General features: G+C 68.6%; 53 protein-coding genes and 2 pseudogenes (2 of these 55 cut by a window edge). 18 read left to right on the forward strand and 37 right to left on the reverse strand.

The genetic code is table 11. The features are described 5' to 3' along the window. From ACQPYS_RS21710 to ACQPYS_RS21720, 3 genes are all read left to right on the forward strand, one after another. A protein-coding gene (locus ACQPYS_RS21710; protein ID WP_433490632.1) for an alpha/beta-hydrolase family protein crosses the window boundary here: on the forward strand, positions 1-346 show its end. The gene continues 947 nt to the left of window position 1, outside the view; 346 of the gene's 1,293 nt are visible here — the last part of the coding sequence; the start codon falls outside the window, past its left edge; the stop codon is at positions 344-346. Between the two features lie 129 nt (positions 347-475). Further along, complete coding sequence (locus ACQPYS_RS21715) at positions 476-1,405, forward strand: hypothetical protein (protein WP_433490633.1); 930 nt, start codon at positions 476-478, stop codon at positions 1,403-1,405. Positions 1,406-1,446: 41 nt separating this feature from the next. After that, entirely contained in the window at positions 1,447-1,890 is a 444-nt protein-coding gene (locus ACQPYS_RS21720; RefSeq protein ID WP_433490634.1) for an SRPBCC family protein, read from the forward strand. A 98-nt stretch (positions 1,891-1,988) separates the two neighbouring features. Here the strand turns inward: ACQPYS_RS21720 and gatA are convergent, their stop codons facing one another. Both gatA and gatC read right to left on the reverse strand, forming a co-directional pair. Further along, entirely contained in the window at positions 1,989-3,467 is a 1,479-nt protein-coding gene (gene gatA / locus ACQPYS_RS21725) for an Asp-tRNA(Asn)/Glu-tRNA(Gln) amidotransferase subunit GatA (RefSeq protein WP_433490635.1), read from the reverse strand. Further along, entirely contained in the window at positions 3,464-3,763 is a 300-nt protein-coding gene (gene gatC / locus ACQPYS_RS21730) for an Asp-tRNA(Asn)/Glu-tRNA(Gln) amidotransferase subunit GatC (RefSeq protein WP_063041474.1), read from the reverse strand. The genes gatA and gatC overlap by 4 nt, the downstream gene beginning before the upstream one ends. 301 nt (positions 3,764-4,064) lie before the next feature. Between gatC and ACQPYS_RS21735 the strand changes: the two genes are divergently transcribed. After that, entirely contained in the window at positions 4,065-4,715 is a 651-nt protein-coding gene (locus ACQPYS_RS21735; RefSeq protein ID WP_039825984.1) for an amino acid-binding protein, read from the forward strand. Between the two features lie 16 nt (positions 4,716-4,731). On the opposite strand, the gene ACQPYS_RS21740 is transcribed toward ACQPYS_RS21735, so the two are convergent. Beyond that, positions 4,732-5,067, reverse strand: coding sequence for a hypothetical protein (locus ACQPYS_RS21740; protein ID WP_373861466.1), 336 nt, complete (start codon positions 5,065-5,067; stop codon positions 4,732-4,734). A 408-nt stretch (positions 5,068-5,475) separates the two neighbouring features. On the opposite strand from ACQPYS_RS21740, the gene ACQPYS_RS21745 reads away from it, so the two are divergent. Beyond that, complete coding sequence (locus tag ACQPYS_RS21745; protein WP_063041476.1) at positions 5,476-5,679, forward strand: hypothetical protein; 204 nt, start codon at positions 5,476-5,478, stop codon at positions 5,677-5,679. Between the two features lie 37 nt (positions 5,680-5,716). Here ACQPYS_RS21745 and ACQPYS_RS21750 read toward each other — a convergent pair whose 3' ends face one another. The 6 genes from ACQPYS_RS21750 to mdlC form a co-directional block, all read right to left on the reverse strand. After that, on the reverse strand, positions 5,717-6,964 hold the full coding sequence (locus ACQPYS_RS21750; protein WP_433490636.1) for an AAA family ATPase: 1,248 nt from the start codon (positions 6,962-6,964) through the stop codon (positions 5,717-5,719). Between the two features lie 73 nt (positions 6,965-7,037). After that, the gene (ligA, locus tag ACQPYS_RS21755; RefSeq protein ID WP_433493100.1) at positions 7,038-9,161 is read right to left on the reverse strand and encodes an NAD-dependent DNA ligase LigA; all 2,124 of its coding nucleotides are present in this window, start codon (positions 9,159-9,161) and stop codon (positions 7,038-7,040) included. A 310-nt stretch (positions 9,162-9,471) separates the two neighbouring features. After that, positions 9,472-10,506: a methionine synthase gene (locus ACQPYS_RS21760; protein ID WP_433490637.1), complete on the reverse strand. Its 1,035-nt coding sequence runs from the start codon at positions 10,504-10,506 to the stop codon at positions 9,472-9,474. Beyond that, positions 10,503-11,603, reverse strand: a complete 1,101-nt coding sequence (mnmA, locus tag ACQPYS_RS21765; protein WP_063041484.1) for a tRNA 2-thiouridine(34) synthase MnmA — start codon at positions 11,601-11,603, stop codon at positions 10,503-10,505. The genes ACQPYS_RS21760 and mnmA overlap by 4 nt, the downstream gene beginning before the upstream one ends. Before the next feature lie 3 nt (positions 11,604-11,606). Next, positions 11,607-12,833 carry a cysteine desulfurase family protein gene (locus ACQPYS_RS21770; protein ID WP_433490638.1) on the reverse strand — a complete coding sequence of 409 codons (1,227 nt, stop codon included), beginning with the start codon at positions 12,831-12,833 and terminating at the stop codon, positions 11,607-11,609. Between the two features lie 861 nt (positions 12,834-13,694). After that, positions 13,695-14,927, reverse strand: a complete 1,233-nt coding sequence (mdlC, locus tag ACQPYS_RS21775) for a benzoylformate decarboxylase (protein ID WP_433490639.1) — start codon at positions 14,925-14,927, stop codon at positions 13,695-13,697. Between mdlC and ACQPYS_RS21780 the strand changes: the two genes are divergently transcribed. Continuing rightward, on the forward strand, positions 14,922-15,197 hold the full coding sequence (locus ACQPYS_RS21780; protein ID WP_433490640.1) for a hypothetical protein: 276 nt from the start codon (positions 14,922-14,924) through the stop codon (positions 15,195-15,197). The genes mdlC and ACQPYS_RS21780 overlap by 6 nt on opposite strands. Positions 15,198-15,262: 65 nt before the next feature. Here the strand turns inward: ACQPYS_RS21780 and ACQPYS_RS21785 are convergent, their stop codons facing one another. The 6 genes from ACQPYS_RS21785 to ACQPYS_RS21810 form a co-directional block, all read right to left on the reverse strand. Then, on the reverse strand, positions 15,263-17,884 hold the full coding sequence (locus ACQPYS_RS21785; protein ID WP_433490641.1) for an aconitate hydratase: 2,622 nt from the start codon (positions 17,882-17,884) through the stop codon (positions 15,263-15,265). Continuing rightward, positions 17,881-19,125, reverse strand: a complete 1,245-nt coding sequence (locus ACQPYS_RS21790; protein ID WP_433490642.1) for a CaiB/BaiF CoA transferase family protein — start codon at positions 19,123-19,125, stop codon at positions 17,881-17,883. Before ACQPYS_RS21790 ends, ACQPYS_RS21785 begins: the two co-directional genes overlap by 4 nt. Further along, entirely contained in the window at positions 19,122-19,898 is a 777-nt protein-coding gene (locus tag ACQPYS_RS21795; RefSeq protein WP_433490643.1) for an IclR family transcriptional regulator, read from the reverse strand. Before ACQPYS_RS21795 ends, ACQPYS_RS21790 begins: the two co-directional genes overlap by 4 nt. Before the next feature lie 452 nt (positions 19,899-20,350). Further along, positions 20,351-20,569: an AMP-binding enzyme gene (locus tag ACQPYS_RS21800; protein ID WP_433490644.1), complete on the reverse strand. Its 219-nt coding sequence runs from the start codon at positions 20,567-20,569 to the stop codon at positions 20,351-20,353. After that, positions 20,488-21,096, reverse strand: coding sequence for an AMP-binding protein (locus ACQPYS_RS21805; protein WP_433490645.1), 609 nt, complete (start codon positions 21,094-21,096; stop codon positions 20,488-20,490). The genes ACQPYS_RS21800 and ACQPYS_RS21805 overlap by 82 nt, the downstream gene beginning before the upstream one ends. 49 nt (positions 21,097-21,145) lie before the next feature. Beyond that, positions 21,146-21,997, reverse strand: coding sequence for an SDR family NAD(P)-dependent oxidoreductase (locus tag ACQPYS_RS21810; RefSeq protein ID WP_433490646.1), 852 nt, complete (start codon positions 21,995-21,997; stop codon positions 21,146-21,148). Positions 21,998-22,111: 114 nt separating this feature from the next. Here ACQPYS_RS21810 and ACQPYS_RS21815 point away from each other — a divergent pair, with 114 nt between their 5' ends. Together ACQPYS_RS21815 and ACQPYS_RS21820 are read left to right on the forward strand one after the other, a co-directional pair. Beyond that, a complete protein-coding gene (locus tag ACQPYS_RS21815) occupies positions 22,112-23,122 on the forward strand; it encodes an AraC family transcriptional regulator (protein ID WP_433490647.1) in 1,011 nt (336 codons plus the stop codon). 134 nt (positions 23,123-23,256) lie between these two features. Further along, positions 23,257-23,446: pseudogene (locus ACQPYS_RS21820) on the forward strand (acyl-CoA dehydrogenase family protein); the annotation flags it as partial. Here the strand turns inward: ACQPYS_RS21820 and ACQPYS_RS21825 are convergent. Next, the gene (locus ACQPYS_RS21825; RefSeq protein ID WP_433490648.1) at positions 23,398-24,261 is read right to left on the reverse strand and encodes a phosphatidylinositol mannoside acyltransferase; all 864 of its coding nucleotides are present in this window, start codon (positions 24,259-24,261) and stop codon (positions 23,398-23,400) included. The pseudogene ACQPYS_RS21820 and the gene ACQPYS_RS21825 sit on opposite strands and share 49 nt — an antisense overlap. Positions 24,262-24,265: 4 nt before the next feature. Beyond that, entirely contained in the window at positions 24,266-24,457 is a 192-nt protein-coding gene (locus ACQPYS_RS21830) for a hypothetical protein (RefSeq protein ID WP_433490649.1), read from the reverse strand. A gap of 445 nt (positions 24,458-24,902) precedes the next feature. Here ACQPYS_RS21830 and ACQPYS_RS21835 point away from each other — a divergent pair, with 445 nt between their 5' ends. Further along, a complete protein-coding gene (locus ACQPYS_RS21835; RefSeq protein ID WP_433490650.1) occupies positions 24,903-25,469 on the forward strand; it encodes a hypothetical protein in 567 nt (188 codons plus the stop codon). A 103-nt stretch (positions 25,470-25,572) separates the two neighbouring features. Here ACQPYS_RS21835 and ACQPYS_RS21840 read toward each other — a convergent pair whose 3' ends face one another. The 3 genes from ACQPYS_RS21840 to ACQPYS_RS21850 form a co-directional block, all read right to left on the reverse strand. Then, positions 25,573-26,502: a lysophospholipid acyltransferase family protein gene (locus tag ACQPYS_RS21840; protein ID WP_433490651.1), complete on the reverse strand. Its 930-nt coding sequence runs from the start codon at positions 26,500-26,502 to the stop codon at positions 25,573-25,575. Between the two features lie 4 nt (positions 26,503-26,506). After that, a complete protein-coding gene (locus ACQPYS_RS21845; protein ID WP_433490652.1) occupies positions 26,507-27,334 on the reverse strand; it encodes a GNAT family N-acetyltransferase in 828 nt (275 codons plus the stop codon). A gap of 224 nt (positions 27,335-27,558) precedes the next feature. After that, positions 27,559-28,863, reverse strand: a complete 1,305-nt coding sequence (locus ACQPYS_RS21850; RefSeq protein ID WP_431940499.1) for an NAD(P)/FAD-dependent oxidoreductase — start codon at positions 28,861-28,863, stop codon at positions 27,559-27,561. Between the two features lie 111 nt (positions 28,864-28,974). Here ACQPYS_RS21850 and ACQPYS_RS21855 point away from each other — a divergent pair, with 111 nt between their 5' ends. Beyond that, positions 28,975-29,832 (forward strand): LysR family transcriptional regulator, encoded by an 858-nt coding sequence (locus ACQPYS_RS21855; RefSeq protein ID WP_063039940.1) that lies wholly within the window; start codon positions 28,975-28,977, stop codon positions 29,830-29,832. Between the two features lie 46 nt (positions 29,833-29,878). Here the strand turns inward: ACQPYS_RS21855 and ACQPYS_RS21860 are convergent, their stop codons facing one another. Beyond that, positions 29,879-31,384 carry an alpha/beta hydrolase gene (locus tag ACQPYS_RS21860; protein WP_433490653.1) on the reverse strand — a complete coding sequence of 502 codons (1,506 nt, stop codon included), beginning with the start codon at positions 31,382-31,384 and terminating at the stop codon, positions 29,879-29,881. Positions 31,385-31,611: 227 nt separating this feature from the next. Between ACQPYS_RS21860 and ACQPYS_RS21865 the strand changes: the two genes are divergently transcribed. Then, positions 31,612-32,796: a sensor histidine kinase gene (locus ACQPYS_RS21865; RefSeq protein WP_063039938.1), complete on the forward strand. Its 1,185-nt coding sequence runs from the start codon at positions 31,612-31,614 to the stop codon at positions 32,794-32,796. Beyond that, the gene (locus ACQPYS_RS21870) at positions 32,797-33,474 is read left to right on the forward strand and encodes a response regulator transcription factor (protein ID WP_433490654.1); all 678 of its coding nucleotides are present in this window, start codon (positions 32,797-32,799) and stop codon (positions 33,472-33,474) included. It begins immediately after the preceding gene. 63 nt (positions 33,475-33,537) lie between these two features. Here the strand turns inward: ACQPYS_RS21870 and ACQPYS_RS21875 are convergent, their stop codons facing one another. From ACQPYS_RS21875 to ACQPYS_RS21900, 6 genes and pseudogenes are all read right to left on the reverse strand, one after another. After that, the gene (locus ACQPYS_RS21875) at positions 33,538-34,383 is read right to left on the reverse strand and encodes an SDR family oxidoreductase (RefSeq protein WP_433490655.1); all 846 of its coding nucleotides are present in this window, start codon (positions 34,381-34,383) and stop codon (positions 33,538-33,540) included. A 250-nt stretch (positions 34,384-34,633) separates the two neighbouring features. Beyond that, on the reverse strand, positions 34,634-35,143 hold the full coding sequence (locus tag ACQPYS_RS21880) for a hypothetical protein (RefSeq protein ID WP_433490656.1): 510 nt from the start codon (positions 35,141-35,143) through the stop codon (positions 34,634-34,636). A gap of 319 nt (positions 35,144-35,462) precedes the next feature. After that, positions 35,463-35,720 (reverse strand): annotated as a pseudogene (locus tag ACQPYS_RS21885) (helix-turn-helix domain-containing protein); the annotation flags it as partial. A 306-nt stretch (positions 35,721-36,026) separates the two neighbouring features. Further along, positions 36,027-37,376: an NADP-specific glutamate dehydrogenase gene (gene gdhA / locus ACQPYS_RS21890; protein WP_063039857.1), complete on the reverse strand. Its 1,350-nt coding sequence runs from the start codon at positions 37,374-37,376 to the stop codon at positions 36,027-36,029. Between the two features lie 263 nt (positions 37,377-37,639). Further along, positions 37,640-38,596: an electron transfer flavoprotein subunit alpha/FixB family protein gene (locus ACQPYS_RS21895; protein ID WP_431941966.1), complete on the reverse strand. Its 957-nt coding sequence runs from the start codon at positions 38,594-38,596 to the stop codon at positions 37,640-37,642. A gap of 37 nt (positions 38,597-38,633) precedes the next feature. After that, positions 38,634-39,419, reverse strand: a complete 786-nt coding sequence (locus ACQPYS_RS21900) for an electron transfer flavoprotein subunit beta/FixA family protein (RefSeq protein WP_063039853.1) — start codon at positions 39,417-39,419, stop codon at positions 38,634-38,636. 195 nt (positions 39,420-39,614) lie between these two features. Between ACQPYS_RS21900 and ACQPYS_RS21905 the strand changes: the two genes are divergently transcribed. The 3 genes from ACQPYS_RS21905 to ACQPYS_RS21915 are packed head-to-tail and all read left to right on the forward strand — an operon-like array spanning position 39,615 to position 43,185. Further along, on the forward strand, positions 39,615-40,400 hold the full coding sequence (locus ACQPYS_RS21905; RefSeq protein WP_433490657.1) for a methyltransferase domain-containing protein: 786 nt from the start codon (positions 39,615-39,617) through the stop codon (positions 40,398-40,400). Beyond that, on the forward strand, positions 40,397-41,935 hold the full coding sequence (locus ACQPYS_RS21910) for a 1,4-alpha-glucan branching protein domain-containing protein (protein WP_433490658.1): 1,539 nt from the start codon (positions 40,397-40,399) through the stop codon (positions 41,933-41,935). The genes ACQPYS_RS21905 and ACQPYS_RS21910 overlap by 4 nt, the downstream gene beginning before the upstream one ends. Continuing rightward, positions 41,932-43,185, forward strand: coding sequence for a glycosyltransferase family 4 protein (locus tag ACQPYS_RS21915; protein WP_433490659.1), 1,254 nt, complete (start codon positions 41,932-41,934; stop codon positions 43,183-43,185). Before ACQPYS_RS21910 ends, ACQPYS_RS21915 begins: the two co-directional genes overlap by 4 nt. A 23-nt stretch (positions 43,186-43,208) precedes the next feature. On the opposite strand, the gene ACQPYS_RS21920 is transcribed toward ACQPYS_RS21915, so the two are convergent. After that, a complete protein-coding gene (locus ACQPYS_RS21920; RefSeq protein WP_433490660.1) occupies positions 43,209-44,519 on the reverse strand; it encodes a PQQ-binding-like beta-propeller repeat protein in 1,311 nt (436 codons plus the stop codon). Positions 44,520-44,659: 140 nt separating this feature from the next. On the opposite strand from ACQPYS_RS21920, the gene ACQPYS_RS21925 reads away from it, so the two are divergent. Further along, positions 44,660-45,409 carry an acyltransferase gene (locus ACQPYS_RS21925; protein ID WP_063039845.1) on the forward strand — a complete coding sequence of 250 codons (750 nt, stop codon included), beginning with the start codon at positions 44,660-44,662 and terminating at the stop codon, positions 45,407-45,409. Positions 45,410-45,413: 4 nt separating this feature from the next. On the opposite strand, the gene ACQPYS_RS21930 is transcribed toward ACQPYS_RS21925, so the two are convergent. Next, on the reverse strand, positions 45,414-45,962 hold the full coding sequence (locus tag ACQPYS_RS21930) for a DUF1697 domain-containing protein (RefSeq protein WP_433490661.1): 549 nt from the start codon (positions 45,960-45,962) through the stop codon (positions 45,414-45,416). 347 nt (positions 45,963-46,309) lie between these two features. Between ACQPYS_RS21930 and ACQPYS_RS21935 the strand changes: the two genes are divergently transcribed. Together ACQPYS_RS21935 and ACQPYS_RS21940 are read left to right on the forward strand one after the other, a co-directional pair. Beyond that, the gene (locus tag ACQPYS_RS21935; protein ID WP_433490662.1) at positions 46,310-47,374 is read left to right on the forward strand and encodes a hypothetical protein; all 1,065 of its coding nucleotides are present in this window, start codon (positions 46,310-46,312) and stop codon (positions 47,372-47,374) included. Next, positions 47,350-47,961: a hypothetical protein gene (locus ACQPYS_RS21940; RefSeq protein ID WP_433490663.1), complete on the forward strand. Its 612-nt coding sequence runs from the start codon at positions 47,350-47,352 to the stop codon at positions 47,959-47,961. Before ACQPYS_RS21935 ends, ACQPYS_RS21940 begins: the two co-directional genes overlap by 25 nt. Positions 47,962-47,988: 27 nt before the next feature. On the opposite strand, the gene ACQPYS_RS21945 is transcribed toward ACQPYS_RS21940, so the two are convergent. From ACQPYS_RS21945 to ctaD, 8 genes are all read right to left on the reverse strand, one after another. After that, the gene (locus ACQPYS_RS21945; protein WP_433490664.1) at positions 47,989-49,335 is read right to left on the reverse strand and encodes a THUMP-like domain-containing protein; all 1,347 of its coding nucleotides are present in this window, start codon (positions 49,333-49,335) and stop codon (positions 47,989-47,991) included. Beyond that, the gene (locus tag ACQPYS_RS21950; protein WP_431941957.1) at positions 49,335-50,315 is read right to left on the reverse strand and encodes a class I SAM-dependent methyltransferase; all 981 of its coding nucleotides are present in this window, start codon (positions 50,313-50,315) and stop codon (positions 49,335-49,337) included. Before ACQPYS_RS21950 ends, ACQPYS_RS21945 begins: the two co-directional genes overlap by 1 nt. Before the next feature lie 72 nt (positions 50,316-50,387). After that, on the reverse strand, positions 50,388-51,170 hold the full coding sequence (locus ACQPYS_RS21955; protein WP_063039833.1) for an enoyl-CoA hydratase-related protein: 783 nt from the start codon (positions 51,168-51,170) through the stop codon (positions 50,388-50,390). Positions 51,171-51,181: 11 nt separating this feature from the next. Next, positions 51,182-52,090 (reverse strand): NUDIX hydrolase, encoded by a 909-nt coding sequence (locus tag ACQPYS_RS21960; RefSeq protein ID WP_431941956.1) that lies wholly within the window; start codon positions 52,088-52,090, stop codon positions 51,182-51,184. A 528-nt stretch (positions 52,091-52,618) separates the two neighbouring features. Next, entirely contained in the window at positions 52,619-53,452 is an 834-nt protein-coding gene (locus ACQPYS_RS21965; protein WP_063039932.1) for an ABC transporter ATP-binding protein, read from the reverse strand. A gap of 264 nt (positions 53,453-53,716) precedes the next feature. After that, positions 53,717-54,508, reverse strand: coding sequence for an aminoacyl-tRNA hydrolase (locus tag ACQPYS_RS21970; RefSeq protein ID WP_063039930.1), 792 nt, complete (start codon positions 54,506-54,508; stop codon positions 53,717-53,719). Positions 54,509-54,662: 154 nt separating this feature from the next. Next, positions 54,663-55,880, reverse strand: coding sequence for a phosphoserine phosphatase SerB (gene serB, locus ACQPYS_RS21975; RefSeq protein ID WP_433490665.1), 1,218 nt, complete (start codon positions 55,878-55,880; stop codon positions 54,663-54,665). A 605-nt stretch (positions 55,881-56,485) separates the two neighbouring features. After that, positions 56,486-57,671 carry the 3' portion of an aa3-type cytochrome oxidase subunit I gene (gene ctaD, locus ACQPYS_RS21980; protein ID WP_063039829.1) on the reverse strand. Its footprint extends 554 nt past the window's final position, so only the last 1,186 of its 1,740 coding nucleotides appear in the window; the start codon falls outside the window, past its right edge; its stop codon occupies positions 56,486-56,488.

Here is a 57,671-nt window from a genome sequence, read left to right on the forward strand (position 1 = left end):
ATTCGGCGGTAGCGCGGTGTTCGCGGGAGCCGCCGAGCAGAACCGCCGGGTGTGTTCGGCGCTGTGGGCCGGGATGCCCGGTGGGGGTGGACCCGCGCCGGGTGCCCGTACCGCGGTACTGGCCAATACCTCCGATCCGGTCGTGCACTGGTCACTCGACCTGCTGTGGCGGCCGCCGGACCTCACCGCCGCCCGCCGCGACGCGCCCACCCCGCCGTGGCTGCCCGTGGTCGGTTTCCTGCAGACCACCGCGGACCTGCCGGCCGCCCTAGACGCGCCACCGGGGCACGGCCACCGGTACGACACCGACCAAGGGACGGCACTGCCCGGCTGCGGCCCGGAGTGAAGCGCTCCGCCGCCCACGCGGCGCCGGGTTTGCCGGTCGGATGCGGGCTTTCTCGACGGCGGTCACGGCTACCGGGAGCGGGACCTGCCGTGCGGGCCCACCGTTCCATAACGCTTAAGGTGTCCCACCATGGCTTCACCCCGTAACGATCACCCGCGCCGGCCCCGGCGCCGGTTCCGGCGGATCTCGCTGCCGGCATTCACCGGTGCCGCGCTGTTCGGCCTGGTGATCACCGCCGTGCCGGCGCCGACCTCCGAGGCCGTCGGTATCGACGCTTCGGTCACGGCACCGGCCGGGCCGGCGGTGGTGGGTCTGACCTCGGGTGATACGGCGGTGGACGCCGTGGCGGCCATACCGCGGGATTTCGCGGACTACCTCGGCTACCGGCCGGTCGTCCGGCAGGGCGTGCTCGTGGCTCCGGACGGCAGTTGTTCCTCGCCGGTCGAGCTGCCACCGGAATTCGATACCGCCTGTATGGCCCACGACCTCGGATACGACCTGCTGCGGTACGCCGACCGCACCGGCGCACCGCTGGGGCCGTGGGCCCGGCAGGCCCTGGACCGGACGCTGCGCCTGCGGCTGCACCAGGCCTGCGAAACGCATACCGAACCGGTGGTGCGTACCCGCTGCGAGACCCTCGCCGAGATCGCGGCCACCGCGGTGGACCTGAATTCGCGGCGACAGCACTACGGGGTCCCGGTGGTGGAGACATTGAGCCAGGTGGCCGCCCAGGCCGCCACCGGCCATCCGACCCGGCCCTGGTTGCTGCGCGCGGTCGCGCTCGGTCTGGCGACGGTGGCCGCCCTGGTCTTCGGAATCCGCCGCCTGCACCGGCGGATCAGGCGCACGACGGCACCCCGTTTCCGCATTCCGGTCGGGTCTGTACGGACCGGCCGCGCGACGGGTCTGCCGCGGCCCGCGTTCACCCGTCTCCTGCCGCGTACCCGATGGTTGCCGGGATGCGCGCAGCCGCCCGCGGCCGCCCCACCCGACCCCGCACTTCCGGCCGGCGTGCACCTGTTGCCGGTCACCACGCCGCCGGCCGCCCGGACCGGCTGACCACGGTTGACCCGACTTGAAACGCGTTCTAATTTGGGAACGTGCTTGTTGTGGACGACGTGGTCGAGGTGGATGCCCCCGTCGAGGTGGTGTGGTCGGTGCTCACCGATTTCGACCGGTACGGCGACTGGAATCCGTTCATCAGCCGCTGCCGGGCGGAGCTGTCGGTGGGTGCGCCGATCGATATGCGGGTCGAGCAGCTCGCGCCCCGGCCGATCCGGATGCGCGAATGGATTCGCAGCGTCACCGCGGGCCGGGAATTCAGTTACTCCATGAAACCGATCCCGCTCGGCGCACTGCGCAGCAAACGCTCGCATACGCTGACCCCGCTGACCGGCGACCGCACCCGCTACGAATCCCATTTCGAGCTCGACGGCTGGCTCGCCCCGGTGGTCGGCCTGCTGTTCGGGCGCGGCTTCAAGAAGGGGTTCCCCGGGATGACCACCGCGGTCGAACGGGAAGCCGAGCGGCTGCACGCCCACTGACACGCGGTATCATCCGCCCGGCCCCCGGGAACGCCGAGGGCGGTGGCCCGTTAGGACCACCGCCCTCGGTGAACTCTCGCCGCTCCCGGCGATCCGCGTCAGGCGATATCGCCGCGGGCCGCCTCGTAGGCCGCGCCCACCCGGTACAACCGGTCGTCGGCCAATGCCGGCGCCATGATCTGCAGACCCACCGGCATCCCGTCGTCGCGGCTCAGCCCGGACGGGACCGACATGGCCGGATGCCCGGCCAGGTTGGTGGGCAGGGTGCACAGATCGGACAGGTACATCGCCAGCGGATCGTCTACCTTCTCGCCCAGCTTCCACGGCGTGAACGGACTGGTCGGGGACACCAGCACGTCGACCTGCTCGTAGGCCTTGTCGAAATCACGCGCGATCAGCGTGCGGACCTTGAGCGCCTGACCGTAGTAGGCGTCGTAGTAGCCCGCCGAGAGGGCGTAGGTGCCGATCATGATCCGGCGCTTGACCTCCGGACCGAATCCGGCGGCGCGGGTCGCGGCCATGACCTGCTCGGCGCTGTGGTGGCCGTCGTCGGACACTCGCAGGCCGTAGCGCATGGCATCGAAACGGGCCAGGTTGGAGGAGACCTCGCTGGGCATGACCAGGTAGTAGGACGCCAGGGCGTATTCGAAATGCGGGCAGGACACCTCGACCACTTCGGCGCCCAGATCCTTCAGCACGCCGACCGCGGCGTCGAAGGAGGTGAGCACGCCGTGCTGGTAGCTGTCGGAGTGCAGTTCCTTGACCACGCCGATCTTCACCCCGCGCAGATCACCCGACGCGCCCTGCCGGGCGGCGTCGACCACGGCCGGGACCGCGACGTCACGGGAGGTGGAATCGCGCGGATCGTGTCCGGCGATCACCTCGTGCAGCAGGGCGGTGTCCAGCACCGTCCGGCCGCACGGACCACCCTGGTCGAGCGAGGACGCGCAGGCGACGAGCCCGTACCGGGACACGGTGCCGTAGGTGGGCTTGGTGCCGACGGTCGCGGTGACCGCCGCCGGCTGCCGGATCGAGCCGCCGGTATCGGTGCCGATGGCCAACGGCGCCTGGTAGGAGGCCAACGCCGCCGCCGAACCGCCGCCGGAGCCGCCGGGGATGCGGGTGGTGTCCCACGGGTTGCGGGTCGGTCCGTAGGCGGAGTTCTCGGTGGAGGAGCCCATCGCGAACTCGTCCATATTGGTCTTGCCCAGAATCGGGATCCCGGCGGCACGCAGCCGGGTGGTCAGCGTGGCGTCGTAGGGGGCGACCCAGTTCTCGAGGATCTTCGACGCGCAGGTGGTGGGCATATCGGTCGTGGTGAACACGTCCTTGAGCGCCAGCGGCACCCCGGCCAGCGACGAGGCCGGCACCGCACCGGCGGCCAGGGCGGCATCCACCTCGGCAGCGGCGGCGAGCGCCTGCTCTCCCGCGACGTGCAGGAAGGCGTGGTACTCCCCGTCGACCTCGGCGATCCGGTCCAGGTGCGCCCGGGTCACCTCCACCGAGGAGACCTCGCCGCCGTGGATACGGCTCGCGAGGTCGGCCGCGCCGAGCCGGGTCAGTTCACTCGCGCTCATTCGCCCTCCCCCAGGATTTGCGGAACCAGGAACCGCTGTTCTTCGGCGGCGGGTGCGCCGGACAGCGCCTGCTCCGGGGTGAGACCGGGACGGACCTCATCGGGACGGGTCACATTCGTCACCGGATCCGGTGACGCGGTGGCCGGGACATCGGCGGCGGCGACCTCGGAGATGGTCCGCACATGGCTGAGGATCGAATCCAGCTGCCCGGCGAACTGGTCGAGTTCGTCCTCGGACAGGGCGAGCCTGGACAGCCGGGCGAGGTGTGCGACCTCGTCGCGGGAGATGGCGGTCACCGCGAACCCCTTTCGGCAATAGTTTGGACTGCGGATCACAAGCATCGAACAGCCTAATGGTGCGGCCGGACCGGGTTGCCCGGCAGGCCGCGCGGCCGCACCCACCGGGCCGCGCGCGGGTCGGCCGGAGCCGGCCGTGGACCACGCGGCAATGCGAGGTTTGCCCTTTTCACACCATTCGTCACCTGTGACCCCGTTCGAGGCGCACAATTCGACTCGATAACCCTCGGTAATGGGTGTAAGGATGGGCAGACCGGGTATTCGTTGTAAGCCTCGGCCGCAGAAGGAAAGGGAAACGCACGTGTCTTATCTGCTCCGCGTGCAACTTCCGGATCGTCCGGGAAGCCTCGGGTCGCTAGCCGTAGCACTGGGAACGGTCGGCGCCGATATCCTTTCCCTGGATGTGGTGGAGCGTGGTGCCGGCTACGCGGTCGACGATCTCGTCGTCGAGATCGCCCCCAACGCCCTGCCCGACACACTCATCACCGCCGCGGAATCGCTCGGCGATGTGCGCGTCGATTCCATCCGCCCCTACTCCGGTGTGCTCGACACCCACCGTGAGCTCGAATTGATCGACAATGTGGCCAACGCCCGCGACGATCGGCTCCAGGTGCTGGTCGACGGGGTTCCGCGGGTGCTGCGGGTCGGCTGGAGCACCGTCCTGGATATGGGGACGCACGGCGCCTACCGCGTGGTGGGCAGTCAGAGCGCGCCGCAGACCCAGGCTGCCTCGGTGCCGTGGATGCCGCTGCAGAAACCCACCGCGCTCGACGGCAACGCCGACTGGGTCCCCGAGATCTGGCGCGATATGGACACCAAACTGGCCGCCGCGCCGCTCGGCCCCTCCAGCAAGGCGCTCCTCCTCGGCCGTCCCGGCGGCCCGGATTTCCGCCCCTCGGAGATCGCGCGGCTCGGCTACCTCGCCGGAATCGTCGCCACCGTCCTGGGCTGAGTCCCGCGGCGGAGAGCTACCCGCCGGTGCCCGGCTCGACGATGCGCCACCGATCCGGCCTACCCGGCGGATAGGCGACGGTGAGCGTGTCCCCGACCGACGGCCAATAGGCGGCGTCCCACACCATGCGCCCGTAGACCACCTTTCCCGGCTCGGACGGTCCGGACAGGTTCCCGGTGACGGTGACGAACTGCTCACCCATCGCCTCGGGGCGCGGACTCACCCCCGTCAGATACAACGAACCGATCTCCGCGTCCGCGGGCATACGCCCGCCCCGCCGCCCGCGGAACACCAGCACGAGCATTCCCACCAGTGCGGCCACCATGATCGCCAGCATCGCCAGTTCGAACACCCCACCATGCTAGGCCCCGGGGCGTCGTGGCGGCCGGCGACGCCCGAGGCGACGCGATTCGGTGGCGTACGCCACTCCCAGGGGGAGGTCGCCGCGCCGGCGCCCGGGCATGCGGGCCCGAATACCTTCCCACCCAGACGGAACGACCTGGACCCGGGATGGAATCCGGTCGGCCGGCCGCGCACCCGGACAGGCCGCACCGCGGCCGGGCCCCTACCTCCCGCACCGGTGAACTTGTGCATGGGAATACCGCTGCGGCGGCGAAAATCCGGCCGCCCGGCCCGCCGGCCATCACTTCTGCGAGACGGACGGCACCGCGCATGAGTTGTGCGGTACGGGGTATCTCAGATCCACCGGACATGAAAGGAAGCGATCGTCATGCCGGAATCAACGATTCGAGCAGGTGCAATGGGTAGCCGAGTAGCAAGCCTCGTAGTACTGGTCTGGTTCGTGGCGGGGATCGTCGCCGCGTGGCAACGGGGCTATTTCAATGATCCACCGGAGCAGTGCTCCCACTTCGCGACGCTGGCGGTGACCGTGGTGGCCGGTCCACTCAATTACGTCGGCCTCAACCCGAAGATGGGCTGCAACCTGCCGGAACCCAGCCAGTAGAACCGGATCCCGGTCGTCGCCCAGCGGCGACCGGGTTTCAGGACACCGCGAGAGTACTGGCACCGCCCGCGGAACGCCGGACGGACCAGACACTGGTGCGGGTACGCGCGGAACGGCCGTTGCCCCGGTCCACCAGTGCCCGATCGCCGGTGGTGTACACCAGTTGCGCACCGCGCGTATTGGTTTCCGGGCTGTGGAACAGCTGCACGAGCCGGTCGGTCTCCTCCACCGTCAGCCGCGCGCCGATATCGTCGACCACGAGCACTTTCCCCGCGTCGAGAGAGTCGAGCAGTATCGGTAGCAGCCGCAGCAGTGCCCGGGTCGCCGAGGATTCCTCGGCCAGCGTGAAAACCGGCTCCACATCGGTGTGGACGAGCCGCAGTCCGACACCGTGCCGTCCGACCATCCGGGTGTAGAGCGCATCGCGCGCATTACGCATATTGGTGAGTTCACGGGCCAGCCGAGTGGCGTTCAGACCGCTGTCCTGTTCCAGTTGCGCGGCATACGCCGCCGAACCTGCCGCACGATCGGTCTGTTCTCCGAGGACGGCGATATCGGCATCGAGGTCGCGCAGGTAGTCGGCGTAGCCGGGATCGTTCTGGGCGATCAGCAGATCGGTGATGCCGAGGTCCGCGGATTGCAGCAGGGTCAGCAGCCGGGCGGCGTGCTCGGTGGATCGCGACAGATGCGAACCCAGGCGCAGTTCGATCGAGTCGATATCCGCGGCACCGGCCACCACCTCGAGCATGGTCTCGAACCACCGGTAGGCCGGGACCAGCGCCTCGGCGTACATCTGCCCCGCCAGGCTCAACAGCAGGGCGTTCGGGCGTACCAGCGGCACCAGCGCGGTGATCCCGAATCGCGCCGGCTCGAACATCGGCCCGACCCGGATCGCCTCACCCTCGCGCTCGAAGACGATCCGTTTGCGGGACCGCGGATGACTGTAGAGCCATTCGGCGGCGACCTCGGCGGCATCCAACCGGAAACCGTAGGTGTAGGGCACGCCCTCGGCCACGAAAACGGCCTCGAAGTCGCTCGGCTGCCCGGGCAGCGCGAGATGCGGCGCCCGGACCGGGCCCGCGTAGGGATCCCAGCCGCTCACCGAGTGCAGCACCGCGTCACGCATATGCCCCAGGGCGTCGACCAGATTGGATTTACCGGCGGCCGGGCCCCCGTGCACCGCGGTCACCGGCACCGCGACCGGCGCGGTCGCGCCGCGGGTCAACCGCAATTCCTGTAGATCGGCCAGCGATTTGTGGTTGGACACCCGAAAACTGCGCAACATCCCGCCATCCTGCCGTGTCCGGACCCGGTCCCGCAGGATCGGTACCCGGTCGTGTCCTCCGACCGCGCCGCCGCTACTCCGCCGATTCGGCCTCCGCCACCGGTCCGGCCGCGACCGCGTCCGGACCGGATTCGAGCAGGAGGCGGAACCCGTCCTCGTCCAGGATCGGCACCCCGAGTTCCTCGGCCTTGGCAGCCTTGGACCCGGGCGATTCCCCGACGACGACGAAGGCCGTCTTCTTCGATACCGACCCCGCGGCCTTACCCCCGCGCAACAGGATCGCCTCCTTGGCGCCGTCGCGGGAGAAGCCCTCCAGCGAACCGGTCACCACAATGGACAGGCCATCGAGGGTGCGCGGAATGGATTCGTCGCGTTCGTCCTCCATCCGCACCCCGGCGGCCCGCCATTTCTCCACGATGGCGCGATGCCAGTCGACCGCGAACCATTCCGCGACGGCGGTCGCGATGGTCGGCCCGACGCCCTCGGCAGCCGCCAGCTGCTCCAGCGACGCCTGCTCGATCCGTTCCAGACTGCCGAATTCGGCCGCGAGCGCCCGCGCGGCGGTCGGCCCGACATGCCGGATGGACAGCGCGACCAGGACCCGCCACAGCGGGCGGTCCTTGGCCGCGGCCAGATTGCTCAGCAACCGGTTGCCGTTCGCCGAGAGGCTGCCGTCCTTGTTGACGAACAGCGCGACATTTCGCAGCCGGTCGGCGTCGAGATCGAACAGATCGCCCTCGTCGGTGATCGCGCCGGATTTCAGCAGCGCGATCGCCGCCTCGTAACCCAGTGCCTCGATATCGAAGGCGCCGCGACCGGCCATATGGAACACCCGCTCCCGCAGCTGGGCGGGACAGCTCCGCTGGTTGGGGCAGCGGATATCGGCGTCGCCCTCTTTCTCGTAGGCGAGTTCGGTCCCGCATTCGGGGCAGTGGGTGGGCATCACGAAGGCCCGCTCGTCGCCGGTGCGGGCGTCGACCACCGGACCCAGCACCTCCGGGATGACGTCCCCGGCCTTCCGGATGGTCACCGTATCCCCGATCAGCACCCCCTTACGCACGACCTCGGCCGCATTGTGCAGGGTCGCCATGGAGACGGTGGAGCCGGCGATCACCACGGGTTCCATCATCGCGAACGGGGTGACCCGGCCGGTCCGGCCGACGTTCACCGCGATATTGCGCAGGGTGGTGGTGGCCTCCTCGGGCGGGTACTTGTAGGCGATCGCCCAGCGCGGAGCCCGCGAGGTGGAACCCAGTCGCCGCTGCAAGGACCGTTCGTCGACCTTCACCACCACGCCGTCGATCTCGTGCTCGATATCGTGGCGGTGCTCGGCCCAGTAGGAGATCCGTTCGAGAACGGCGTCCACACCGTGCACCAGCGTGGTGTGCGCGGAGACCGGCAGACCCCAGGCCGCCAGCGCACGGTAGGCCTCGTGCAGCGACCGCGGCGTGAACCCTTCGGTGCGCCCGAGACCGTGACAGATCATCCGCAGTCGCCGCCGCGCGGTGACCGAGGGGTCCTTCTGCCGCAGCGAACCGGCCGCGGTGTTGCGGGGGTTGGCGTACGGTGGTTTACCCTCGGCCACGATCGCCGCATTGAGCGTTTCGAAATCCTCCAGCCGGAAGTACACCTCACCGCGCACTTCCAGCAGGTCCGGAATCGGAAACTCGGTATCGGCGTTCAGTTCGCGGGGGATGTCCTCGATGGTGCGGGCATTGAGGGTGACGTCCTCGCCCGTACGCCCGTCGCCCCGGGTGGCACCGCGCTCCAGTTTCCCGTTGCGGTACACCAGGTTCAACGCCACCCCGTCGATCTTGACCTCACACAAATAGTGCAGGTCCGGGCCGGTCTCCTCCTCGACTCGGGCCGCCCAGGCCCGCATATCCGCCGCGGAGAACACATTGTCCAGCGACAGCATCCGCTCGAGATGGTCCACCGGGGTGAAATCGGTGGCGAAACCACCGCCCACCAGCTGCGTCGGCGAATCGGGTGTGCGCAGGTCGGGATGGCGTTCCTCCAGCGCCAGCAGCTGCTGGAACAGCTTGTCGAATTCGCCGTCGGAGATGATCGGCGCGTCCCGCACGTAGTAGCGGAACTGATGCTCACGCACCGTATCGGCGAGCTCCTGCCAGCGCACTCGCGCTTCGCCGGCGGCCGGGGCGGGAGCGGCTGCTCCGCGGACATCGTCCTGTTCGATGGGTCCAACGGTGTCACTCACATCTCGCAGGGTAGTCCGGCCCGCCGACACTGCCGAGCACTGTTACCGCACGTCGGCCGGTATTCCCGGCACACCGAGGCCCCTACGACCGGCACGCCTGTGACAGCGGATAGCGGCCGCCGGGCAGTGCCGCGCTTCGCGACCCCCCGCCCCGGTTTCCCGGCGCGGTGTCCTCGCTCGATTCACCCCGGCCCAGCCGGTCCGGGTGACGAGATACCTGCTACCGGGGTCGGCAGCGGCCGCGAACAGGGCCGTCGGAACCACTCGAGTGCCTCGAGCCCCACCGGCGTCACCCGGCGACGAGGGACTCCGGGTCCTGCGCAAAGGCCTTCGCGGTATCGACCGCCAGGCGCAGCGCGTCCCGGGCCCAGCTCAGCGGCGCCGCCGCCAGACCGCAGGCCGGACTCACCGTCACCCGACGAGCCAGATCGGCGCGCGGGAAACCGAGCCGATCGACCAGCCGGGCGCCCGGTTCGGCGATCTCACGCCAGGCCGGCGTGGTCGCGGGGCGTGAGGTGGGCACGAGCCCGAGAACCAGCTGTTTGCCCCCGTCCAGCGCCTCACCCAGCGCGTCCAGACCGGCGGTGCCCGATACCACGGCCAGATCGAACCCCAGCGCGGCCGCGGAGGTCTGCCGCAGGAAGGCCAGGGGCGGCGGAGTCGCGCAACTGTGCACCATCGTGGGCACCCCCTGGGACGCCAGCACTGTTTCCAGGATCGCCAGCGCTTCCGGTTCCGGTACGGCCGCGACCGTGTTCAGCACACTCGCCCCGCGCAGCGAACCGGCCAGCACGGCGCCCAGCGACGGTTCGTCCACTTGCAGCACCACCTCGGCCTCGAGCCGCGACCCGACCTCGGCGATATGCGCGGCCAGACCCTCGGCCAGCGATTCGGCCAGATCCCGTACCGCGCCCCGGTCGGTCAGCACCCGGTGTCCACCGGCCAGCTCCACCTCCGCGGCGAGCGTCAGCGGCCCGGCGGCCTGTACCTTCACCGGGCGGCCGGAACCGCGCAGCCCGGCGTTCTCCCATGCCTCCTGCAGTGCGTCCAGATCGGTACGCAGCAGATCGCTCGCCCGCCGGGATACCGAACCCGGCCGGGCGGCCAGGCGATAGCCGCGCGGAGTGGTGTCGAACCGCATATCCACGAGCAGCGCCGAAACCCGCCCGACCATATCGGCGCCCACGCCGCGGGCCGGTAGTTCCACCAGATGCGGCAGGCCGGTCAGCTCACCGACGATCACCGTCGCGGCTTCCCGGGGATCGGTGCCCGGCCACGAGCCCACTCCCGTCGCGATCCCGGCCGGGAGACCGGACAGGTTCATCGTGGTGCGCCCGCCGGCGCGGTACGCGCGGTCGCGCTGATGGTGCCGCTGCCGAGCACCGCGTCGCCCGCACTGTCGGGCCGGTACAGCACCACGGCCTGGCCCCGCGCGACCCCGCCGAGCGGTTCGTGCAGACGCACCGCGAGACCGTCGCCGACCGCCTCGGCCGTCGCGGGCGCGGTACCCCCGTGGGCGCGGACCTGCACCACGCAGTCGAGCGGTTCGGTGGGCGCCGCGCCACCGGTCCAGACGGCCCGGTCGGCCTCGATGGACCACACCAGCAGATCGTCGGCCGAGCCGACGCGCACGGTGCCCGACTCGGGGTCGATATCGGTGACGTAGCGCGGTTTGCCGTCCGGCCCCGGTCCGGGCAGGCCCAGCCCCTTGCGCTGGCCGATGGTGAATCCGTGCACGCCCTCGTGCCGGCCCAGTTCCGCACCCCCCGAGTCCACGATGGCGCCGGGGCGGATCCCGATCTTCGCGCCCAGGAACGCCCGGGTGTCCCCGGACGGGATGAAGCAGATGTCGTGGCTGTCCGGTTTGTCGGCGACCGCCAGACCTCGTTCGGCCGCCTCGGCCCGGATCTGCGGCTTGGGTGTATCACCCACCGGGAACATGGCCCGTGACAGCTGCTCGGCGGTCAATACCGCGAGAACATAGGACTGGTCCTTGTCCGCGTCCACGGCCCGGCGCAGCACACCGTCGGCGAGCCGGGCGTAATGGCCGGTGGCCACCGCGTCGAAGCCGAGCGCCGCGGCCCGATCGGCCAGCGCCGAGAACTTGATCTTCTCGTTGCAGCGCAGGCAGGGGTTGGGGGTCTCCCCCGCCGCGTAGGACTCGACGAAATCGTCGATCACGTCTTCTTTGAAACGGTCCGCGAAATCCCAGACGTAGAAGGGGATGCCGAGCACATCGGCGGCCCGGCGGGCGTCGCCCGCGTCCTCTTTCGAACAGCAGCCGCGGGATCCGGTGCGCAGCGTGCCGGGCGCGCTCGACAGCGCCAGATGCACTCCGACCACCTCGTGCCCGGCGTCGACGGCCCGTGCCGCCGCTACCGCGGAATCGACTCCACCACTCATCGCGGCGAGCACTCGCATACGCTACGCACCTCCTCTCGCACCGGCCAGGCCCGCGGCCCTGGCTCGTTCCACCACCTGCGGCAGTACTTTCAGTACTGCCTCTATATCGGACCGCTGCGAGGTGTGTCCAAGGGAAAACCGCAGCGACCCCCGCGCTTCGCGCGCCCCGACACCCATCGCGACCAGGACATGGCTGGGCGAGGCCACCCCGGCCGTGCACGCCGAACCGGTCGAACATTCGATCCCCGCCGCGTCCAGCAGCATCAGCAGCGAATCACCTTCGCAACCGGGGAAGGTGAAATGCGCGTTACCGGGCAGCCGCCGGTCGTCGTGGGGTCCGTTGAGTATCGCGTCCGGGACGGCCTGCCGCACGCCGGCGATCAGGTCGTCGCGCAGACCGGACAGTTCCACGGACCGGGCCGGCAGCTCGGCCACGGTCTGCCGCAGGGCCGCGGCCAGCCCGGCCACCGCCGCGACATCCGAGGTCCCCGAGCGCAGGTCCCGTTCGTGGCCGCCGCCGTGTAGCAGCGGCGCACAACCCACCTGGCGGCCGAGCAGCAGTACGCCGACCCCGTGCGGCCCACCCAGTTTGTGCCCGGCGAAACTCGCGGCGGCGAGTCCGGCGGCGCCGAAATCGATGGGCAGTTGCGCCGCGGCCTGGACCGCGTCACTGTGCATCGGCACTCCGGCGTCCCGCGCGATCTCGGCCAGCTCCCGGATCGGCTGGATCGCCCCGACCTCGTTGTTGGCCCACATCACGGTGACCAGCGCGACCTCGCCGGGATGCGCGGCCAGTTCGGCGCGCAGCGTCTCCGGGGACACGATTCCCTCGGCGTCCACCGGCAGCCAGGTGACCCGGGCGCCCTCGTGCTTTTCCAGCCATTCCACGGCGTCGAGCACCGCGTGGTGCTCGACGGCGGCGGCCAGGATCCGGTTACATCGCGGGTCGGCGTCCCGCCGGGCCCAGTAGATCCCCTTGACCGCGAGGTTGTCGCTCTCGGTGCCGCCGGAACAGAGGATGACCTCGGAGGGCCGGGCGCCGAGATCCGCGGCGATCGATTCGCGCGATTCCTCCAGCCGACGGCGGGCCGACCGGCCCGAGCCGTGCAGCGAGGACGCATTTCCGACCTGCGCGAAGGCAGCGGACATCGCCTCGATCGCGGCGGGCAGCATCGGTGTGGTCGCCGCATGATCGAGGTAGACCGTCGTGGGCACACCGCTGACAGCACCCGGGAAAGCCGACTTCATGACCGACAAAGCCTATCCCACCGTTGACCTGCACATCCGTGGGGTCCACCCCCGCTTTCTACGATTTCTCCCCGATTCACAACCGTGCAGGCACCACCGACATTCCCGGGAGCCATGCGTCCGGTAGGGAACCCGAGGAACGTCTGCTCGAAACGGTCCGGTAGGGCCCATTTGGCCTTCCGAAGCCGAGCGCCGCCCCCGAACCGGGGCGCTACCGCGCACAGTTTCGTGAGTCGACCGTGACACCGGGGCAGTTCCGCCAGATCAGAGGTCGAGTTGCCGCACATGGACATGGTCGGCCGGCCAACGCTACGACGGATCTGCCTTCGAAAGCGCGACGTTCCACGGCAGGGCTGATCAGAGCTGAACCGGACATCCCGCCGCCGATCGCGGGGCACCGCTGGTCCGCGACCCGGCCGCCCCGGTGGCAGCAATCCGGATCGCGAGTCCCACCGGTGAGTGGGGTGAACACGACGAGCCCCCGCCGTGTCATGGTGACCGGTGTGGGCGGGCAGCCAGGGTTCGACCTCGCCCGCCGACCAACCGGTCTCGGGTGCGAGGTCATCGGCGCCGACGCCGATCCGTGGGCCGTACCGGACGTCGCTACGGGATATGTAGCACGACACACGAAAGCGGTCCTCCCTCGAAGCCGATGAGCCCTCATTACGCATCGGTTATCGAAGGAGAACCGCTCCCGGACCGAGCGGGAGGGACGACCGGATACCCGGGCAGGGCGACCGCCTCTCCGTCACCGAGGGTGAGGTTCAGATTCTCGGGGTGAACCTCCCGCACCGCAATTGCAGGTTCTCGATGGTGATCTTCATGGAATTCCCTACGACTTATGGGGGTATGGATACGTTGCTAGGCGAAGTACGTGGCTGCCTCGATGAGCATCGGGACATCGGCATCGAATGCCGCGCAGAGTGCGGATTTCAACTGCGCCGCGGTGGTGACCTTTTCCGCCGCGACGCCGTATCCTTCGGCGATCTTGACGAAGTCGATGCCCGGGACGTCGAGACCCGGGGTTTCACCGCTGTCGAGGATCCGCCCGAAACGACGTAGTGCGCCGTAGGTTCCGTTGTTCAGGATCACGAACACCACCGGGATGCGGTACCGGGCCGCGGTCCACAACGCCGTGATTCCGAAGTTGGCGGAGCCGTCACCGATCGTCGCGACCACGCGGCGGCCGGGCTCGGCCAGCTGTATGCCGACTGCGGCGGGGAGCCCGAACCCCAGCCCGCCCGAGGCGGGCGAGTAGAACGACCCGGGGGCCGTCATCTCCGCGACGTACCAGAACGAGTCGGCCGTGGAGGTCGATTCGTTGACGTAGATCGACCGTGGTGGGGCGACCTCCGAGAGGGTGCCGAATACGGTGTCGGGATGCATCGCGTCGTCGCGGTCGACACCACGCTGCCGGACCACCGCGGTCGCGGTGGTTCCGCGGTCCCGCGGCTCGACCCGGGCCGCCAGCACATCGAGAGTCTGCGCGATCGGGGCGAGGTACGCGTCGCCGAAGGGAGCACGGGCTACCTCGGACACATCGTTCGATACGTGGATCATCTGGGTACCTTCGGCGAGGAAGGGGCCCGGACGGTAATGGTGATACCGGAAGACCGGCGCCCCGATCACAACGACGAGATCGTGGCCGGCGAGGGCCGCGTGGATCGACATGACATTGGCCGGCAACACTCCGCGGGACAACGGATGGACGGTCGGGAACGGGCAGCGCGCCGGCGACGGTGCGATCCACACGGGTGCACCGAGCGCGTCGGCGAGCCGCACGGCGGAATCGTTGCCCCGTTCGGCGTCCACATCGGGTCCCAGGACGAGCGCCGGGTTCACCGCACCGTCCAGCCGTCCGGCGATCTCGGCGACCGCCGTCTCCGAGAGCTGCGCCGCGGCCGAGACGTTGCGCTGCGGGAGGTACTGCGTGTTCGGCGGCGCCTCCTGCTCCCAGTCGTCGTAGGGCACGGAGACATAGACGGGCCCCGGCGTGGGCAGGGCCGCCATATGGATCGCCTGACTGATGGTGCGCGGTACATCCGCAGCGCACAGCGGCTCGGCGCTCCATTTGGTGCTCAGGGCGCGGTGCATTCGATCGAGGACGGGCTTGTCCTGGCCCGCGCGCTGGACACCTACGGCGCGGATCCGGCGGAGGCATTGGTGAAGTACGAGCAGGCCCGGATCGAACGCACCAGTGCCATGGTGCGCGGGGCCACGGCGAATACCGGCCGGTTCCACTCCCCCGAGCTGGCGACCGAGGACACCGCGCGCGCCTACCTCGAGCGCGAGTGGAGCAACACGCCCATCGCGGATCGCTACGACTGGCTGTATTCGTACGACGCGGCTGCCGTGCCCGTCTGACCGGCGATATCGAGACGAGGGGCCGTCCGGAATTCATCCGGACGGCCCCTCCCGTATATTCACTGCTACGCGAGCATCTGGCGCCCGGCCACGTCCAGGAGATGCGGAATGACGCCCCCGCGTTCGATCCAGCCGACCTCGATGGCGGTATCGACCCGGATCCGGCCGCAGTGGCTTCGTACCGCACCGGCGCGCCGCACGACGACGGATACTTCGCCGCCGAGGTCGATTCCCCTGGTGAGTCCGACGATATCGATCTCGTCGCGGAGTTCGATATCGGCGGGATCGAGGTCGGCACATTCGATCGGAAGTACACCCACCGCGACAAGGTTGGTCCGGTGAATCCGTTCGAAGCTCCGGGCGATCACCGCGCGGATACCGAGCATCCGGGTGACCTTGGCCGCCCAGTCACGCGCGGAACCGGCACCGTAGGAATGCCCCGCCACCACGACGGCCGGGACTCCCCGGTCGCGGTACTCGGCTGCGGCGATATGCACCCGGACCGGATCCGGCGAGACGATGTCATCCGCCGCTACCCGCGTCCACCCGCCGGTCAGCTCGGGCACCAACCAGTTTTCCAGCCGAGGATTGGCGAACCCGCCGCGCAACATCACTTCGTGATTCAGTCGCCGCGAACTGTAGCTCCCGAAATCCGCGGGCCGCACCCCCCGTTCGGCGAGCCATCGGCCGGATGCCGAATCGGCCGTGATCCGGGCGACCGGTGAGATGTGATCGGTGGTGACACCGTCGCCGAGAACCAGCAACGGTCGCGCGGCACGGATATCGCCGGTCACCATCGGCACGGTGATCTCGGGTTCGGTGAAGGGCGGGCGGCGGATCGATCCGGTCTCGCCGTCCCACGGATACTGCTCGCCGACGGGGTACTCCATTCCGAGCCACCGGTCGGTGGCCATCGAGGTGACCGACGCCCGTCGGAGCGCTTGCCGACCGAACCGGGCCACCACCGAATCGATCTCGTCGTCCGACGGCCACAGATCCGCCAGGGTGACCGGATCACCGGCGGCGTCGGTGCACAGTGCACCGGATCCTAGTTCGATACCGAGCCGACCGGCGAGCGCCGCGGCCACCACCATCGGCGGCGAGGCCAGATACGTCTGGGTGACATCCGGATGGATACGGCCCGGGAAGTTCCGGTTACCGGACAGGACGGCCACCGCCTGTGTCCCGTTCGTCCGGAGATGATCCGACACCGCGTCCGGCAGCGGGCCGGAATTGCCCATACAGGTGCCGCACCCGAAACCGGCCACCTGGAATCCGAGCTCGTCGAGCGGGGCCTGCAGACCGCTGTCGGCGAGCAGGTCCGCGGCCGACCGCGATCCCGGGGTGAGCGATGTCTTCACCCACCACGGGGTGCGGATACCACGTCGGACCGCGTTGCGCGCGAGCAGACCCGCGGCGACCATCGCCCGTGGGTTCGACGTATTGGTGCAGCTCGTGATGGACGCGATGACGATGGCGCCGTCGTCGAGTTCGGTGTGACCGGCCGGGTCCGGTGGTAGATCGCCGGGAGCGACGGCTTGATGCGGCCGCGCGGGTCCGGCCATCGTGCGCCCGACGCGGGACAGATCGAATTCGATGATCTCGGCGTACTCGGGGTCACCGGCCCGATCGGAGTAGAGCATGCCCTGCGCCACCAGATAGGACCGGACGAGGTCGCTCGGACGCCCGGACTCGTCGAGATAGGAGAGAGTGCGGTGGTCGGCGGGAAAGTAGGCCATCGTCGCGCCGTACTCGGGCGCCATATTGGCGACGGTCGCGCGGTCGGGAACCGATAGCGTCGCCAGCCCGGGACCGTGGAATTCGACGATCTTCTGCACCACACCGTGCGAACGCAACAACGCGGCGAGGCGCAACGCGATATCGGTGGCCAGAACCCCCGGCCCGGTGCGTCCGGACAAGCGGATCCCGACCACTTCGGGAACCGGCAGCAGGATCGGCTGGCCGAGGGCGGCAGCGGTCGCTTCGATACCACCCACTCCCCATCCGAGTACCGAGAGCGCGTTGATCATCGTGGTGTGACTGTCGGTGCCGACGAGAGTGTCGAAGCCGGCCACCCGGCGATCACCGTCCGTGCGCGCGGCCACCACCTCGGCCAGCACTTCGAGGTTCAACTGGTGACAGATCCCGACGCCCGGGGGGATCACGCGCAGCTCGGGGATGCGGTTCTGCGCCCACCGCAGGAAGCGATAGCGGTCGGTGTGGCGTGTGTACTCGAGGTCGAGATTGGCGGCGAGTGCTGTCGCGGTTCCGGATTCGTCGAGCTCCACGGCATGGTCCACGACGAGATCCATCGGTAGCCGCGGCGAGACGGAGGCGGGGTCGAGCCCCAGCGCGAGTGCACGCTCCCGCAGGGTGACGAGGTCGGCGATCACGGGAATCCCGGACGCGTCCTGGAGCAGAATCCGTCCGGGCGTGAACGGAATCGACGCGTCGTGCCTGCCCTCGGTCAGCGCGCGGATATGGCCGGCGGTCACCATTCTGCCGTCTTCGTGGCGCAGCAGGTTCTCGGCGAGGACCCGCAGCGAGTACGGCAGCGCATCGAGAGTTCCCGCACCACCGCGCTGCGCGGCGTCCAAACTCACGAAGTAGGTGCCCGGGTGTCCGGAAAGTTCGCGGATCGCGTCGAAGGAATCGAGCTGCGCGGGCCGGCCGGCCGGGCCGGTCATATCGCCCGGCCCGCGCGGAGTCGCGCTATATCGGCATCGCTGAATCCGGTTTCGGCGAGTACTTCGTCGGTGTGCTGCCCGAGCGTCGGCGGCGGCGATACGGGAGATACGGCGTGGCCGTCGATATGTGTCGGAAGCCCGAGAACCTGCACGGTACCGCCGGCCGCCGACGGCGACTCCACGGTGCTGACCAGGCCGCGATAGGCGATCTGCGCCGAACGTAGCGCGGTGGGCACCGACACCACCGGCGCGGCGGGAACACCGGTATCGAGCAGAATCTCGTCCCACTCCGCAGCCGACTTGGTCTTCAGCGCAACCTCGAGTTCGGCGCGCAGCACATCCCGATTCCGTTTGCGGTCCTCGCGCGTGACGAACCGCGGGTCGGTCACGAGCTCCGGCCGATCGAGGACATCGCACAGGACCTCGAACTGCTCCTGTTTGTTCGCGGCGATATTGAGCGCACCGTCGGCGGTGCGGAAGGTTCCCGACGGCGCCGACGTGACATTCTCGTTGCCCATCGCCGTGGGGTTGCGCCCGGCGATGAGATGGTCGGACACCGCCCAGCCCATCGAGGTGAGTGCCGCGTCGAGCATCGAGGTGTCGAGGTAGGCCCCCTGCCCGGTGCGCTGCTGACGCAGCAGAGCCGACGACACCGCGAAGGCCGCGGCCAGACCACCGAAGCTGTCGCACACCGGGTAACCCACACGCAGCGGCGCGGTATCGGGGGTTCCGGTGACCGACATGATTCCGGACAGCCCCTGGATCACCTGGTCGTAGGCCGGGCGGGTCTGCATCGGTCCGGAGGCACCGAACCCGGATACCGCGCAGTACACGAGGCGCGGATTGACGGCTCGCAGCCGATCCCAGCCGAAACCGGGGCGTTCGAGGACGCCGGGACGGAAGTTCTCCAGCAGGACATCGGCAGAGGCAACCAGCCTCTCGACTACTTCCTTACCACCGCTTGTCTTGAGATTGACTGTGACAGAGCGCTTTCCGGAGTTCTGCGCCAGGAACGACACGCCCAGGTTCTCACCACTGAGCTCGGCGTCGGCCCCGAGTTGACGCGCGAGGTCCCCGGCGCCGGGAGTCTCGATCTTGATAACGTCGGCTCCCATGAGTGCGAGCTGATACCCGGCGAACGGCCCCGCGAGGACATTCGTCATATCCAGAACACGGACCCCTTCGAGCAGTCCGCCCGTCGTATTCGAATCGCCCTTCACCACATTGTTCTCCTTGTTCACAGGAACGCCTCCACGCTTCCCAGACCGACACGGTTGATCTCTGCCGCCGCCGCGGTCACCGCGTCGACATATCGCCGCACACGATCGGGGGTGAAGCGCGAGGTGGGACCCCCCATGGACAACGCCGCAATCACCCGTCCGCCAGTCGATACGACGGGCGCCGCAACTGCCGACGCGCCGAGTTCACGCTCTCCGTGGGTGACGGCATATCCCGCGTCGGCGGCGGCGGCCACCTCGTTCGCGAGTTCGGTGCGCTCACCGCCCGCGCGCCCTTCGAACAGTTGCCGAAGTACCGATTCGGGCGCATCGATAAGCAAGATCTTCGCCGAGGCCCCCGTGTCCAGGGAATACGGGACACCGGTCGTCACGACGCTACGCACCGTGGCAGTGCCTTCGACCTGAGCGATGGATACCCGACTGCAGTCCTGCCGGATGTAGATGTTGACGGTTTCTCCGCACTCGTCGACCAGGCGCGCCATGATGCGGCGCGCATCCGCGCCCACCGTCCACAACGACTGCGCCAGATCGACCCACCGAAGGAACCCCGCACCCAAGCTGTAGGTCGAATCCCGTTGATCGACGAGAAGCCCGAGAGATTCCAGCGTGGCGATCATCCGCACCACTGTGGTCTTCGGCAGCGCCGTCGACGCCACGATCTCGCGCAGCGTACGCGTCGGATGCTCGACGTCGAACAACTGTAGGACCTCGACGGACCTCGCGATGCTACGCACCCCGCCATCCGTTTTGCTCGTCACCACTTCTACCTCGGCCACGAACTCACCATAAACCACTGTGCGGTTCATTCAAACCGAAGAGTGGATTACTGAACGAACGCCCTCGACCTCACGCCGGGCCTGGACACGCGTGATGAACGAGTGCCCTGGCGCGTACCCCTCGGCGAGCACGCCGGGGGGGAGGCCAGCACCTACAGCACCTTCGCGCCCCCGCTACCGGCCACCGATCTGTCCCACTTGCCCCGATCCGCAGTGTCTCGACTCCATGAAACCGGGGAACATCACCAACTCCGGAAACCCCGGGGAACATCAGACGGTCTCGCTACGGGCGCGGACCCGGGGGCGCTGGGCCGCGGCGATGTCGTGGGTCGGCAGGTCATCGTGTTCGAGTGCAATTTTGCCCTCGTGCCGGGCACCGGCATCAGCGCAGTGTGCAGTTGACGAAACCGATACCCGCCACCGCGGTGACATGGCGCGGGTGGCACCCGCGGTCAGTCCATTTCCTGGAGGACCCGGCGCAGGACCTTGCCGGTGGCATTGCGCGGCAGTTCGTCCATGATGATCACATCGCGGGGAACCTTGTAGCGGGCCAGGTTCTCCTTCACATATGCCTTGATCTCCGGGACGCTCACCACAGTGCCCGGTGCCGGAACGATATGGGCGCGCAAGCGTTTGCCGAACTCCTCGTCGGGCACACCGACAACCGCCACATCGTCGACGTGAGGATGCGCGGCAACGCCGGCGGCAGCGCGTCGAGCAGGTCGGCGAATTCACTGTCGTGCAACATGGCTCGCACATTCTCCCGGGCGGCCACCTCGGCGAACTGTGGTTTGGCGAACCCGGTGTTCATCATGGCCAGGCGCAGACCGGCGCGACCGGCCGCGCTGATCGCGAGGACCAGGCCACGATGGTCACGCGCCAGCACCCCGACCACCGACCCGGCCGTCAGCGCCCGCGCCCGCAGCGCATCGGCGAGGGCATTGGACTGTGCGTCGAGTTCGCCGTAGGTCAGTACCCCACGCTCATCGGCGAGGGCCGCCCGGTGTGGATAGTGGCGCGCCCCCGCCATGATCAACGCCGCCGGTGGGCCGTAGATCCGGTTCTCACGCGCCATCCGCGCCACCCGATCGGGGCGCGTCAGATCGATCACGCCGCACTGGTGCAACCGACCGACGGCCCGCAGCGCCTCGGCCACGTCACCGAGCCCGGTGACCAGACGCGCGAAGTTCGGTGCCATGAATTGAATACTCCTTGCCACACACTTTTCAGCGGATACGACCGTTCCCTCAGTTTCGGTCGGCGCGTTCGAGGTACAGGGCTCGCTGCGTCATATCGGCCTTGGATACGGTGTCGTGACTGCCCAGCGACCGGCCGACCCGGATGCGCAGCGCTTCCGGCATCGAGGTGAGCAGCGCAATCGCGAAACCGCCGATACGCGGGACGACTCGCAATCCGCCCCGTCGGCGAACCAGGGCAGTGACCACCGCGCGGGCGACGTCCTCGGGCTCGACGAAGCCGATCAACCGGGTGATCCGGTTCGGCGAGAGCCCGGCGATCAGCTGTGTATTGACGAATGCCGGACATATGGTGCTGACCCGCACGTCGAATTGCGCCAACTCCTGATGCAACGCCGAACTGAGACCGACGACGCCGAATTTTGTTGCCGCGTAGGTGGCGATATCGGGCGTAGCGACCAGGCCCAGAATGGAGGCAACGTTCACGATATGGCCGCTCCGCCGAGCGGCGAAGCGCCGGGCAGCGAACTTCGATCCGATGATCACCCCGCGCAGATTGATATCCACCTGCCGGTCCGCTGTATCCATCGACTCCTCGAGGAACGATCCGGTCGGCATGATGCCCGCGTTGTTGACCAGTACGTCCAGGCCTCCGAGCCCCGCTTCGGCCAGGTCCAGGAATTTCTCGAACGACTCGGGATCACGCACGTCGAGCCGGAACCCGATCACCTCGGCGCCTGTAGTGTCGGTGAGCTGCGCGGCCGTCACCGCGACCGCCTCGTCATCGATATCACCGATCACCACCCGCGCTCCCGACGCAGCCAGAGCCGCCGCGGTGGCTCGTCCGATGCCCCGCGCACCGCCGGTAACCGCTACCCGCAGGCCCTGGAGACGCATACCCATATCCCACTCCTCATTCGTGTCGCGTATCACGAGGCTAGGAACCAAGCGCCCACCAATCCATGACATTAAAGGCCAAAAAATGTACTTTCCGGCCATCCAGCCCACGATAGGTCCATGACGGTCCCCATGAATATGCCGCGGTCCAGCACCAGCGCCGCGATCCTGGTGCAGATCGGTCTCACCCACGGCCTCACGCTCGCGCAATGCCTCGACGGCTCCGGTATCACGCTGTCGGTCCTGGACGACACGAACGGTGAGATCCGGGCGGCACAGGAGTTACGGGTGGTCCAGAACCTCGTCACGCATCTAGGGCATATCCCCGGCCTCGGCCTGTCGACGGGCCGCCGATACCACCTGGCCACGCACGGTATCTGGGCGTTCGCGGTGATGACGAGCCGCACCGTAGGCGAGGCGTTGCGTATCGGCATCGAACATATGGACATCGCGTACTCTTTCGCCCGCTGGCGCGTCCAGGAAACCGCCACCGGCGCCACGGTCACGCTGGACTACTCGGCGGCGCCGCCCGAGCTGCGGCAATTCCTGCTCGAACGCGATCTGGCCGAACTCATCACGCTGGATCGCGAACTACTCGGTGCGGCGGTACCACCGACCACCGTCGAACTCGCCTGCCCCGTACCGGCCTACGCCGCGCAATTCACCGAACTGCTCGGCGTCTGCCCGACCTTCGACGCACCGGTCACCCGGCTCACTGTTACGCGGGAGATCCTGGAACTCCCCATGCCCCAAGCGAACCCACACGTCGCCGCGCATGCCCAGCAGCAGGCCGCCGATATCATGCAACGCCGGCGCCGGCGCGACGGCACCGCGGCCCGCGTCCGCGCGGGCCTGCTCACCCGCGGCGTCACCGCCGCACAGGAAGATATTGCCGCCGACCTCCGAATGAGTGTGCGCACGCTACGCCGGCGTCTCGAGGCCGAAGGCACCTCCTACCGTGGCCTGGTGGCCGAAACTCGTCACCTTCTCGCCGAGGAACTGCTCGCTCTCGGCACCACGGTCGACGAGGTCGCGCGCCGTCTCGGCTACGCCGACGCGTCCGCATTCACCCACGCCTTCACCCGCTGGACCGGCACCACACCGGGCCGCTTCGCCCGCTCCCTCCGGTGAAGCCGGGCCGATTGTCCGGCCCTACGGTTGACGCCGCCGCGCGACCCGGCCGCGCGGTCGCGGTGGGGCACCTTGCGAAGTGCTGCGACGGAGGGTGACGCGATAGGTGTAGCGCTCCGGCAGGAACCGGCTGCTCGCAGGAAACCGTCCGCCTCTGCGACGGTTTCGGCTACGCCGAGGACGCCGAGCGAACGCCTCATGCGCGAAGCGCCGTTCTTCCCGATCGGAGAAGGCACCGGCGAGATCCAGGAGACGATCATCAGCACACCACTCCGTCATCCGTCCGTCCAGACCCGCTGCAACATGTGCCAGTCCGCGGGATGAGCGGCGATACCGGCGGCGAACCGGTCGGCCAGCTCCTGGGTGGCCTCCTGGACACCGCGGGAGGTATCGATCGGGTCACCGACCGAGAATCCCCATCCGGTCGCCGTGAACCAGCAGTGCACGGGCAGCAGTGGGGCGCCGGTGTCGATGGCGAGCCGCGCCGGACCGGCGAGTAGCCGTGCCGGTGCACCGAAGAAGGTCACCGGCACACCCCGGCCCGACAGGTCACGCTCACCGAGCAGGCACACCACACCGCCTGCGCGCAGCCGGTCGCTCAGCAGCCGGAACGGGGGTGTGTCGCCACCGGTGAGCGGGATGATCTCGAAGCCCAGCCCCTCTCGGAAGCGGACGAATCGCTGGAACAGCGACTCCGGCCGCAGGCGCTCGGCGACCACGGTCGGCGTGCCGATCCGCTGGACGAGCCAGACACCGGCGAGATCCCAGTTCCCGCTGTGCGGCAGGGCGATCACTACACCGTGACCGGCGGCGTACGCCTCCCGGACCCGGTGGAGTCCGGTGGCCGAGGACTCGATGGTGTCCGCCAGTGCATACGGATCCATCGCCGGCAATCGGAAGGCCTCCCGCCAATACCTGGCGTAGGAACGGAGATTCGCCCGGACCAGCTCCGGCGGAACCTGCGCGGGGTCGACGCCGAGGACCCGGGCGAGGTTGCGCCGCAATCGGACCGGACCGCCGTCGCGGCGCGCGATCCGGTCGGCGGCCGCGTCGAACAGGCGTACCGCCCAGCGCTGCGGCAGGGCTCGCACCAGGCGCCAGCCCGCCGCGTAGGCGAGGTCCTGCGCCCGGCCGGGCATGTCTCTACCTGCCACCGGCGTCCGGCGCGGCGGGGCCGTCGGCCTCTCGGGCCGCGGTGAGGAAAACCGGCCGGTTGTCGTCGGCCGGTAACGCATACGGCTCGGGTTCGGTGGGGACGTGACTGAACAGTCCGGGATGGTCGTCGTACATGGTCGTGCTCCGATCTTCGGTGTGCGCTGCCGACGCGAGTTCCATACGGCAGAGGTCGAGAGGGTGGGTCTTGCACCGGCGGTCCGAGTCGGATCGGGGCCGGGACCTTTCGGGGATACCCATCCGAAACCCATGGCACTCGGCGCCGGTGCGGCCGAGCGGAGCTACCCGGGGGGCCGGGGTCAATCGCGGCCGGTCCCTCGGAGTTCGGCAGCCGACGCGGCTGCTCGACGGTGTTCCTCGTTCCTCACCACCCTAGCCGCATCCGCCCACATTGTGTCCCGCACGCCGGAAACCCCGTGTGGCGGCGCGCCCCGCGGCGGGCGAGCGGTATCACCCCGCCCCGGTTGGGCCGATCACCCCGCTTGACACTCACCTGTTGAACGTGCCGTTATTCATCGGTACGGTAATCGGTGTATCAATAGGCACTCGCGGAGTGCGATCCGCCCCGGGCGACGAAGCGGGGCGTGACCGAGTGAGGACCCCACCGATGAACCGAAACCACGACCAGCGCGCCCGCCGTTTCGCGGCGCGGATCGCCGCGCTCGCCGTCATCACCCTCGGGCCGCTGGCAGCCACCGCCGGCCCCGCCCTCGCCGATCAGATCGGCGCGACGCACGTCGGCAGCGATTCCAGCGACAGCTTCGGCGATAGCTCCGGCTGGGACAGCAACGGCTGGGGTGACAACGATCATCAGGCCTGGGACGGCGGCGACAAGTTCGGCTGGGACGACAACGGCCACTACGGCTACAAGGACCACCACCGGCAGGATTACGACAGGTGGGATGACCACCTCAACAGCGGCGACAACCAGTACCCCGACCGCGATTCACACAACGACCGCGGCCGCGACTACGACCGGCCCGCTGACTGGGACCACGAGAATCCGAATCCCCGCGGCGGCGGCGGTGCACCGCCGAACTGGAATATGCCCAACCCCTATATCCCACCGCCACCACCGAGCCTGCTGCCGCAGGTCCAGCTGCCGGCGCTTCCGCCCCTACCCTTCGCGTTGCCCGTCCTGCCCGGGCTGCCGGGCACGGGCAGCGCGAGATGACATCTACAAGTGACCGTTGAATAGCGGTACGTGAATGGACGAGTCGATAAAAAAAGGTGGAGAGGCTGCTTCCACTCCGTGGACCCGACCGGCACCGCTCAAATCAGACAGTGGTGACCGCCGCTTTCGTCAGCTGCCGGCCGGCGGCCACCAGCACCGCGTGCGCGGCGTCGGAAAGCTCTTCCGCGCGCACCGCGCGCTCACACCGCCGGGCCAGCTCCTTGCGGTCGGTGCCCGCCGGTTCCACCGGCGTCAGTACCACTTCGGCGGTCAGGTTCCGGGCCCGCAGCACCCGCACGATCGAATCGACCAGGGTGTCGTCCCCGACGAAACCGGGAACGGTGGACCTGTGGCCGTGCGCATCCAGGTACCGCAGCCGGACCGGCTGCACGGGGGTCGCGGTATCGACCGCGGCCTGGAACAGCGCCGGTCGCAGCGACCCGTAGGCCCGGCCACACCAGGTGGTGCCCTCCGGGAAGAATCCGATCCGCTCACCCGCGGCGAGCCGGTGCCCGACCCGCTCGACCACATCCGGCAGGCGGCGCAGGCGCTCCCGCTCGATCGGGACGACCCGCATCACCCGGGCGAGCGCGCCGAGCACCGGCCAATCGATCAGATCGGCCCGCGCCACGAAGGCGAGCGGCTGCACTGAGGCGAGCACGACGATATCCGCCCAGCCGATATGCCCGCAGGCAACGAGCACTCCGGCGCCCGGCCGGGCGTAGCGCGCCCCGATCGCCGCCGCTCCGGTGCGCCGGTCCACCACCCGCAGCCGGATACCGCACGCACGCAGGAGGGTCCGGGCGAATCGCCGCTGCACCCCCGACCGCCGGGACGCCGGTGTGACGATGTGCACGAACGGGTAGGCGAGCAGCACCGATACGGCTCCGACCGCCCGGAGACCGGCCCGCGCGATACCGATCTCGGGGCGCTGCTGCACACAACCGACTCCGCACGGGCTCACCGGCATCCAGGCGTGTGGGCCGGCAGACGCCACCGGCGCCTGGCCCACCTGCTGCGCGACGGTCTCCATCGCGTCACCGCCCGCCGTCGAAATTCGCGGCCGCACCGCGTAACCGCTCCAGATACCGGGTGTTGATGGTGTCGAGCCCCAGCAACACCACGAAATCCGCCACGGCGAAATCCGGATCGTGCGCGGGCTCCCCGCAGATCTCGGCACCGAGCCGCAGGTAGCCCCCCAGCAGCGGCGGCAGTTTGGGGCGGGCGGGGGCGGGCAGATCGTCCAGCGCCACTCCGTCGACCACCACGGGACGATAGGGGCGGACGCGCTTCTCGGGCGCGCAGGCGTGTTTACCGAGCAGGAGATCGCGGACGCCGCGCACATTGACCCCGGCCGGGTCACCGGGGCTGTGCCGCATCGGGACCGAGGCGCATCCCATCACCCGGTCATAGCCGGTGAGCTGGATGTAGTGGAGGATTCCGGCCCACATGAGGGTGAGCACCGAACCGTTGCGATGGTCGGGGACTACACAGGCCCGGCCCATCTCCACGATCCGCATCCCCACCGGGTCGAGATTCGTGAGATCGAATTCGGTGGCGGTGTAGTATCCGCCGGCGGCGGCGACGTTGTCCGGCGGCAACATCCGGTAGCAGCCGACGAATTCGCCGGTGGCCTCGTCGCGGACCAGCATATGGTCGCAGTGTTCGTCGAACCGGTCGGCATCCAGCCCCGTACCGTTGTCGGGGATCCGGAAACCCGGTTCATCGGCGAATACGTTGTACCGCAACCGCTGTGCCGCGAGGCGATGGTCGGTATCGGAGGAGACGATCAGTGCGTATCGGGACCGGTGATCCTCGCCGGCGGCCGGTCGAGCCGGAGCCGTCGGCACGGACGTAATAGCCATGATGCCAAGGAGGCCAGTCCGACACGGCGTCCGGGCGTCCGTGGCATGTCGCGCACATGCCGGTTCGGTTAACGAGACGCAGGTCACACCAGATGTTTACCGAGCGGTACCCACATGTTCGCGTGAACAGCGAAAACAGCTCTCCTGTTGGATTGGTCGCCACCCGGAGTTCGCCGCTCGGACGCGCGTGGCGGGTCCGTCCGACGGGCCCGCCACGCGCGGTGCTACGCGACGAAACGTTCGGGTTCGCGCACCCGTTCCAGATGCTGCCGGTCCACTTCCTGGAATCCCGGCCGGCCGGTACCGATGAACGCCACCAGCCACGACAGGACCGCGGCGAACCGGTTCCGGAATCCGACCAGATAGAACAGGTGCACGGCCAGCCAGATGAACCACGCGAACACACCACGAAAGGTGATCTTCTCGTTCAGTTTGGTGACGGCGCTGAACCGGCTGATCACCGCCATGCTGCCCTTGTCCCAGTACACGAACGGGGTGCCCGGGTGCTTGTCACGACTGATGATGTCGGCCGCGTGCCGGCCCTCCTGCATGGCCACCGGCGACTGCCCCGGGTAACCGTTGAGCGAGGTCATATCGCCGATGGCGTAGATATCGGCGTAGCCGCCCACGGTGAGGTCGGGGTTGATCAGCAGTCGCCCGGCGCGGTCGGTCTCGCAGCCGGTGACCTCGGCCAGCAGCTTCGCGAACCCGCCCGCCTGCACGCCCGCCGACCAGACGATGGTCTCGGCGTCGATCTGCCGCTCGGTGCCCGCTTTGTCCTTGACCGTGACGTGCCCGTCCTCGATATCGGTGACGAAGGTGCCCAGCAGCACTTCCACCCCACTGCGGGTCAATGATTTCTTCGCGTACTCCGACAGCCCGCCGCCGAACGGCGGTAGGACCGCACCGGCACCCTCGACCAGGGTCACCGAGACTTCCTCATGGTAGTAGCGCTTGGCCAGCTCCTTCAGCTGTCCCGCGACCTCCACACCGGTGGCCCCGGCACCGACCACGACGAACGACAGCAGCTGCCGCCGGGTCTCCTCGTCGGCCTGGGCCGCCTCCCGGAACACCCGTGCGATCTGGGCCCGGAGCAGCTTGGCGTCGTCGATGGTCTTGAGTGAGTAGGTCTTGTCGGCGAAGTCGTCGCGACCGAAGTACGACTGGCTCGCCCCGGTGGCCGCGATCAGCGATCCGTAGCGGATCCGGCGCACCTCGTCGCCGTTGCGGTAGGTCAGGATGGCGGCGTCGGGCTCGATGGCGGTGACCTCGCCCAGCCGGACGTCGGCCTCCTTGTGCCGGCGCAGGATGTTCGCGATCGGGGGTGCGATCTCCGCGGACGCCAACACCCCGGTGGCGACCTGATAGAGCAGCGGCTGGAACAGGTGTTCCGGCGTGCTCGAGATCAGGACATAATTCACTCCCGCCTTGGCCAGTTGTTTGGCCGCGGCGAGTCCGCCGAACCCTGAACCGATGATCACGACGTCCGCGTACTCGATGCCGGCGCCGATCCCAGTGACCTTGTGCATGACAGCCTCCTTCACTCATTAGGAACCGTCATCCAGAAGGCAGATATTTCAGGGTTCAGGGCGCATAATTGAGATGACTCTTATCTGTTCTGGTCATGAATGGAGATCGAGGTGGAACTTCGCCAGCTCACGTACTACGTCGCGGTGTGCGAGGAGCTCAGTTTCAGCCGGGCGGCGGCCCGGTGCTTCATCTCGCAATCGGCGATCAGCCACCAGATCGCCCGGCTCGAACACGACCTGGGCGTGCAGCTCTTCGAGCGCTCGACCCGTTCGGTCGTCCCCACCGACGCGAGCACCAGATTACTACCGCTCGCCAAGCAGATGCTAGGTCTGGAATCGGCCATCCGCGCCTCCATTCGGACCACCGGTCCCCGTATCCGGCTCGCGGCGAATATGTCGTTCGCCACTCGATCGCTGTCGGCCATCGCCGGCACCCGCGAGGCGCATCCCGGCGCGGAGATCGAATTCGTCATCAAACCGTTCCGGCAGCGGGTCGCGGCCGTCGCGGACGGCGACTGCGATCTGGCGCTGATCCGCGGCAGTGTGCAGCAGGCCGGGCTCGTCGTCGAACAACTCTGGGTGGAAGACCTCACACTGGCCACCGCGCCCGCGCATCCGCTGGCCGGCCGCACCGATGTCACCCTCGCCGAACTCAGCGCCTATCCACTGCTCCTCCCGCCGGAATCCGAGCAGTTCCTGCTGCACAATGTCATCCGGACCGCCTTCGCCGACCTGCCCACCGGCCCGACCTTCGGCCCGCCCATCCCACCGGACCACACCGCGACGATGGAGCTCATCAACCATCCCGACGCCTGGACGGTTCTCTACGCCAACAGCTCCACCGAGGGCATCGCCGCGCTTCCGCTGGCCGACCACCGCCTCCGCATTCCCGTCTCCGCTGTCCTGCGCGCCGATACCCGGCGCACGCCCATCCTCGATTCCCTGCTCGACGGGTTGCACTGCGCCTAGCCAGTGTTCCGCGCCTGAAATCCGGTGGATGTGTCGGGGCGGAACACTAGCCCGCCCGGCAGGTCATGTCGTGTTCGGGTATGTCGCCGTTCACCAGGTAGCTGGTGACGACGTCGGACGCGCAGGGGTTGGCGCCGAGAACATAGGCCCCGTGCCCACTCCCGTCGACAGTGACCAACCGGGAACGCTGACCGAACTTCTCGTCGAGCAGCTCGCCGCCGCGTAGCGGGGTGACCGGGTCGCGCTGGTTCTGCACAATCAGCACATCAGCCGGGCCGGAGTTGTCGATCCGCACCGGCGGCTCGGACGGCCCGAGCTTCCAGTAGGCGCAGGGCATGACGTTCGCGGCAGCCGCGCCGTAGAGCGGGTACCGTTCCCGGTCCTCGGCGACGGCACGGTGGTAGGTCCGGATATCCGCCGGCCATTCGACATCGTTGCAGGTCACCGCCAGAAAGACCGACCAGGCGTTATCGTTCGGCGAAGGTGCGCCGGTGCCCGGCGGGCGGCCGCCCGCGGTTCCGGGACGCCCGGTTTCGAGCAGCGATTTCCAGCTCTCGGCCGCCGGCGCGTACAGCGCCGGGCGATAGAGCGTGAAGAAGGTGCCGAACCGGAAGAGACTGCCGTCCATCCCGTCCACCGGGTTCGCGTCCAGTCGCTCGGCGAGGGCGAAGTACGTCCGCCGCACCTCTTCCGGTGTGCGGCCGAGACCGTAGGTGTCGTGGCGGGCGGCGGCCCATGCAGCGAAGTCGGGGAACGTCTCTTCCATTCCGAGGCCGTACAGGCGCATCCCCTCGTGGTCGAGGTAGGTGTCGCCGATATTGCTGTCGAGCACGATGCGGTCGGCCTGCTTCGGGAACATCGAGGCATAGGCGGCACCGAGCGCAGTACCGTAGGAGTAACCGAGGAAGCTGGCCTTGTCCTCCCCCAGCGCCGACCGGATCCGGTCCAGGTCACGGGCCATATTCGCGGTCGACACATACCGCAACCGGCCCTCGTGGTCGTTCGCCGCGCACTGCTCGGCGACTCCCTGGGCGACCGTGGCCCGTTCGGTGACCGCAGCATCGTTTTCCGCATACGGCGCGATATTGCCGAAGTACGCCTGATCATCGGTGAAACCGCAGCTCACCGGTGCCGAATGCCCTACGCCGCGGGTATCCATACCGATCACGTCATAGCTGTCCAGCACATCGGCGGGCAGCCCCTGGGCAGCCAGGAACTTCGGCTGGTCCAAGCCTGAACCACCCGGACCACCCGGGTTGAGCAATAAGACCCCGCGACGCTTGTCCGGGTTTCTACTCGCCAGCCGGGAGATCATGATCTCGATCTGCGCACCCTCGGGCTCGTTGTAGTTCAAGGGCACCGGCACGGTGGCGCAGTGCAACTGGGCCGGCCCGGCCGCGGGATCTTCGACTCCCTCCGGACATGCGCCCCACTGCACCGGTACTGCGGGGCCTTCGGCCGGGTCCGCGGCCACGATGGGCGCCCCGACCAGCGCCCCGGTGAGACCGAGCACGGCCAGCAGGCTCAGGCTCCGGGTCCGTTGTCGATTCATACGCTGCTACTCCCCGACGAATTGGCGCCTACCACGAGCAAACGGTCCGCTGGGGCTCGTGTCCGGCTGGTACATCACCGAGTCTGCCGAGCCCGCCCCGCCGGCACATCGCTCCGGCGGCGGCAATCGTGTTCGACGAAAGTCGAGGCGACGATTCGACCCGGGTCGAGCACACCTCGGCCGCTGGGCTGCTGCTTCCGGCCGGTCGGTGCCGCGATAATGGCCTGGTGGACACCGACGGCGCCGCCCGGCTCGGGGCGTGGCAGCAGACCTGGCGGCTGACGGCGGCCGCGGTACTCGGCCTCCCCTTCTGGTTCTCCGTCGCCGCAGCGCTGCCGGCGGGCTGCGTGGCCGATACGTGTTCCTGGTTCGTCACCGGTGATCCACTGATCGCACTCGGCTGCCTGACGATGCTGCTGTGGCGGCGGCGGTTCCCGTTCACCGTCGCCCTGGCGGTCGCGATCGCTTCGGCGGCGTCGGCGCTCGCCACCGGTGCCGCGCTGCTGGCACTGTGTTCGCTGTCCACTCGCCGCCGTCCGCTCGAGATCGGGGTGGTCGTCGCGGCGTATGTGTCCGCGGCGCAGTTCGCCGAAGACCTCTACCCGATCGACACGGTGCCCGCGCCGATCTGGTTACAACTCGCGCTGCCGGTGCTGAGCGCCGGGATCGCGGTGGCAAGCGGGGTGGCCATCGACGCCCGCCGCGCCGAAGTGCGATGGCTGCGGGACCGCGCCGACAGCGCGGAACGCGAACAGGCCGCACGGGCGGCGCAGGCACAGGCCACGGAACGCAACCGGATCGCCCGCGAAATGCACGATGTGCTCGCGCACCGGATCTCGCTGGTCGCCATGCAAGCCGGCGTCCTGGACCACCGTGCCGACCTCTCCCCCGTGGAGACGCGCACACTGATCCGCGGAATCGCCGACGGTTCCCGCCAAGCGCTGGAAGAACTCCGCGACGTCCTCGGTGTCCTTCGCGCCGACCCCGACCGCCCCGAACCACCGCAACCCACTCTGGACCGGATCTCGGAGCTGGTAGCCGACGCCCGGTCGTCGGGTCTGGACGTCACACTCGCCACCACGGTGACCGCCATCCCACCCGAGACCGTGGGACGGACCGGCTATCGGGTAATTCAGGAAGGACTCACCAACGCCGCGAAACACGCCCCTGCTGCGGAGATCCACATCACCGTAGAGGGGACGCCCGGCGGCGGACTGCACGTCAGCGTCCGCAATTCGGCGGCCGTCACCCCCGTCGCCCGGCCACCGGCCTCGGGCTTCGGTCTCCTCGGCCTCGCCGAACGAATCACCCTCGCCGGCGGAACACTCGACCACCATCGCACATCCGATAACGGGTACGTTCTCACCGCGCAACTTCCCTGGCCGGAGCACGAGCACGAGAAAAGAGCATGAGTGCACAGTGAACAGGACACGGTGCGCGTTGTCATCGTCGACGACGACCAGCTGGTGCGGATGGCGCTACGGCTCGTCATCGACGGCGAGCCGGATCTGACCGTCGTCGCGGAGGCCGCCGACGGGGACAGCGCGCTCGAGGTGGTGGACGAACAGCGGCCGGATGTCGTGCTGATGGATGTGCGGATGCCCGGCCGCGACGGCGTCGACACCACCCGGTACCTCCGCGCCGTACCGGCCGCGCCGGCGGTACTCATGTTGACCACCTTCGACTCCGACGAGCTGGTGCTCGGTGCCCTACGCGCCGGGGCACTCGGCTTCGTTCTCAAGGACACCCCGCCCGCCCGGATCGCCGACGCGATACGCACGGTCGCAGCCGGCAATCCCGTGCTGTCCCCCACGGTCACGGCGCGGGTGATAGCCGCGGCCACCGGGCCGGGTTCCACCGAAGCCTGCGGCGCCTCCCGCGACGCCGCGCGGAAACGACTGGCTGCCCTGTCCGAACGCGAACTCGACACCGCGCGAGCCATCGCGGACGGTCTGGCCAACCCGGAGATCGCCGCGCGATTACAGGTCACCGTCGCCACCGTCAAGGCACGCACCGGCAATCTGTTCACCAAGCTGGGGGTAGCTAATCGGGTCCAGATCGCGCTATTGGTCCGCGACGCAGAGCAATAACCCAGGCAGCGGGCATCCTCGGGCTGTGTCATCCCGCCGCCGTCGTTCGAGAATCGCGCACCGCTATCCCGCAGCGGCACCGAATGATTCGAGGATCGTCTCGATGCGTTCCCGCGCGGCGTGTGCCATCACCGGATGCGTGGTCTCGTACAGTTTCCCGGCCTCCACGGCGGCGAGCACGATCTCGGCGGCCCGCGTTGGGGGCAGCATTTCCTTCGCCATCTCGCCCACGGCCGCCATCATCGGCGCGAGCGCGGCCAAGACCTCCGCGGGCAGCGTCTCCGCCTCCGACGCCCCCTCCTCGGGTGGCGCGGCCATCTCGGCCAGGCCCCGGAACATCCGCGTATCCACCGGGCCGGGGCACACCACCGTCACCCCGATATGCGGCGCGATGATGTCCAGTTCGCCGCGCAGCGATTCCGAGATCGAGATGATCGCGCTCCTGCTCGCCGCGTACGGCGCCCCGAACAGGCCGACGGTCAGCCCGGCCAGCGAAGCGGTGTTGACGATATGGCCGCCACCGCCGGCAATGAGATGCGGCGTGAACACATGGATACCGTTGACCACACCGCCCACATTCACCGACCAGACCCGATCCCATTCCGCGGGGGCGATATCCCAGCTCGGCCCACCCGCACCCACGCCCGCGTTGTTGACGACGAGGTCCACCCGGCCGAAGGTGGCGAGTGTCCGCTCGGCGAGGGCCCGGACCTGATCGATATCGGCGACGTCGGTCGGCACGGCGAGCACCGGGTCACCGAGTTCGGCGGCCGTCCGCGCCAGCGTCTCGGCCTCGACGTCGGCCACCACCACCCGTAGACCCCGATCGACCAGCGCGGCGGCCACCGCCCTGCCGATGCCGTTCGCGGCTCCGGTGACGACAGCGACCTGCCCGGCTTCCAATTTCATGAAACCTCCACTCCGCCCGGTCCGCCCCCGTGGCGGACGGCACCACCATCTTCGCCCGCGCGCCGCACCACCACATCGGCCCACGGAGTGATCTCTCGGCGGCCGCGGGGGCAACCCGCAGGGCGTGTGCCACCGCCGAGTACGAGAAGTACTGTCCGACACCGGCTGTGGCGCGATTCCGGCACCTCCTCGGACGTCGGCGCCGGCCCGCTGCCGAGAAGTCGGCGGCCGGTGTCCGGTCACGCCCTTATTACCGACCCCTGGAGCCGGCTACGGACCCGCCGGGCGGCGGTGGCAGGCACTTCTCCCCGCAGGCCAGTTCACGCGCGAGGCTCTCGTAGGAGAAATACGCCCGCGCCAATTGCCGCCGGTGCACCGCTTCCGGCCCGTCCCGGACGTAGCGGTCGAACGACATCGTGTATAGATGCGCCAGGCGGCCGAACACCGCGCCCAAGCCCTCGTGATGTTCCACCGCACCGCTGCCCGGCGTACCGAGAATACGGTGCGCCTCCCGGTCTATGACGAGAAGATGCCGCTGCGCGTCCTCCCAGGCTCGGGCGAACGGATCGGCAGCGAGGTCCATACCGGGCAGTTCCGGTACGGGTCGGCCCGGGATCCAGGTGAGCACCACATCGTCCCAGTTCGGCCGCGACGCGGCCAGGCGCCGGTGGGCGTCCACCAGGCCCGCGACGGCGGCGAGCATGGAACAACCGAAATCGGCCGCTCCGGCGGTGCGGAATTCCGCCGCCCGTGCGAACACTGTCGAAACGACTCGGCTGTCGGGTAATGGACCGAACCTCCTACGGCCGTGCACAGTTCCCCATTTCCTGCCGCCGCGGCGGCCATTCTTGAATTGTCCGGATCGGTCGACCCGACCGATCACTCCGCACTGCCGCCTCCTCGATCGGCGCGCACAGCTTAGCCAATTCTCCGCCCGGAACAGCACTCGATGAAAGGGGTATCGACACAGCAAACCCGTTCCATCACAACACAATTGGAATAGACCGAAGTAGAAGTGGTCGCATTTCGGCTTTCGTATTCCTATGCGTCGACCGCATATCACCCGGTGAGAATCCCGACTATTGATCCCTGCCGCGTCGTGAACTACCCGGGGTGCGTCCGAACGCAAGCCGGTACACATCGATGAAAGCGCTGGGCGAGGCCCAGCCGCAGCGACCGGGCACCGTGGTCACCGAATACCCCTCGGCGAGCAATCGCACCACCAGGTGCAGCCGCAGCTGGGTCCGCCACTGCGGATAGGTCATGGCGAACTCGGTCCGGAACAGCCGGGTGAGGGTGCGTTCCCCGGCACCCGTCCGCCGGCCGAGTTCCGCCAGCGCTGGTCAAGCCGGGACAGGACTACCTTCCGGCCCGCGCCTGGACCGCGGCCGGGGTCACCCTCGGTATCGCGGTGAGCGCGGGCGGGCTGTTCATGCCGATACTCGGCGGAATCGCCGACCGGCACGGGACGCAGGCCGTGCTGACCGTGCTCTGCGTCGTCCCGGCACTCGCCGCCGGTCTCGCGTTCGCGCTGCCGCCGACCGGCGGGACCGGCCACCGGGGCGCCGGCCCGCCGCGGCGCCGATCCGGGAATCCCTGGAGGACGCCGCCGAAACCGGCCGCCCGCGCGTGGGGCGTGCTTTCTAGATGACGCCGAGCGCGAGCATCGCATCCGCGACCTGGATGAAGCCTGCGATATTCGCACCGGCGACGTAATCACCGGGCGAACCGTATTCGTCGGCGGTCTCCAGACAGCGGTCGTGCACGCCCCGCATGATCTCGGCGAGACGGTCTTCGGTGTGCTCGAAGGACCATGAATCCCGGGAGGCGTTCTGCTGCATCTCCAGCGCACTGGTCGCCACACCACCCGCATTGGCGGCCTTACCCGGCGCGAAGACGATCCCGCGCTCGGCGAACACCCGTACGGCTTCCGGAGTGCACGGCATATTCGCACCCTCGGCGACGATCGTGACACCGTTGTCGGCCAGGGCCACCGCGTCGCGGCCGTTGAGCTCGTTCTGGGTGGCGCACGGGAGCGCGATATCGCAAGGCACTTCCCATACCGAACCCGTTTCGATGAATTCGGCCGATGACCCGGGTTCATCGGCGTAGCTCGCGATCCGGGCCCGTCGCCGCTCCTTCACGTCTTTGAGGAGCTCGAGGTCGAGACCTTTCTCGTCGACGATGTAGCCGCCGGAATCGGAGCAGGCGACCACGGTGCCGCCGAGTTGTTCGACCTTCTCGATCGCGTAGATGGCGACATTGCCGGAACCGGAGATGACGACCCGCTTGCCCTCGAAGCTGTCGCCGCGCGCCCGCAGGATCTCATTGACGAAGAAGACGACGCCGTACCCGGTGGCCTCGGTCCGGACCCGCGACCCACCCCAGGCCAGGCCCTTTCCGGTGAGCACGCCGGATTCGAAGCGGTTGGTGATGCGTTTGTACTGGCCGAACAGATAACCGATCTCGCGTCCGCCGACACCGATATCACCGGCCGGTACGTCGGTGTATTCCCCGATATGGCGATAGAGCTCGGTCATGAACGCCTGACAGAAGCGCATCACCTCGCCCTCGGAGCGGCCCTTCGGATCGAAGTCGGAACCGCCCTTCCCGCCGCCGATCGGCATACCGGTCAGCGAGTTCTTGAAAGTCTGTTCGAAGCCGAGGAATTTGACGATCCCGAGGTAGACGCTGGGGTGGAACCGTAACCCGCCCTTGTAGGGTCCGAGTGCGGAGTTGAATTCGACCCGGAATCCACGATTGATCTGTACCCGGCCCATATCGTCGACCCAGGGCACCCGGAAAATGATCTGGCGCTCCGGCTCGCACAGGCGGCGCAGCACGGCGGCGTCGGTGTAGGCGGGATGTTTGGCCACCACCGGACCGAGACTGTCCAGCACCTCGTGCACCGCCTGGTGGAACTCGATCTCACCAGGGTTGCGCTGCAGTACCTCGGTATAGATGTCGTGGAGCTTCTCGTCCAGAATGGCCATCGGTCCGGTCCTCTTTCCCTCATCTGTCCCCCGGCTGTACCCCGCATCCGTCCAGGGGGCTTTATTTCGAATCTATCCCCGACCCGCCAGAAGCCGACCGGTCGGGCCGCGGCCTTGCCCTCCACCGCCCATGGGAATCGGCCGCTACGGTGGCCGGTGGACCGGCGGTGGATAGAAACCGGAGTATGTGTCCGGCACGGTGTCCGCGCAAAGAAAACGTCCGGCCGGTGTACCGGCCGGACGTCCTCCGCGAAGCGCCGGAATCAGCCCTTGTGCTTCTTGACCTCTTCGGTCAGCTGCGGGGCGACATTGAACAGGTCGCCCACGATGCCGTAGTCGGCGATCTCGAAGATCGGGGCTTCCTCGTCCTTGTTGACCGCGATGATGGTCTTGGACGTCTGCATACCGGCCCGGTGCTGGATGGCGCCCGAGATACCCAGGGCGACGTACAGCTGCGGGGAGACCGTCTTACCGGTCTGACCGACCTGGAACTGGCCCGGGTAGTACCCCGAGTCGACCGCGGCACGGGAGGCGCCGACGGCCGCGCCGAGCGAATCGGCGAGGGATTCGACCACGGAGAAGTTGTCGGCCGAACCGACACCGCGACCACCGGAGACGACGATGCTCGCCTCGGTGAGTTCCGGCCGGTCCCCGGCCACGACGGGCTCGCGACTGGTGACCTTGACGACGCCTTCTTCCTGCGCGGGGACCTCGACGGTGACCTTCTCACCGGCGCCGGCCGAGGGCTTGGCCTCGACCGAACCCGGGCGCACCGAGATCACCGGCACATCGCCGGTGGCCTGCGCGTCGACGGTGAAGGCGCCACCGAAGATGCTGTGCACGGCCGTACCGTCGGCCTTCACGTCGATGACGTCGACCAGCAGACCCGAGCCGATGCGGGCGGCGAGCCGGCCGGAGACCTCTTTACCCTCCGCGGTGGCGGCGACCAGAACGGCGGCCGGGGACGCGGACTCGACCAGTCCGGCCAGCACGTCGACCTTCGGGGTGACCAGGTAGTTCTCCACGTCATCGGATTCTGCGACGTAGATCTTGGCGGCGCCCGCGGCGGCCAGCGCGTCCGACAGCTTGTCCGCGGTGCCGGGCGCGCCCAGCACCACCGCGGCCGGTTCGCCCAGGGCGGCGGCGGCGCTCAGCAGTTCGGTGCTCACTTTCTTGACCGCACCTTCGGCGTGCTCGACGAGCACAAGTACTTCTGCCATTTGTCTGTTCTCCTAGAAGTTGCTGCGGGTGCGGGTCTCAGATGATCTTCTGGCCGACCAGGTACTGGGCGATCTTGGTGCCGCCGTCGCCCTCGTCGGTGATCTTCTCGCCCGCGGTACGCGGCGGCTTCGGGGTGGACGCGGTGACCTTGCTGCCCGCGTTCTCGACACCCACGGTCGACGGGTCGATGCCCAGATCTTCCAGGGTGAAGGTCTGCACTTCCTTCTTCTTCGCGGCCATGATGCCCTTGAAGGAGGGGAAGCGCGGCTCGTTGATCTTCTCGGTGACGCTCACGATGGCCGGCAGCGTGGCCTCCAGCTTGAAGACACCGTCGTCGGTTTCCCGCTCGCCGGTGATCTTCTCGCCGTCGACGGTCAGCTTGCGCAGGTGGGTGAGCTGCGGAATGCCCAGGTACTCGGCGATGATGGCCGGGACGGCGCCCGCCCGGCCGTCGGTGGCCTCGTTACCGGCGATCACGAGTTCGACACCCTCGACCTGGCCCAGCGCACCGGCCAGCACCCACGCGGTCTGCACCGCGTCGGAGCCGTGGATGGCCGGATCGTTGATGTGGATGGCCTTGTCGGCGCCCATGGACAGGGCCTTGCGGATGGCCTCGGTGGCGCGATCGGGGCCGGCGGCCAGCACGGTGACCTCGCCACCCTGCGCCTCCTTGATCAGGAGGGCTTCCTCGACGGCGCGCTCGTTGATCTCGTCGAGCACCGCGTCGGCGGCTTCACGGTCGAGGGTGAAGTCACCGTCGGTCAGCTTGCGCTCGGACCAGGTATCGGGCACCTGCTTGATGAGTACGACGATATTCGGCATCGGTCTTCGTCGACCTCCTGTTCTGGTTACCTGTATTGGCGGTCGCACGATCTCCAGCGGCCGTACGTCCCTGTGAGTAGCTCAGGCCGAGACATTACCCTACGTTAAGTTACCCGTGGGTAACTTATGTGTCGAGCTGCTTCGGGGCACCACCGGGCGTCTCCCGTACCGGGCCGTACCAGTAACCTCGTCGCAATGAGCGAGGCTGTGATTCCCGCCGCACCGGCCACCGACGACGCCCCGGAGCCGCTGCCGTTGACCGGCGAGCGCACGGTGCCGGGTATCGCGGAGGAGAACTACTGGTTCCGCCGGCACGAGATCGTCTACGACCGGCTGCTGCCGCGCTGCGCGGACAAGATCGTCCTGGAGGCCGGATCGGGCGAAGGCTACGGCGCGAATATGATCGCCGCGGTCGCGAAAGCGGTGGTGGGCCTGGATTACGACCGGACCGCCGCGGCGCATGTACGTACCCGCTATCCGGCGGTCCATATGGTCCGCGGTAACCTCGCCGCGCTGCCGCTCCCGGAATCCGCGGTGGACGTGGTGGTCAATTTCCAGGTGATCGAACACCTTTGGGACCAGGCCGAGTTCCTCCGCGAATGTCTGCGAGTGCTGCGCCCCGGCGGGGAACTGCTCATCAGCACCCCGAACCGGATCACCTTCTCACCCGGTCGTGATACCCCGCTCAACCCCTTCCACACCCGCGAGCTGAACGCGGCCGAACTCACCGAACTCCTCGAAGCGGCCGGTTTCCGGGTGGACCTGATGACCGGCGTGCACCACGGGTCGACACTGCGCGCGCTCGACGCCAAACACGGCGGCTCGTTCATCGACGCGCAGATCGAACGCGCCCTGGCGGGTGAACCCTGGCCCGCCGAACTCACCGCCGACGTCGCCGGCATCACCGTCGACGATTTCACCCTGGCCCCCGAAGCCATCGACACCAGCCTCGATCTCGTCGCGCTCGCGGTGAAGCCGTGAGCGGCAAGCGAACCGACACGGTACCCGGGCAGTTCACGCTGGTCCTGCACTCCCATCTGCCCTGGCTCGCCCACCACGGCCGCTGGCCGGTCGGCGAGGAATGGCTCTACCAGTCCTGGGCCGCGTCCTACCTCCCGGTCGTGGACGTCCTGCGCACCCTGGCCGCCGAGGGCCGGTCACATCTGCTGACCCTCGGGATCACCCCGGTGCTGGCCGCCCAGCTCGACGATCCGCACTGCCTGGCGGGAATGCACCATTGGCTGGGCAATTGGCAGTTGCGGGCCGACGAGGCCGCGAAGGCCGGAAACCACGCACTCGGCGCACACGAACACCGGCTGGCGGCCGCGGCACTGGCCGAGTTCGAGCAGAACTGGCGGCACGGGGCCGCACCGGTCTGGCGGCAACTACTCGACGGCGATGTCATCGAACTGCTGGGCGGGCCGCTGGCACACCCGTTCCAGCCGCTGCTGGACGAGCGGCTACGCGAATTCCAGCTCCGCGAGGGCCTCACCGACGCCCGGCTGCGCTGGGGGCACACCCCGGCCGGAATCTGGGCGCCGGAGTGCGGGTTCACCCCCGGGATGGAACAGGGCTACGCCGACGCGGATGTGACGCATTTCATGGTCGACGGGCCCGCGCTGCGCGGCGATACGACCCTGGGCCGCCCGGTGCGCGAATCGCCGGTCCTGGCGTTCGGCCGCGATCTCACGGTCAGCTACCGGGTGTGGTCGCCCAAATCAGGTTATCCGGGGCACGGGGCCTACCGGGATTTCCATCACTACGATCACGCGACCGGACTCAAACCCGCCCGGGTCACCGGGAAAACCGTGGCCGGACCGGACAAGGCCCCCTACGATCCCGACCTCGCCGCCGCGCAGATCGGCCGCGATGTCGAGGACTTCGTGCAGACGGTGCGGGAACGGCTGATCGCCGAATCGGAACGGATCGGGCGCCCGGCGCTGGTGGTCGCCGCATTCGACACCGAACTGTACGGACACTGGTGGCACGAGGGCCCGCAGTGGCTGGCGCAGGTGCTGCGGGCCCTGCCGGAAGCCGGGATCACCGTCGGAACCCTGTCCGACGCGCGCGACCGCGGCTTTGTCGGGGACCCGGTTCCACTCACCGATTCCTCCTGGGGATCCGGGAAGGACTGGCGGGTCTGGGCCGGTGATCAGGTCCGCGATCTGGTGGATCTGAACGCCGAGATCGTCCGGCTCGCGCTGGATACCGCCGACAAGATGCGTGCCGTCGCGCCGACCGGCCGCGATCCGGTCGCCGACCAACTGCTGCGCGAAGCGATCCTGACCGTGTCCAGCGACTGGGCGTTCATGGTCAGCAAGGACTCCGCCGCCGGCTACGCCCGCGATCGGGCCCATCAGCACGCGCACGCGGTCCGCGAGATCGCCGGGGCGGTCGAAGCCGGTCAACTCGGTAGGGCACACGATCTGGCGGCAGGATGGGCGGTGGCCGACGGCGTGTTCCCGGCCCTGGACGCGCGTAGGCTACGCGTCACCCCTGCAGAAGGACCGCGATGAAAATCTTGATGGTGTCGTGGGAGTACCCACCGGTGGTTGTCGGCGGGCTGGGCAGACATGTCCATCACCTGGCGACATCACTGGCCGCGGCCGGTCACGAAGTGGTGGTACTCGCCCGACGGCCCACCGGCACCAGCCCCGCCACCCACCCCACCCATTCGTTCATCGCCGAGGGCGTGCTGGTGGTGGCGGTCGCCGAAGACCCGCCGATCTTCGATTTCGGCGAGGATATGCTCGCCTGGACCCTGGCCATGGGGCATGCGATGGTGCGCGCCGGAGTCGCACTCGATAAACCGGGCATCGGCGAGGGCTGGACACCGGATGTGGTGCACGCGCACGACTGGCTGGTCGCCCATCCGGCGATCGCGCTGGCCGAGTACTACGACGTCCCGCTGGTGTCGACGATCCACGCCACCGAAGCCGGCCGGCACAGCGGCTGGGTCGCCGGCCGGGTCAACCGGCAGGTGCATTCGGTGGAGTGGTGGCTGGCCAATGAATCCGATGCGCTGATCACCTGCTCCACCTCGATGAAGGACGAGGTGGAGCGGCTCTACCGGCCCGACCGGATCCCGGTGCACGTGATCCGGAACGGAATCGACGTGGCCGCGTGGACATTCCGCACCCGCTCACCGCGTAGCGGCCCGCCCCGGTTGCTCTATGTGGGACGACTCGAGTACGAGAAGGGCGTGCAGGACGCCATCGCCGCGCTGCCCCGTATCCGCCGCGCCCATCCCGGGACCGTCCTCACCGTGGCCGGGGTCGGGACCCAGTTCGAATGGCTACGCCAGCTCGCCCGGACACACCGGGTGGCCCGCGCGGTGCACTTCACCGGGCAGCTCGATCACACCGAACTGCTCGGCTGGCTGCACGGCGCCGATGCGATCGTGCTGCCCAGCCGCTACGAACCGTTCGGGATCGTGGCCCTCGAGGCGGCCGCGGCCGGGACCCCGCTGGTCACCTCGACCGCCGGCGGGCTCGGTGAAGCCGTGATCGATGGGATCACCGGGGCGTCCTTCGAACCGGCCGATGTGCACGGTCTGGTGGACGCGGTGATCTCGGTACTCGACGATCCGGTGGCCGCGCAGGAGCGGGCGTTCGCCGCACGGGAGCGGCTGACCGCCGATTTCGCCTGGGATGTGGTGGCGGCCGAAACAGCCGATATCTATTCGGACGCGAAACGGCGGGTGCGCAATCCACTCGGCCGCCCGGTGATCGTGGAACGCCCGCTCCCGGAACGGGATCCGAAGTAGCACCCGGTGGGGGCGTCGACGTATCAGTCGTTCTCCGCGAAGGCGAAGATCTCTCCGATCCGGGTGACGACCACGACCTCGCCTTCGGCACCGACCGCGGTGCCGGTGGTGGTGCCCTGAGCTCCCGGCAGGACATCGGAATCGAGGGTGGCACCGGTGCCGGTATCGAAGGTGACCAGGTTCAATCCGGTGCCGATGGCGGCGGTGACGTAGCCGATCCCGCCCGCGGTCTGCACCGGGTTACCCCGCAGCGCGAGATCCTTGCGCTCCCAGACCCTTTCGAAACTGTCGCCGGTGTCCTGCAGGGCGAGCAGATAGCCGTCGTCACCGGCGGGAATGATCAGGCCGTCGTCGGAGACCGAGATCCCCCGGCGCGGCTCCCAGTCCAGCTGCGCCTCCCATTTCGGGGTGCCGTCGGCGGTGTTCACCGCGATCAGGCGTTTGCTGTTGTCGCCGACGTAGAGCGTCGCGCCGTCGGCCGACAAGGCCGGATCGGTGGCACTGCCACCGGCCAGGATCTCCCGGCTCCACTCCTGCTCGACCTTCCCGTCGGCATAGCGCAGCGCCACCAGGGCGGCCTTGGACTCCCCGGGCTTGCGGACGGTCGCGTAGATCCGCCCGGTGCCGATATCCATCGCCGCCACCGTGGCGACCGCGCAGTCCGGGCCGCCGGTGTCACAATCCTCCAGGCCGGCACCGGCCGGCGGCCAGTCCAGATTCGGTGACTGCAGGAAATCGGGCTGCGGCAGCAACTGCTGCGTGGGAACCATCCGTTTGCCGGTCTGCCGCTCCAGCACATCGACCTGGCCGGACTGGGTGATCACCAGCAGATGACCGTCACCGGTGAACTGCATCCCGACCGGCACACCCGCCACCGGCGTCCGCCAGCGCGGCTGGCCGAGCAGATTATCCGATTCCACGCCGCTGTCGAGACCGACGTACACATTGTTCGCGCCGTCGAGCAGGGTGGGCGAATAGATGGCATTGGGGCCCAGCGGATTGCAGAAGCGTTTACGCCCCGTGGGCATCTGGTAGGAGAAGATATCGCATTCCGCGTCGGTGCGGCTGGTGACGAAGATCTGCCCGTCCGACCCCACCGTCGGCGGCTGTGCGACCGGTCCGCCCACCGGCCGCGACCACTGCAGGCTCAGCGCCTGCGAACCGGTCACCGAGGTGGTGCCGCTGTTGCGGCTCTCGTGCCCCGGCGCGGGCCAGCCCAGGCCGCGGCCGACGGTGATGTCGTCGACATCGGTGCCGCAGGCGGTGAGCACCCCCGTGGCGGCCACCGCCGCCGCAAGCCAGGTCACGGTCCGTACGCCGCTGCCGATACGCACCTGCTGGTCTCCTCTGTCGTCCTGTCTCCCCGGGCCCACGTGTGTGGAAGATTAACGGAAGGGTATAGGCCGGGGTCGCCGAGCACGAAAGTAGGCTGTTCGGCAGTACTGGGCAGCACAGGATACGAGGAGAGACGTTCGTGACGAGCATGTGGGGCGCGCCGCTGCGCTCACGCTGGCAGGGCTCCCGGCGCCGCGACCGGCGGCAGGCCCGGTTCCTCACCCTCGACTCGCTACGCTGGGTGCTGGCCAACCGGGCCTACACACCCTGGTACCTGGTCCGCTATTACCGGCTGTTCAAATTCCGGCTCGCCAACCCGCACGTGGTCCTGCGCGGCATGGTGTTCCTCGGTCGCAATGTGGAGATCCACGCGACCCCCGAACTGGGCCGGCTCGAGATCGGGCGCTGGGTCCATATCGGTGACGGGAACGCCATCCGCTGCCACGAGGGCTCGCTGCGGATCGGCGACAAGGTGGTGTTCGGCAAGGACAATGTCGTCAACACCTACCTCGATATCGAGATAGGCGAGTCGACCCTGGTCGCCGACTGGTGCTACATCACCGACTTCGATCACCGCATGGACGACATCACGCTGCCGATCAAGGACCAGGGCATCGTGAAGAGCCCGGTCCGGATCGGCCCCGACACCTGGATCGCGGCCAAGGTCACCGTGCTGCGCGAGACCCGGGTCGGCCGCGGCTGTGTGCTGGGCGCGCACGCCGTGGTCAAGGGTGAGATCCCGGATTACAGCATCGCGGTCGGCGCACCGGCGCGGGTGGTGAAGAACCGGAAATCCACCTGGGAGGCCGGCGCGGCCCAGCGGGCGGCGCGGGAGGCGGCGCTGGCCGATATCGAACGGAAGAAGAAGGGCGTCGCGCAGGAGGCGTGAGCCGCTACTTCACCGCTTCGATCTTCTTGATCACCCGCTGCACCGTCAGCCAGGTGCGCGTGGTGATGTCCTTGCCGTAGGCGCGGTCGAGCCACGCCATGAAATTCGGCGTCCTCGGTGTGCTGTTGTCGACGACCGAGAGAAAGACACGAGCCGCCGCGTCGTAGCCGATGATCGTCGTGAGCGGATCGTCGTCGGCGGGCATCGCCGGCAGAGTTTCACCCTGCTTCTTGAAGAAGGTCGCGGTGAGATAGGTGCCACGGCCGTGGGTGAAACCGGCGAACGGGTCCCGGTCGAGCAGCTCGCGCAGTTCGGCCTCGGTGCGGATGATCGTGCCGCCGGGGATACCGAGTTCGGCGCTCAGCGCCACCTGGATGCGATCCTCGAGTTCGGCGACCCCGGTCTGCTCGGTCGCGAAAACGATATTGCCGCTGGACAGCACCGAGGCCACCGAGTCGAAACCGAGCCCGGTGAACACGCCGCGCAATTTCTCGTTGCTCATATTCGGGTTGCTGGGCATGATCCCCCGCAGCAGCGCGGCGTACATCGTCATGACGCGACCGTACCCCGCCTCTCCGACACCCACGCCCGACCGGCGCCCGCGACCGCGCGCCGATGCCACCTACTCGATCACGCGCGGACAATTCGTACGCTCGCATTTCACATCCCGCTTTCCGGTGCTTCCAACGGTAATTGCCCCGGTTCGGGCGCGCCGGCTCGGTGATCGAAATGTCGGGCTGTTTCCGCGCACGGCCACGACGGTGGCGCCGGTACGCCTAGGATGGCTGTACCGATCGATACCTTCGACCGGTTTGCCCAGCTCAGGCCGGGATGACCGGGGCGTCCACGCGGTGCCGGGAAATCGATATGCCGGATATCGATGCCGAACCGGGAGGGGCGATGCCTGTAGAAGGCTCGAAATTGCACGGGCTGGAGCCGATCACCGGGGGGTTGATCGAACAATTGGTCCAGCGGCCGCAGGGCCGGAGCCGATCGCTGCCGGTGGTGGTGGCGGTGGGGCCGCCCGGCAGCGGCAAAACCGTTCTGTTGCAAGAACTCGCGCAGCGTTGCGCGAAACTTCCACTCGCCCATGTGGATCTGCGCCAGGGCGAACGCGCGCCGCGCGAAGTGTTCGGCGAACTCGCGTTCGAGCTGGGCCACTACCGTCGCCAGTTCGGCCGGATAGCTTTCCCGCAACTGTGGTTGTGCCTGGTGGCAGTGGGCAGCACCCTCCACATGCACGAGGACAACCGCCGGGCGGCGCTGCGGAATCTGCGCCGGGTCGTCTCCAGCGCCCAGCCGATGGAGGCGCGCAGTCAGGACGTCGCCGATATCCTCGAAGCCGCGGGCCAGGTGCCCGAAGGGTTGTCCCCGTGGGTGGCCGTGACCGTGGAAACCCTGCTGCAGAGCCTGAACCGGCTCAATATCAGGCGGCGGATCACGCAGGGCCCACGGCTGACCGGCGAGGAGATCCGGCGCGACGACATGCTGATCGATCTCGCCAAATGGGCGCACGGCGACGACGAGTCCCGTGCCGAGGCCGATGCCATCTTCGGTATGGCCTTCCTGCGCGATCTACGCCAGGCCTACAGCGGCGTCCGCGGAGCGCGCCGGACGCTCAATTCCGTACTGCTGCTGGACAACGCGCACACCCCTGCGGGACGGCAGTTCCTGCAGACCCTGCGCGAGGCACGCCGGCGCAACGGAGCCGAACCGGATCCACTCGTGGTCGTCGCCACCAGCGCGCAGTGGCTGCCGGCCTGGAGCGAATGCTGGCACCGCCCCGGAATGCACCGCTTCAGCGAGGACACCGAACGCCGCGAACCCGAACACCGCACCGGCGGTATCGGACCCTCGCCGAAGCGTTCGCGGCGAGCTTCCCCGACGATCCGCAGCGCTTCGCCGGACCGGCGGAGGGCTACGACTCCGAAATCGGCAATGTGGCGAACGCGTTCCACTACATGATGCCGAACATCTGCCAGAACGCCCCGGACACCATCTATTTCGCGGGCCGGGCCGCCCACGCGCTCACCTTCCTCACCGCGCTCGCCGAGCGCCGTTGCCGGGAGCTCCCGATTCGGGTGGTCACCGGTGACGATATGCCGTACTACCGCCTCTCGGACAGCCCCGCCCGAGTTGCGCTGGAGACCGGAGTAACGGTGCTCTACACCGGGCTCGTCCATCCGCAGGCCTGGCGCGACCACCCGGAACGGTTCAACCTGCACTCCGTCGCGCAGTTCGCGCCCGACTGCGCGGGCCCGGTCTGTTATCGCGCGTTCTCCGACGACGCCCTGGACGACTTCGCCGCCGTTATGGAACACGACGCGGTGGTGACGGCGGTCCAGGCGATCCGGCAGGCGGCCGGCTACGCCGGGAACACCGTGCACTCCGACCAGGTGCTACAGGCCATGAAACGGCTACACGGGGCCACCGCGGTGCGCGGGGCCGGCGGGGTGCTCTCGTTCGACGAGAACGGGCTACCGACGAACAAACCCATTCCGATCCTGGAGGCCCTGGACGGGGAGCCGCCGCGTTACGTCGAACTTCCGTAACCAGTTTCGGCGCCGCCGGTCACCCGATCAGGCCCGCGCCGCCTCACACAGGAAGACAGCAGCCCCGGTGCCGATACGGGTGATGACCAGCGTATAGGCCCGGGTTCCGGTGGGCTTCAGGCGTCGCCGGAGGACGTCGGGGTCGATATCCACACCGCGGACCAGGATTTCCAGCTGCCCACAGTCCCGGCGGCGCAGTGCGGCCCGCAACACCTTCTCCCGCAGTACGCAGCGGTCGAGAATCCGGAAGCCACGCACCCCCGCCGGAAGACGGTCGCCGGTCAGATAGGCGATCCGGGGATCCAGCTGCCACAGACCGTGGCGGGCCGCGTAGTGCCGGACCAGGCCGGCCCGGACAACCGCACCGTCCGGGTCCACGATCCACTCCCCCGGTTCGCGCTCCGGGATCTCGCTCGGGTCGGCATCGGTGAGAGTGGTCACCGCGCCGGCAGAGGTGAGGACGGTGGCCCGGCGGCCCACACCGGCCTCGCGCAGGCCCGCCGACCACAGGCACGCTTCGCGGACCCCACCGTCCAGCGAGACCACCTCGATCTCGCCGTCCCAGCCCAGCGTATCGAAATCCAGTCCGGGAGCGCATTTCACGACCAGATCACGACCCGCGTATACCGACAGTAGATCAGGTAGCGGCGGTTGTAGCGCGGCCGGATCGTGGGTGCGTTTCCCATCGGCCCGCCGCCCCGGATCGGCGACGACGACCGTGCCGGAGGTGCACGGGACCAGGGCGTCGGCGCGCACGAGCACAGTATTCGGCGTCGCCCGCGGCAGCGTGGGAGGGGGCACCGGCGAGCTGTGTTCATCCCCCTCGCCCGCGGCACCGCGGAAGCCGAGCCCGGGTGCCCCCGGTTCGCCACCTCTCCACTCCGTCGTTGCGGCGGCGCCGGCCACGGAAGTCCCCCTGTGGCGCGCGGGAGCAGCCGGCGCCGGGACCGGATGGGACAGATTGTGGCGGGCCATGGCGAGCCGGACCGGGTCCAGGTCGCTACCGACCACGCGCGGGCATACGCGGGCCAGTTCGGCCATTTCCGCGCCGATCGAGCAGGTGACATCGTGGACATCGCGACCCGCCAGCCGGGCCGCCCGGTGCCGGGCGACCGGGGTCGGGGTGGCCTGCTGGAGCGCGTCGTCGGTCAACAGCCAATGCTGCGCACCGGACAATTTGGCCGCGGCCCGGCGGCGCAGGCGGACGGTCTCGATGAGCGCCGGGGCGCGCTCACCGTAGGTCCGGCGCACCGCGGCCACATCACGCAGTTGCGAGGCGGAGGTGAGTTCCAGCTCCGCTACCCCGGCCAGTGCGGCCGTACCGTCGGCCGAGCCGAGGTAGCCGATATCGGCCGCGCTGAAGCCGTACCCCACTATTTCCCGGCGGCGGCCGGTTTCACGCCGGTGATCATGGCGTTGTAGAAGAACTGTCGCGGCACCACCCGGCGCATCACGTTCTCGTCCACCCAGCTCAACCCGAGCCAGGCGCGATACATCGCCATCCGGTAGCCGAAGGTGAGCTTCTCGTCCGGAACGGCTGCCTCGAAGGTCCGCACCGGCCAGCCCCACAGCGCGGCGGCGAATTCCTCGGTGTGCGCGGCCACGTCCACCGCGCCCGCCGAGCGCGCCATCTCCTCGAGCTGGGTCGGGTCGAAGGTATGCAGATCGACCACGGCCTCCAGCGCGGCGGCCCGCGACGATTCGTCCAGTTCCTCCTGGGAGCGGCGCCAATCCCGCAGAAACGGGAGTTTGGTGACGGCGGTGGTCGCCTTCCAGGTGATATTGCCCAGATTGCGGGCATAGAAGTTGCCGATGGTGGTCGGCTCACCGGCGAAGACGAAACGGCCACCGGGCTTCAACACCCGCAGGCATTCCCGCAGCGACTGCTCCACATCCGGGATGTGGTGCAACACAGCGTGTCCGACGACGAGGTCGAAGGTGTCGTCCTCGTAGGGTATGGTCTCGGCGTCGGCGACCCGGCCGTCCACATCCAGGCCCAGATGCTCGGCATTGCGCAGAGCGACCTTCACCATGCCGGGCGACAGATCGGTCACCGAACCGCTCTTCGCGATCCCGGACTGCATCAGGTTCAGCAGGAAGAAACCGGTACCGCAGCCCAGTTCCAGAGCACGCTCGTACGGCAGCTCCGCGTCGGTGCCGACCGCGGCGTCGAACCGGCCACGGGCGTAATCGATACAGCGTTCGTCATAGGAGATCGACCATTTGTCGTCGTAGGTCTCGGCTTCCCAGTCGTGATACAGCACCTGGGCGAGCTTGGTGTCCTCGAATGCAGCTTCGACCTCCGCGGCGGTGGCGTGCGGATGGGGTGCGGGGTCGTCGGGGCGTACCGTCATGGTCGGAGAGCCTATCCTTTCCCGGCCGATCTTCCGATACCGCCGGGTAGGTTCGGGTGACCCGCGACTCGTTCAGTGCCCGGTGAATACGGCCGACCCCGGCCCGTCACGCAGGTAGGAGCGGGTTCCGAGGCGCTGGTCCGCGGTGTCGAACAGCCCCGCCCACTCGGCACGGGCCCGTTCCGGACCGTGCGGCCCCGCCTCGAACACCGCCTTCGCGGCGGCCAGCGCCCGCGCCGGACCGTCGGTGAATCGGCGGGCCCAGTCGATCGCCGCCCCCAGAACATCGTCGGGCGCGACCACCTGATCCACCAGCCCCAGCCTTGCGGCCTCGTCGGCCTCCACGAAACGTCCGCTGTACACCAGATCCTTCGCCGCCCCGGGACCGATCAGTAGCGACAGCCGGCGGATCCCCGCGAGCGGTATGAGGCCCGCATCGATCTGCGGGAATCCGAGCTTCACATTGTCGCCGATGATGCGCCGGTCGGCCCCCAGCGCCAGCTCCAGCCCCGCCCCGAGGGCGTAGCCGCTGATCGCGGCGACCGTGGGCTGTGGGATCGCGGCCAGGCAGCCCAGCGCGGTCTGCAGGTCACCGGCCATGGCGGCGGCCTGTTCGGCGGGCAGCTCGGCCAGCTCCGCCAGCTCGTCACCCGCGCAGAACACCCGCTCGTCCCCGTAGACCACCAGCGCCGCGATCTCCGGATCGGCGCCGCAGGCGGCGGCCGCCTCTCCGATCTCCCGGATCAGCTGGGTGTCGAACAGGTTCATCGGCGGGCGGGCGATACGCAGCACCGCCACACCACGCCCGGACCCGCTCGCCGCGCCGGACCGGGACAGGGATACGAATTCCGCCATGGACGGTTACGCTACCGGCCGCCGGCGGCGCCACCCGCATTCCCGGAGCCGCCCAGCAGCGACGGATCGGTATCACGCGTCCCCTTGGACCCGACCAGCCGCGACGGGTCCGGCAGATCGGCGAAGTAGCGCGTATTCTCCGGGAACTGCAGCAGCTGCTTACCATCCACCTCACCGAATACCGGCTGGATCGGATCGATCGCCGGTTCGGCAGCCAGGATCAGCGCGGTATCGGAATAACCGGCCAGCGACGTCAACTGCGACCAGGTCGGCGGCAGCAGCATATGCCCACCCGCCCGCCACGTCTCCAGGGCCGCCGCCGGAGTGGACCACAGCACCAGATCGGTTTCGGTGGTCGCACCGTCGGCCAACTGCCCCTCGGGCAGTACCGCCACGAAGAAATTGGTGTCGTAGCGGCGGCGCTCCACCGTCGGAGTGATCCAGCGCGACCACGGCCGCAGCAGATCGGCGCGCAACACCAGCCGCTGCTCGGCCAGAAACTCCGACAGCGTCAGATCCCGGCCCTCGATCCGCTCCCGCTCCCGGCGGTACCCGGTGGTATCGGCGACAACGGTATCGGCGGTCGGCCCGGCCAGCAGCACCCCGCACTCCTCGAAGGTCTCCCGCACCGCCGCACAGACCAGCGCCTTGGCCCGCGCCGCGGATACCCCGAACCGCTCCCCCCACCAGCGCGGCGACGGCCCGGCCCAATCGATCGCCACCTCCGCGTCCACGGGATCCACCCGGCCACCCGGGAAAGCGGTCATCCCGGCGGCGAAATCCATTGCCCCGGCCCGCCGCTGCAGGAAAACCTCCGGGCCGGCGGCGCCGTCACGCACCAGCATCACGGTGGAGGCGTCCTTGGCCTCGGGCACCTCCGCCACCGAATCCGGCACAGTCGTCTCACTCACCCCTCGCACACTAGCTGTGGGGGCGGGGCGACGGTGCGCGGGGACCACGGCGCGCAGCGACGAGGAGTGCAAGGACGAGGCGTGCCGGTGAGTTGGCGAAGGTGAGAGATGTAGACCTACTCGTGAAGGTCTGTGTTCTTTGGCGGCGCCCTCGGCGCCGCGGGGTTGAGGCCCCCTCGGTCTCGCCGTTTCGGCCTCGAGCCTTGGCCGAAGGTGCTCAATGGTCGCACTCTATGGGCGGCTCACCGCACATCGCATGCACTTCGAGGCCGAAACGGCGAGACGAGCCTCAACCCTTTGAGGTGTCTCGTAGAACTCGACGCACGCGGGTTACGTCGGCATTCGAGGTTCGGGGCGGCGCATGGCCACGCCGGCGAGACGGGCAACCGCAGCCTCCCGCTCCCAGTTGGCCGCACAGCACCCAGGCCTGAGCCCATGGCACATGCGTGCCCGGCCTTCCGCTGTGCCGGTTGTCGTTCGCCCACGGCTTCATCACCGTTTCCGAAGTCTCGCGCTTTCCGGCCCCCGGTGGATCCCCTACCGCGACCGGTGGCGGCCCAACCGGCGCTTCCGGCGGGCGAAGTAGCGGCCGTCGATACGGTCGAGGGCGATGGACTGGCGGAAGGCCTCGCTCAGGTTCTCGGCGGTGAGCACGTCGTCGAGCAACCCCTGGGTGACGATCTCGCCCTCGCTGATCAGCATGCAGTGGGTGAAGCCCGGCGGGATCTCCTCGACGTGGTGGGTTACCAGCACCAGTGCCGGAGCGTCGGGGTCGGCGGCCAGATCGCCGAGGCTCTCCACCAGTTCCTCACGGCCGCCCAGGTCCACGCCCGCGGCCGGTTCGTCCAGCAGCAGCAGCTCCGGGTCGGTCATCAGGGCGCGGGCGATCAGGACGCGTTTGCGTTCGCCTTCCGACAGCGTCCCGTAGGTGCGATCCAGAAGGTGTTCGGCGCCGAGGCTTTCCAGCATGTCGATCGCCCGGTCGGTATCGAGGTCGTCGTATTTCTCACGCCAGCGGCCGAGTACCGCGTAACCGGCGGAGACGACGAGGTCGGCGACCCGCTCCTCCGGGGGGATACGTGCGGCGAGGGCCGCGGAGGACAGGCCGATCCGGGGCCGCAGTTCGCTGACATTCGTTTTGCCGAGTCGTTCACCGAGTACGTAGGCGGTGCCGTAGGAGGGGTGGGTCTCGGCTGCCGCGACCTGCAACAGCGAGGTCTTACCGGCTCCATTGGGGCCCAGGACGACCCAGCGTTCGTCGAGTTCTACCTGCCAGGTCAGCGGGCCGACGAGATTGTGCCCGTTGCGGCGGATGGAAACATTGGTGAAGTCGATGAGCAGATCTGGATCGGGGTGCGCCACGCGCTCCATCTTGTCTCGAGGCGAACACGCTCGCGGCACCGGCACCCGCGATTCGCCGCGGCCCCGGCGCGGAAGACCACCCGGACCGGCGGTATCCGACAAACAGGACGGGTGAGAGCACATCGGCGCCGACGCCTCGGGAAGCCGCGCGACGGCCACCGCGGCGCGTTCACCCGTGGCGGCGGTGAGCCGGGAGTGGTGTCGGCCGCCGACCACCCGGTCGACGTGATACATCGCTTCCGGGTGGCCGGCCGTGTGGACGGTGCGCGGCTCCTACCACTGGTCCGGCCGGGCGGGCCGGGTGGCGATCACGGTCGTCGAACCCGGCGCGACCTCGGTGAAACCGGCGTCGCGCACCGCGGTCGCCGCGCTGCGGGTGACGGCCGCCCGCAGCATCTGCCACTCGTCGGGCCCGGCCTCGCGGACCGCGCACGCGAATCCGCGCTGCGCCCAGGTCCGGGCCTGTTCCACCGGCAGCGCGCCGGCGAAAAGCATGCTCGCGTGCCCGACCTGCGCGGCGGCCTTGCCGACGGTCATCCCGAGTTCGGCATTGACCCAGAACACGGGAACATCCAGGGGCACCGGACCGGGATCGTCGGATTCCAGATCGGTGCCGCCGATCTGGAGGCGCCGGATCCGCGGGTCGACCTCCCCCACCGGTCCCGGTACCAGGGCCCGTACCAGCGCGCCGCCGCTTTCGACAGTCACTCCGGGGACCTCGTTCGCGGCCGCCCACTGCGCCCCACGCGCCCGCCGGGCGACCTTCCTGATCCGTGCGCGCTTCCACGCCAGATACCGCTGCTCCCATTCACCTTCGTACCCGACGCGCGGGTCCAGGCACAGCATGACCGCCGCAGCCGCCGCGGCCGCGAGCACATCGCTGCGCGCGGGCGGATCGGTCTTGGGCAGGTGCAGCACCATCTGCATCGCCTGTACCTGCGCGGGATCCTCGGGATCGCCCAGCTTCCCGTATCCCGCGGCGAGTTCGGCGTGGCGTTCGGAAAACCCCGGGTCCGCGAGGAACTCGGGATCGACGTCTTCCGGGAAGTCCGGCTCCGCATCCATCTCGCGACCGTTCGCCGCTACCTCCGTCACGCCGCTATCCGGCATTCCACCAACCCTCCCAACACCCGAGCTTCACCGGACGACAGCCTACCCACGCACCGACACCCCACCCCTCGCGGTGCCGAGTCCGGCGGGGCCGCAGACAAATACGAATTCACCCCAGTGGTACCCGCCGCAGCAGGCCGTCCTCGGCATCCGCGGCCTCGACCTCGTCGCGGGTCACGCCCAGGATGAACAGCACGGCATCCAGGTACGGCTGCGACAGCGCGGTGTCGGCGACCTCCCGCAGCGCGGGTTTGGCGTTGAACGCCACGCCCAGGCCCGCCGCGTTCAACATATCGATATCGTTTGCGCCATCACCCACCGCGACCGTCTGCTCCATCGGCACCCCGGATTCGGCCGCGAAGGCCCGCAGCGCGGTCGCCTTGTAGGCACGGTCCACGATCTGCCCGACCACCCGGCCGGTGAGCTTCCCGTCGACCACTTCCAGAACGTTGGCCCGGACGAAATCGAGATCCAGTTCGCGGGCGAGCGGGTCGATCACCTGCCGGAACCCACCGGAGACCACCCCACACCGGAAGCCGAGCCGTTTGAGCGTCCGGATGGTGGTCCGCGCACCGGGGGTGAGCTCGATCGTCGCCGCCACCTCCCCGATCACCGATTCGTCCAGTCCGGCCAGCGTCGCCACCCGCTGCCGCAGCGATTCCGCGAAATCGATCTCCCCGCGCATCGCCGACTCGGTGACCTCCCGCACCTGTTCCTCGACCCCCGCGTAGGCGGCCAGCATCTCGATCACCTCACCCTGGATCAGGGTGGAATCCACATCGAAGACGATCAGTCGTTTGGCCCGGCGCGCCAGTCCGGCCCGCTCCACCGCGATATCGACCTGTTCGATGACCGCCACATCGGCCAGCGCGGTCCGCAACCGGGAATCGGTATCCCCGCCGTGCTCCGAGGCCGTGACCATGAGTTCCATCCCGGTCACCGGGTAGTCGGCGATACCGCGGATGGTGTCGATATTCGCGCCGAGACCGGCCAGTTCCCGGGACACCGCGCTGAACGCCCGCGCCGTCACCGGCGACCCGAGCACCACGACGGCGTGCGTGGACACCGGGGCCCGCGCGACCTGGGCGTCGATATCGACGTCCACCTGCATACCGACGGTGTTCATCGCCTCCTCGAGCTCGTCCTGCAGCGACTCGGGGTCGGACGGGCAGCTGATCAGCACACCCAGGGTGAGCCGGCCGCGGATCACCACCTGCTCGATATCGAGCAGACTCACCCGGTGCCGTGACATGGCCGTCAGCAGAACCGATGTCACACCGGGACGGTCGGGCCCGGTAACGGTGACCAGCACGGTGGTCTCGGCCAAAACAAACCCCTATCTTTGGCGGCGCCTCCGCGCCAGGAAGAAGCGCCACGCTGCGCACAATCGCAGGACTCGCGGGCCTGCCCACAACAATGTAAGTACACCCGCCACCTGGTCTACGGACGGCCCCCTCCCCGCACGCCCACACAGAAGCCTCGGACAGGCCCACCACCACATCCCCGCGAACCCACCCACTCACCCCGGCTGTCGAATGCCGCCGCAACCCGCATGCGTCGAGTCTTACGAGACACCGCGAAGGGTTGAGGCCCGTCTCGCCCCTTGACCGAAGGTGCTCAACGGTCGCCCTGTATGGACGGTCCACCGCACATCGCATGAGCCGAAGGCTCGAGTCCCGAGGCCGAAACGGCGAGACCAAGGGGGGCCGCAACCCCGCGGCGACGAAGGCACCGCCAGAAAACACAGCACCTTCACGAACAAGCCGGCATCTCTCACCTTCACGAACTGCCTGCCTGCGCGCTCTCGCGTATCCCGGGACCGCAATCCCGCTCCGAGGCGAACCGAGAATCCCTCGCCCACATCCGACGCCGACCACAGACGAATGCACCCCCCGACCGAAGCCGACGGGTGCATTCGTGAACGACCGAAGGTCAGGACTTGACCAGCGTCTCCTCGGGATGATGCTTGGCATCGCCCGTGAATCCGACGTGCGCTTCCTTACGCATCCGCTCGACCATATGTGGATAGTGCAGTTCGAAGGCGGGACGTTCGGAGCGGATTCGCGGCAGCTCGTAGAAGTTGTGCCGCGGCGGCGGGCAGCTGGTGGCCCATTCCAGGGAGTTGCCGTAGCCCCACGGATCGTCCACCGTGACCACTTCGCCGTATCGGTAGCTCTTGAAGACGTTCCACAGGAACGGCAGCATCGAGGCGCCGAGGATGAAGGCACCGATGGTGGAGACGGTGTTCAGCGTGGTGAATCCGTCACCGGCCTGGTAGTCGGCGTAACGGCGGGGCATACCTTCGGCGCCCAGCCAGTGCTGCACCAGGAAGGTGAGGTGGAAGCCGAGGAACGTGGTCCAGAAATGCCATTTCGCGAGCCGCTCGTCCAGCATGCGGCCGGTCATCTTCGGGAACCAGAAGTAGATACCGGCGTAGGTGGCGAACACGATCGTGCCGAAGAGCACGTAGTGGAAGTGCGCGACCACGAAGTAGGAGTCGGTGACGTGGAAGTCCAGCGGCGGGCTGGCCAGGATGACACCGGACAGACCACCGAAGAGGAAGGTGACGAGGAAGCCCACCGAGAACAACATCGGTGATTCGAACGTCAATTGCCCCTTCCACATGGTGCCGATCCAGTTGAAGAACTTCACACCGGTCGGGACCGCGATGAGGAAGGTCATGAACGAGAAGTAGGGCAGCAGCACCGCGCCGGTGGCGTACATGTGGTGCGCCCACACCGCGATCGACAGGGCCGCGATGCCCAGGGTCGCGTAGACCAGGGTGGTGTAACCGAAGATCGGTTTACGGCTGAAGACCGGGAAGATCTCGGAGACGATACCGAAGAACGGCAGCGCGATGATGTAGACCTCCGGGTGCCCGAAGAACCAGAACAGGTGCTGGTAGAGCAGGATGCCGCCGGTGCCCGGGTCGTAGATGTGGCCGCCCAGGTGCCGGTCGTAGGCCAGGCCCATCAGCGCGGCGGTCAGCAGCGGGAAGGCGAGCAGGACGAGCACGCTGGTGACGGCGATGTTCCAGGTGAAGATGGGCATCCGGAACATGGTCATACCCGGAGCGCGCAGGCAGACCACGGTCGTCAGCATGTTCACACCGCCGAGG

The organism is Nocardia grenadensis, assembly GCF_050942415.1.
Taxonomy (GTDB): Bacteria; Actinomycetota; Actinomycetes; order Mycobacteriales; family Mycobacteriaceae; genus Nocardia; species Nocardia grenadensis.

Bases quoted from the DNA above. Each gene is read 5' to 3' on its own strand.
- ACQPYS_RS21715 (WP_433490633.1), top strand. From the start codon at position 476: ATGGCTTCACCCCGTAACGATCACCCGCGCCGGCCCCGGCGCCGGTTC.
- gatA (WP_433490635.1), bottom strand. From the start codon at position 3,467: ATGAGCGCGAGTGAACTGACCCGGCTCGGCGCGGCCGACCTCGCGAGC.
- ACQPYS_RS21745 (WP_063041476.1), top strand. From the start codon at position 5,476: ATGGGTAGCCGAGTAGCAAGCCTCGTAGTACTGGTCTGGTTCGTGGCG.
- ACQPYS_RS21750 (WP_433490636.1), bottom strand. From the start codon at position 6,964: ATGTTGCGCAGTTTTCGGGTGTCCAACCACAAATCGCTGGCCGATCTA.
- ACQPYS_RS21760 (WP_433490637.1), bottom strand. From the start codon at position 10,506: ATGAACCTGTCCGGTCTCCCGGCCGGGATCGCGACGGGAGTGGGCTCG.
- mnmA (WP_063041484.1), bottom strand. From the start codon at position 11,603: ATGCGAGTGCTCGCCGCGATGAGTGGTGGAGTCGATTCCGCGGTAGCG.
- ACQPYS_RS21770 (WP_433490638.1), bottom strand. From the start codon at position 12,833: ATGAAGTCGGCTTTCCCGGGTGCTGTCAGCGGTGTGCCCACGACGGTC.
- mdlC (WP_433490639.1), bottom strand. From the start codon at position 14,927: ATGCACCGCGCCCTGAGCACCAAATGGAGCGCCGAGCCGCTGTGCGCT.
- ACQPYS_RS21785 (WP_433490641.1), bottom strand. From the start codon at position 17,884: ATGACCGGCCCGGCCGGCCGGCCCGCGCAGCTCGATTCCTTCGACGCG.
- ACQPYS_RS21805 (WP_433490645.1), bottom strand. From the start codon at position 21,096: ATGGCACCGAACTTCGCGCGTCTGGTCACCGGGCTCGGTGACGTGGCC.
- ACQPYS_RS21810 (WP_433490646.1), bottom strand. From the start codon at position 21,997: ATGGGTATGCGTCTCCAGGGCCTGCGGGTAGCGGTTACCGGCGGTGCG.
- ACQPYS_RS21815 (WP_433490647.1), top strand. From the start codon at position 22,112: ATGACGGTCCCCATGAATATGCCGCGGTCCAGCACCAGCGCCGCGATC.
- ACQPYS_RS21825 (WP_433490648.1), bottom strand. From the start codon at position 24,261: ATGCCCGGCCGGGCGCAGGACCTCGCCTACGCGGCGGGCTGGCGCCTG.
- ACQPYS_RS21830 (WP_433490649.1), bottom strand. From the start codon at position 24,457: ATGGAACTCGCGTCGGCAGCGCACACCGAAGATCGGAGCACGACCATG.
- ACQPYS_RS21835 (WP_433490650.1), top strand. From the start codon at position 24,903: ATGAACCGAAACCACGACCAGCGCGCCCGCCGTTTCGCGGCGCGGATC.
- ACQPYS_RS21840 (WP_433490651.1), bottom strand. From the start codon at position 26,502: ATGGAGACCGTCGCGCAGCAGGTGGGCCAGGCGCCGGTGGCGTCTGCC.
- ACQPYS_RS21845 (WP_433490652.1), bottom strand. From the start codon at position 27,334: ATGGCTATTACGTCCGTGCCGACGGCTCCGGCTCGACCGGCCGCCGGC.
- ACQPYS_RS21850 (WP_431940499.1), bottom strand. From the start codon at position 28,863: ATGCACAAGGTCACTGGGATCGGCGCCGGCATCGAGTACGCGGACGTC.
- ACQPYS_RS21860 (WP_433490653.1), bottom strand. From the start codon at position 31,384: ATGAATCGACAACGGACCCGGAGCCTGAGCCTGCTGGCCGTGCTCGGT.
- ACQPYS_RS21875 (WP_433490655.1), bottom strand. From the start codon at position 34,383: ATGAAATTGGAAGCCGGGCAGGTCGCTGTCGTCACCGGAGCCGCGAAC.
- gdhA (WP_063039857.1), bottom strand. From the start codon at position 37,376: ATGGCCATTCTGGACGAGAAGCTCCACGACATCTATACCGAGGTACTG.
- ACQPYS_RS21895 (WP_431941966.1), bottom strand. From the start codon at position 38,596: ATGGCAGAAGTACTTGTGCTCGTCGAGCACGCCGAAGGTGCGGTCAAG.
- ACQPYS_RS21900 (WP_063039853.1), bottom strand. From the start codon at position 39,419: ATGCCGAATATCGTCGTACTCATCAAGCAGGTGCCCGATACCTGGTCC.
- ACQPYS_RS21905 (WP_433490657.1), top strand. From the start codon at position 39,615: ATGAGCGAGGCTGTGATTCCCGCCGCACCGGCCACCGACGACGCCCCG.
- ACQPYS_RS21915 (WP_433490659.1), top strand. From the start codon at position 41,932: ATGAAAATCTTGATGGTGTCGTGGGAGTACCCACCGGTGGTTGTCGGC.
- ACQPYS_RS21930 (WP_433490661.1), bottom strand. From the start codon at position 45,962: ATGACGATGTACGCCGCGCTGCTGCGGGGGATCATGCCCAGCAACCCG.
- ACQPYS_RS21935 (WP_433490662.1), top strand. From the start codon at position 46,310: ATGCCTGTAGAAGGCTCGAAATTGCACGGGCTGGAGCCGATCACCGGG.
- ACQPYS_RS21950 (WP_431941957.1), bottom strand. From the start codon at position 50,315: ATGACGGTACGCCCCGACGACCCCGCACCCCATCCGCACGCCACCGCC.
- ACQPYS_RS21955 (WP_063039833.1), bottom strand. From the start codon at position 51,170: ATGGCGGAATTCGTATCCCTGTCCCGGTCCGGCGCGGCGAGCGGGTCC.
- ACQPYS_RS21965 (WP_063039932.1), bottom strand. From the start codon at position 53,452: ATGGAGCGCGTGGCGCACCCCGATCCAGATCTGCTCATCGACTTCACC.
- ACQPYS_RS21970 (WP_063039930.1), bottom strand. From the start codon at position 54,508: ATGGATGCGGAGCCGGACTTCCCGGAAGACGTCGATCCCGAGTTCCTC.